General features: G+C 38.1%; 44 protein-coding genes, 3 pseudogenes and 1 riboswitch. Of the genes and pseudogenes, 11 read left to right on the forward strand and 36 right to left on the reverse strand.

The window, feature by feature from the left end; all coding sequences use genetic code 11:
* Positions 1-169 precede the first annotated feature (169 nt).
* Positions 170-1,882, forward strand: coding sequence for a methyl-accepting chemotaxis protein (locus ACFFHF_RS10350; RefSeq protein ID WP_377058064.1), 1,713 nt, complete (start codon positions 170-172; stop codon positions 1,880-1,882).
* A 104-nt stretch (positions 1,883-1,986) separates the two neighbouring features.
* On the opposite strand, the gene ACFFHF_RS10355 is transcribed toward ACFFHF_RS10350, so the two are convergent.
* The 3 genes from ACFFHF_RS10355 to ACFFHF_RS10365 all read right to left on the reverse strand — a co-directional run bounded on the left by ACFFHF_RS10355 (position 1,987) and on the right by ACFFHF_RS10365 (position 3,236).
* On the reverse strand, positions 1,987-2,187 hold the full coding sequence (locus ACFFHF_RS10355; RefSeq protein WP_066056568.1) for a cold-shock protein: 201 nt from the start codon (positions 2,185-2,187) through the stop codon (positions 1,987-1,989).
* A 196-nt stretch (positions 2,188-2,383) separates the two neighbouring features.
* Positions 2,384-2,752 carry a hypothetical protein gene (locus tag ACFFHF_RS10360; RefSeq protein WP_377058065.1) on the reverse strand — a complete coding sequence of 123 codons (369 nt, stop codon included), beginning with the start codon at positions 2,750-2,752 and terminating at the stop codon, positions 2,384-2,386.
* Positions 2,753-2,900: 148 nt separating this feature from the next.
* Positions 2,901-3,236 (reverse strand): zinc ribbon domain-containing protein YjdM, encoded by a 336-nt coding sequence (locus ACFFHF_RS10365; protein WP_160549149.1) that lies wholly within the window; start codon positions 3,234-3,236, stop codon positions 2,901-2,903.
* A 230-nt stretch (positions 3,237-3,466) separates the two neighbouring features.
* Here ACFFHF_RS10365 and ACFFHF_RS10370 point away from each other — a divergent pair, with 230 nt between their 5' ends.
* The 3 genes from ACFFHF_RS10370 (at position 3,467) to ACFFHF_RS10380 (ending at position 5,443) form a co-directional block, all read left to right on the forward strand.
* Positions 3,467-3,817, forward strand: a complete 351-nt coding sequence (locus ACFFHF_RS10370) for a helix-turn-helix transcriptional regulator (protein WP_160549150.1) — start codon at positions 3,467-3,469, stop codon at positions 3,815-3,817.
* Positions 3,795-4,466, forward strand: a complete 672-nt coding sequence (locus ACFFHF_RS10375; protein ID WP_160549151.1) for a DUF1129 family protein — start codon at positions 3,795-3,797, stop codon at positions 4,464-4,466. Before ACFFHF_RS10370 ends, ACFFHF_RS10375 begins: the two co-directional genes overlap by 23 nt.
* Positions 4,467-4,624: 158 nt before the next feature.
* Positions 4,625-5,443, forward strand: a complete 819-nt coding sequence (locus tag ACFFHF_RS10380; RefSeq protein ID WP_160549152.1) for a carboxylesterase family protein — start codon at positions 4,625-4,627, stop codon at positions 5,441-5,443.
* 212 nt (positions 5,444-5,655) lie between these two features.
* On the opposite strand, the gene ACFFHF_RS10385 is transcribed toward ACFFHF_RS10380, so the two are convergent.
* The 7 genes from ACFFHF_RS10385 to lepB form a co-directional block, all read right to left on the reverse strand.
* Positions 5,656-6,396: a LamB/YcsF family protein gene (locus ACFFHF_RS10385; protein ID WP_377058081.1), complete on the reverse strand. Its 741-nt coding sequence runs from the start codon at positions 6,394-6,396 to the stop codon at positions 5,656-5,658.
* A gap of 57 nt (positions 6,397-6,453) precedes the next feature.
* Complete coding sequence (locus ACFFHF_RS10390) at positions 6,454-7,104, reverse strand: DUF1989 domain-containing protein (protein WP_160549153.1); 651 nt, start codon at positions 7,102-7,104, stop codon at positions 6,454-6,456.
* A gap of 30 nt (positions 7,105-7,134) precedes the next feature.
* Positions 7,135-7,848 carry an urea amidolyase associated protein UAAP1 gene (locus ACFFHF_RS10395; protein WP_377058066.1) on the reverse strand — a complete coding sequence of 238 codons (714 nt, stop codon included), beginning with the start codon at positions 7,846-7,848 and terminating at the stop codon, positions 7,135-7,137.
* Between the two features lie 26 nt (positions 7,849-7,874).
* A complete protein-coding gene (locus ACFFHF_RS10400) occupies positions 7,875-8,669 on the reverse strand; it encodes an ABC transporter ATP-binding protein (protein ID WP_377058067.1) in 795 nt (264 codons plus the stop codon).
* Positions 8,670-9,485 (reverse strand): ABC transporter permease subunit, encoded by an 816-nt coding sequence (locus ACFFHF_RS10405; RefSeq protein WP_160549156.1) that lies wholly within the window; start codon positions 9,483-9,485, stop codon positions 8,670-8,672.
* A 23-nt stretch (positions 9,486-9,508) separates the two neighbouring features.
* Positions 9,509-10,519, reverse strand: coding sequence for an ABC transporter substrate-binding protein (locus ACFFHF_RS10410; RefSeq protein WP_340902635.1), 1,011 nt, complete (start codon positions 10,517-10,519; stop codon positions 9,509-9,511).
* Between the two features lie 68 nt (positions 10,520-10,587).
* Positions 10,588-10,696, reverse strand: a riboswitch (guanidine-I (ykkC/yxkD leader).
* Between the two features lie 207 nt (positions 10,697-10,903).
* Positions 10,904-11,449 (reverse strand): signal peptidase I, encoded by a 546-nt coding sequence (lepB, locus tag ACFFHF_RS10415; protein WP_160549158.1) that lies wholly within the window; start codon positions 11,447-11,449, stop codon positions 10,904-10,906.
* A 170-nt stretch (positions 11,450-11,619) separates the two neighbouring features.
* On the opposite strand from lepB, the gene ACFFHF_RS10420 reads away from it, so the two are divergent.
* Positions 11,620-12,381, forward strand: coding sequence for a class I SAM-dependent methyltransferase (locus ACFFHF_RS10420; protein ID WP_377058068.1), 762 nt, complete (start codon positions 11,620-11,622; stop codon positions 12,379-12,381).
* A gap of 50 nt (positions 12,382-12,431) precedes the next feature.
* On the opposite strand, the gene ACFFHF_RS10425 is transcribed toward ACFFHF_RS10420, so the two are convergent.
* Entirely contained in the window at positions 12,432-12,707 is a 276-nt protein-coding gene (locus ACFFHF_RS10425; RefSeq protein ID WP_160549160.1) for a hypothetical protein, read from the reverse strand.
* 225 nt (positions 12,708-12,932) lie between these two features.
* Here ACFFHF_RS10425 and ACFFHF_RS10430 point away from each other — a divergent pair, with 225 nt between their 5' ends.
* The 3 genes from ACFFHF_RS10430 to ACFFHF_RS10440 all read left to right on the forward strand — a co-directional run bounded on the left by ACFFHF_RS10430 (position 12,933) and on the right by ACFFHF_RS10440 (position 18,081).
* Positions 12,933-13,523 carry a biotin transporter BioY gene (locus ACFFHF_RS10430; protein ID WP_377058069.1) on the forward strand — a complete coding sequence of 197 codons (591 nt, stop codon included), beginning with the start codon at positions 12,933-12,935 and terminating at the stop codon, positions 13,521-13,523.
* Between the two features lie 22 nt (positions 13,524-13,545).
* Positions 13,546-14,541: a biotin synthase BioB gene (bioB, locus tag ACFFHF_RS10435; protein ID WP_340902634.1), complete on the forward strand. Its 996-nt coding sequence runs from the start codon at positions 13,546-13,548 to the stop codon at positions 14,539-14,541.
* 513 nt (positions 14,542-15,054) lie between these two features.
* Positions 15,055-18,081, forward strand: a complete 3,027-nt coding sequence (locus tag ACFFHF_RS10440) for an efflux RND transporter permease subunit (protein ID WP_377058070.1) — start codon at positions 15,055-15,057, stop codon at positions 18,079-18,081.
* A gap of 36 nt (positions 18,082-18,117) precedes the next feature.
* On the opposite strand, the pseudogene ACFFHF_RS10445 reads toward ACFFHF_RS10440, so the two are convergent.
* The 10 genes and pseudogenes from ACFFHF_RS10445 to mmuM form a co-directional block, all read right to left on the reverse strand.
* A pseudogene (locus ACFFHF_RS10445) lies at positions 18,118-20,227 on the reverse strand (MMPL family transporter).
* A gap of 110 nt (positions 20,228-20,337) precedes the next feature.
* On the reverse strand, positions 20,338-20,913 hold the full coding sequence (locus ACFFHF_RS10450) for a TetR/AcrR family transcriptional regulator (protein WP_377058071.1): 576 nt from the start codon (positions 20,911-20,913) through the stop codon (positions 20,338-20,340).
* Positions 20,914-21,000: 87 nt separating this feature from the next.
* Positions 21,001-21,366, reverse strand: a complete 366-nt coding sequence (locus ACFFHF_RS10455) for a hypothetical protein (RefSeq protein ID WP_377058072.1) — start codon at positions 21,364-21,366, stop codon at positions 21,001-21,003.
* A 66-nt stretch (positions 21,367-21,432) separates the two neighbouring features.
* Positions 21,433-21,684, reverse strand: a pseudogene (locus ACFFHF_RS10460) (Na-translocating system protein MpsC family protein); the annotation flags it as partial.
* 15 nt (positions 21,685-21,699) lie between these two features.
* Positions 21,700-22,131, reverse strand: a complete 432-nt coding sequence (locus ACFFHF_RS10465) for a Na-translocating system protein MpsC family protein (RefSeq protein ID WP_377058073.1) — start codon at positions 22,129-22,131, stop codon at positions 21,700-21,702.
* 138 nt (positions 22,132-22,269) lie between these two features.
* Positions 22,270-22,647, reverse strand: coding sequence for a hypothetical protein (locus ACFFHF_RS10470; RefSeq protein ID WP_160549513.1), 378 nt, complete (start codon positions 22,645-22,647; stop codon positions 22,270-22,272).
* Positions 22,648-22,660: 13 nt separating this feature from the next.
* The gene (locus ACFFHF_RS10475; protein WP_377058074.1) at positions 22,661-23,296 is read right to left on the reverse strand and encodes a histidine kinase dimerization/phospho-acceptor domain-containing protein; all 636 of its coding nucleotides are present in this window, start codon (positions 23,294-23,296) and stop codon (positions 22,661-22,663) included.
* Positions 23,293-25,197: a threonine--tRNA ligase gene (thrS, locus tag ACFFHF_RS10480; protein ID WP_377058075.1), complete on the reverse strand. Its 1,905-nt coding sequence runs from the start codon at positions 25,195-25,197 to the stop codon at positions 23,293-23,295. The genes ACFFHF_RS10475 and thrS overlap by 4 nt, the downstream gene beginning before the upstream one ends.
* Before the next feature lie 14 nt (positions 25,198-25,211).
* A complete protein-coding gene (locus ACFFHF_RS10485; RefSeq protein WP_340902626.1) occupies positions 25,212-25,448 on the reverse strand; it encodes a hypothetical protein in 237 nt (78 codons plus the stop codon).
* Between the two features lie 806 nt (positions 25,449-26,254).
* Positions 26,255-27,193: a homocysteine S-methyltransferase gene (gene mmuM / locus ACFFHF_RS10490; protein WP_160549508.1), complete on the reverse strand. Its 939-nt coding sequence runs from the start codon at positions 27,191-27,193 to the stop codon at positions 26,255-26,257.
* Between the two features lie 177 nt (positions 27,194-27,370).
* Between mmuM and ACFFHF_RS10495 the strand changes: the two genes are divergently transcribed.
* Positions 27,371-27,589, forward strand: coding sequence for a YuzF family protein (locus tag ACFFHF_RS10495; protein ID WP_160549507.1), 219 nt, complete (start codon positions 27,371-27,373; stop codon positions 27,587-27,589).
* A 12-nt stretch (positions 27,590-27,601) separates the two neighbouring features.
* Positions 27,602-28,495: a manganese catalase family protein gene (locus ACFFHF_RS10500; protein ID WP_377058076.1), complete on the forward strand. Its 894-nt coding sequence runs from the start codon at positions 27,602-27,604 to the stop codon at positions 28,493-28,495.
* Between the two features lie 191 nt (positions 28,496-28,686).
* On the opposite strand, the gene ACFFHF_RS10505 is transcribed toward ACFFHF_RS10500, so the two are convergent.
* The 12 genes from ACFFHF_RS10505 to ACFFHF_RS10560 form a co-directional block, all read right to left on the reverse strand.
* Positions 28,687-29,409: an amino acid ABC transporter ATP-binding protein gene (locus tag ACFFHF_RS10505; protein ID WP_340902622.1), complete on the reverse strand. Its 723-nt coding sequence runs from the start codon at positions 29,407-29,409 to the stop codon at positions 28,687-28,689.
* Complete coding sequence (locus tag ACFFHF_RS10510; RefSeq protein ID WP_160549505.1) at positions 29,402-30,061, reverse strand: ABC transporter permease subunit; 660 nt, start codon at positions 30,059-30,061, stop codon at positions 29,402-29,404. The genes ACFFHF_RS10505 and ACFFHF_RS10510 overlap by 8 nt, the downstream gene beginning before the upstream one ends.
* A 36-nt stretch (positions 30,062-30,097) precedes the next feature.
* Positions 30,098-30,865 carry a transporter substrate-binding domain-containing protein gene (locus tag ACFFHF_RS10515; protein ID WP_160549504.1) on the reverse strand — a complete coding sequence of 256 codons (768 nt, stop codon included), beginning with the start codon at positions 30,863-30,865 and terminating at the stop codon, positions 30,098-30,100.
* Between the two features lie 169 nt (positions 30,866-31,034).
* Positions 31,035-32,207 carry a M20 family metallopeptidase gene (locus tag ACFFHF_RS10520; protein WP_377058077.1) on the reverse strand — a complete coding sequence of 391 codons (1,173 nt, stop codon included), beginning with the start codon at positions 32,205-32,207 and terminating at the stop codon, positions 31,035-31,037.
* Between the two features lie 193 nt (positions 32,208-32,400).
* A complete protein-coding gene (locus ACFFHF_RS10525; RefSeq protein ID WP_377058078.1) occupies positions 32,401-33,267 on the reverse strand; it encodes a glycoside hydrolase domain-containing protein in 867 nt (288 codons plus the stop codon).
* 114 nt (positions 33,268-33,381) lie between these two features.
* On the reverse strand, positions 33,382-33,690 hold the full coding sequence (locus ACFFHF_RS10530) for a hypothetical protein (RefSeq protein ID WP_377058079.1): 309 nt from the start codon (positions 33,688-33,690) through the stop codon (positions 33,382-33,384).
* A gap of 804 nt (positions 33,691-34,494) precedes the next feature.
* On the reverse strand, positions 34,495-35,244 hold the full coding sequence (locus ACFFHF_RS10535; protein WP_377058080.1) for a nucleoside phosphorylase: 750 nt from the start codon (positions 35,242-35,244) through the stop codon (positions 34,495-34,497).
* Complete coding sequence (locus ACFFHF_RS10540) at positions 35,216-35,884, reverse strand: molybdopterin-dependent oxidoreductase (protein ID WP_160549500.1); 669 nt, start codon at positions 35,882-35,884, stop codon at positions 35,216-35,218. The genes ACFFHF_RS10535 and ACFFHF_RS10540 overlap by 29 nt, the downstream gene beginning before the upstream one ends.
* A 17-nt stretch (positions 35,885-35,901) precedes the next feature.
* Positions 35,902-36,819, reverse strand: coding sequence for an ABC transporter permease subunit (locus ACFFHF_RS10545; protein WP_160549499.1), 918 nt, complete (start codon positions 36,817-36,819; stop codon positions 35,902-35,904).
* Positions 36,806-37,882, reverse strand: a complete 1,077-nt coding sequence (locus ACFFHF_RS10550; RefSeq protein WP_340902615.1) for an ABC transporter permease — start codon at positions 37,880-37,882, stop codon at positions 36,806-36,808. The genes ACFFHF_RS10545 and ACFFHF_RS10550 overlap by 14 nt, the downstream gene beginning before the upstream one ends.
* Positions 37,848-39,386 carry an ABC transporter ATP-binding protein gene (locus ACFFHF_RS10555; RefSeq protein WP_340902614.1) on the reverse strand — a complete coding sequence of 513 codons (1,539 nt, stop codon included), beginning with the start codon at positions 39,384-39,386 and terminating at the stop codon, positions 37,848-37,850. The genes ACFFHF_RS10550 and ACFFHF_RS10555 overlap by 35 nt, the downstream gene beginning before the upstream one ends.
* Before the next feature lie 62 nt (positions 39,387-39,448).
* On the reverse strand, positions 39,449-40,468 hold the full coding sequence (locus tag ACFFHF_RS10560) for a BMP family protein (RefSeq protein WP_340902613.1): 1,020 nt from the start codon (positions 40,466-40,468) through the stop codon (positions 39,449-39,451).
* A gap of 319 nt (positions 40,469-40,787) precedes the next feature.
* Here ACFFHF_RS10560 and ACFFHF_RS10565 point away from each other — a divergent pair, with 319 nt between their 5' ends.
* Positions 40,788-41,366, forward strand: coding sequence for a CBO0543 family protein (locus tag ACFFHF_RS10565; protein ID WP_340902612.1), 579 nt, complete (start codon positions 40,788-40,790; stop codon positions 41,364-41,366).
* A gap of 75 nt (positions 41,367-41,441) precedes the next feature.
* On the opposite strand, the gene ACFFHF_RS10570 is transcribed toward ACFFHF_RS10565, so the two are convergent.
* From ACFFHF_RS10570 to ACFFHF_RS10580, 3 genes and pseudogenes are all read right to left on the reverse strand, one after another.
* The gene (locus ACFFHF_RS10570) at positions 41,442-41,897 is read right to left on the reverse strand and encodes a GNAT family N-acetyltransferase (RefSeq protein WP_160549494.1); all 456 of its coding nucleotides are present in this window, start codon (positions 41,895-41,897) and stop codon (positions 41,442-41,444) included.
* Positions 41,898-42,111: 214 nt separating this feature from the next.
* The gene (locus ACFFHF_RS10575) at positions 42,112-42,372 is read right to left on the reverse strand and encodes a hypothetical protein (RefSeq protein ID WP_340902611.1); all 261 of its coding nucleotides are present in this window, start codon (positions 42,370-42,372) and stop codon (positions 42,112-42,114) included.
* A gap of 126 nt (positions 42,373-42,498) precedes the next feature.
* Positions 42,499-42,588 (reverse strand): annotated as a pseudogene (locus ACFFHF_RS10580) (GNAT family N-acetyltransferase); the annotation flags it as partial.
* Between the last annotated feature and the right edge of the window lie 125 nt (positions 42,589-42,713).

Genomic DNA, 42,713 nt, shown 5'->3' on the forward strand with positions numbered 1-42,713 from the left:
TAGTGGATTTGGACGGGTTACCACCTGACTTATCCATTATAAAGGACTTTTTCTTTGCACAATATAATAAAGTTGAACATTTTGAGTATTTTTAATAGTGAAATTAAATTAATGCAACACTAGTGATAATTCATCGAAAAATATTAAACTACAAAAGGAGCAACCGTCGATGAAATGGATTAAGAATTTAAAAATAGTACAAAAAATGCTTTTATTATCTGCAATAACTTTTGTAAGCCTTTTAACAGTAGGAGGAATGGGGGTTTTCCAACTTGCTAGTATGGGGAATAAACTTACAGATTTATACGAGATGAAGCTTCAACCGATTCAAACTGTTAGCTTATTAAAAACCAATTCTCAGGACGTACAGACCAACCTAGTAGAACTTATGGCCTCCAGGGATACAAGCCATAAAAACGAACTAATAGACGATATGGAAGCAACACTCCAAATGAATCGTGAAATTAGAGAAACGTATCAAACAACGAATAAAGAAGAGAATGAACTTATTTCAAAGGTTAATGACTTAGCACAAAACCTTCAAGAATCTAAAGAGAAAATAGTGACACTAACTTTAAAGAACCAAAATTTTGATGCCTATGAAATATACGAAAAAGAAACTGGACCGATTTTAGATGAGATTAACCAGCATTATACAAAATTAATAGAAATTAACGGTACAGAAGCAAAGAACGTAAATGAGGAGAATAAAGATTTTATAGAAACCTCTTCGCTTACTATGATTCTATTTATAGCTGTTGCTTTAATTATCTTTGCTGCAATCAGTTGGATAATTTCAAAATTGATTTACGGACCTGTTCGTAAAATGGAATACTTAATGCAGAAAGCGAAAAATGGAGATTTAACCGTACAAAGCGACTATGATTCAAGAGATGAGATAGGGTCCCTTTCAAAATCATTTAATGAAATGATCACCCAAATTAAATCACTAATTATGATGGTTCGTGAATCGTCAGACCAAGTTGCCGCTTCTTCTGAGCAGCTAATGGCTAGTGCTGAACAAACCAATAAAGCCGCAGAACAAATTGCTGAAGCTAGTTCTATTATGGCAGCTAACGGTGAAGCATCTGTAAAGGGTACAGAAGTTGTATCTGTGTCAACACAGCAAATGGCAATTGGCATTACAAATATTGCGGATTCGATTACGCAAGTTTCTGATCATTCAAATGTAACAACCGAAGAATCAGAAAAAGGAAATATCGCACTTAAGAAAACCATAGATCAAATGGGATCTATCAACGAAACCGTACAAACGTCATCTGGTATTATTAAGGACTTAGGAGAACGTTCTTCTGAGATAGAGAAAATCTTAGCTGTTATCTCCGGAATATCAGACCAAACAAACTTACTTGCTTTAAATGCAGCTATTGAAGCTGCGAGAGCTGGGGAACATGGAAAAGGCTTCGCTGTGGTGGCTGATGAAGTAAGAAAATTAGCTGAGGAATCTCGACGTTCTGCTGAACAAATTACACATTTAATACATGATATCCAAAGCAGTACCTCCAATGCAGTTGTATCAATGGATAAATGTACAACGGAAGTACAAACTGGTCTTGTACTAATTAATGATACTGGTAAATCTTTTGAGAAAATTCTTCATTCTGCAGCGGACGTATCAAGACAATCGGTTGAAGTTTCTGCCGCTGTTAAGCAGTTATCTTCAAGCGTGGAGCAGGTTGCCATGGGTATATTTGATATCTCTATGAAAACCGAAGAATCTTCATCAGGTTCCCAAACGGTGGCTGCTGGAGCTGAGGAACAACTTGCTTCGATGGAAGAAATCACAGCTTCCGCACACTCGTTAGCAAAAATGGCTGAAGACCTTCAAGCAATGGTTAATACATTTAAAGTGTATGAATAATAAAAGTGGTGCTGAAACCATAAAGGTTTTAGCACTACTTATTTATATTAAAGATATAAAAAAACAGATGGTTAGTTTACCATCTGTTTCTTCTTATATGATATTTATGCTTTTTTTACGTTAGTAGCTTGAAGTCCACGTTGACCTTGCTCAGTATCAAAAGTAACCTTTTGACCTTCGTCTAAAGATTTAAATCCTTCACCTTGAATCGCTGAGAAGTGAACAAATACATCTTCTCCACCTTGAATCTCGATAAAACCGAAGCCTTTTTCTGCATTAAACCATTTTACTGTACCTTGTTGCATGTTGTTTCCTCCTGCGTGGAATACTCCACAATATAATACTATCATTGCTCAATGAGAAATCAAAGGCGAAAAAGCTTTCACTATTTTTTCCTTACAGACCGAACAAAAATAATTCTTTCTAAGAATAACAGGTTATGAGCAATAAAACAATGATAAGTATTAATTACATATATTCTCCAACCACATAGGAAAAAAATTATACAAATATTTTAGCTACTTTAGTCATCACTTTTTTGTCATTCGCAGTAAACTTTTTGGGCTTACTAGGAGAAGCTAATATTAAATTTCTCTGAATCTCTGAGGTAGTGATCTGAAGATAAAAAGCACTAGAATCTTCATCTCCATCTAAATACCCCTTAAGTATCTTCATTTTTTCAAGTGTACCTGTAATTTTCTTATTATAATCCCACTTGATTTTATTTTTGTATCTTGTATCCAACTTTTCCTTTAAAGAAAAAGCCTCTTCTACTGCTTCTTCAGGTGTTTTAAAAAAGGAGTTCATTCTTTTGATTCCTTTTTTTCTAATTCCATCTGCTACTTGAGCTTGGTAACCGATTACTGTCATTTTTGGCCATCCTTCCTAAGGGTCTCTTGCCTTCTACAAATGAGAACTAGAAGACCATATGGATGTTCCCTTACTACTAGTATATCCTTATATATCCAGTAAATACCACAAATATGTATTATACGGCTTTAATCAATCCATTCTTATGCTATACTTTCTTTACAAATTCTGATTTTAACTGCATGGCACCAAATCCATCAATTTTACAATCAATATCATGATCGCCTTCGACAAGACGAATATTTTTCACCTTCGTACCGATCTTAATCACTGATGACGAGCCCTTTACTTTTAAATCCTTAATAACGGAAACAGTGTCACCGTCGTTTAGTACATTCCCATTTGCATCCTTCACTACCTTTTGCTCTTCACTTATTTCACTTTCTGCAGTCCATTCATGTCCACACTCTGGGCATATATATAATGGACCATCTTCGTATGTGTATTCCGATTGGCACTTTGGACAATTTGGCAAATTAGCCATTTCATTTCCTCCGATCAAACTAGTTATAATCCTCTCTTATACTGCCAAAATGTCTCCGTAAAAACAAGAATCTATACATGTAAATATAACCTAAAAACAGCAAGGTTTTTTTCCATATTGACAAATAATAACCAATTACTTACAATAAAAATAACTACCATGTATAACAAAGTAGTTATTTTTTCATTAGCTACCTTGTTATGCAAAGTACCAGGAAGTGGGTATGCTTTATGTCTTTTCGAAGTCAGTTATTAAAAGGGATTATGGATGGCTGCGTTTTAGCGGTAATCGAGAAGGAAGCTGTTTATGGTTATGAACTTTCCAAAAAGCTCCAAGACATTGGTTTAAGTGATGTGAGTGAAGGAACCATCTATCCTGTTCTTCTTCGACTTCAAAAAAACAGTCTCATTCGGGGAGAAATGAAGCCGTCTGAATCCGGACCAAATCGAAAGTATTATTATCTAACAGATGCTGGAAAAGAGACGCTAGAAACTATCGCATTAGAGTGGGAGCAGGTTTTTCTTCCCGTTCATTCTTTATTTCAAAGGAGGAATAATCATGAAAGCAAAGCAACTGATTGAAGAAAATAATCGAAAGCGCGACAGATTAACCAAAGAGAACGAAAAATATTATAGTGACATGCTGGTATACATTCGACTGCAGTTAACCCTTTCGGAGCAACAGTCGGAGGAAGTGTTAATGGAAATGCTCGATCATTTATTAGAGGCTCAAAACGAAGGTAAAACAGCCAAAGATATCTTTGGTCTAAATCCTAAGCAGTACGCTGATGAGATCATCGAGAACCTTCCTAAGGAAAAAAAGCGTCAAGCACTTCCATTCATAAGTGGTCTTGCATTAAATATCATAAGTTATATGTTAATCATACGTTCTATCGTTATTCTTATAGGGTCCCAATTCAAAGAAATAACCACAACGGTATATCCGCTTACCTCTATCATTGTTATTTGCGTAATTTTAGCTAGTATTTCCTTTGGAGTTTGGTATATTTTTAAAATTATTAAGGACTCACTCTTCCTTGAAAAGCAGAATAATAAAAAGGATATGATAAAAGCAGGAATTTATGGGAGTGTATCAATGGGTATAATCATTGCTGTTAGTAAACTTATGCCAGAGGTTGGACCTTCCTTTTCCCTTTCTTGGTGGGCCTCCCTTTTATGCGGTTGCATCATTTGGATCGTCGGGTATGGAGTGAAAAAAATTGAGTCTTAACTACCAGGAGGATAGAACCCTTTTTTATAAAGGAGCTGCATGAAAATGTAGCTCTTTCCTGTTTTAATAGGATTCGCAAACTTTTTCCTAAGAAAAAAGGAAAAAGGCTATCTTTTTATGAAAGCGCTTATATTCTATGATTAGCCTTGTATTTTACTATGTTAATAGAAGTTAAGAACAATAGTATTGCAAACGAAGTTAGTAATGGTGCAAAAAGTAAGGTATCCACGTTCACTTATACATTCACAACCAAAGAAGATATCGCTTCAAAGTTCCTAAGTTTCACCTACAATAACATGCCTTATCGCCTTTATGTACCTGAAAATTACGATCCATCAAATTCGTACCCGCTAGTCCTGTTCCTGCATGGAGGAGGAGAGCGAGGCAATGATAACGAAAAACAAATTTTAGCCAATGATGGTGCGGTAATTTGGGCAGCTCCTGAAAATCAAGCAAAGCATCAAGCTTTTGTCCTTGCCCCTCAAGCCCGTAATGTACACGATGGTGGGTTTGGAATCACTAGAGACACAAATAATAATATTAATCTAAGCAGAGTGTTCGAGTTCTCTCAAGACTTAGGTACTGCCTACGACATTCTTCAAAAGGTTAGAAGTGAATATAATATTGATAGCAAACGACTATACTCTACTGGATTGTCTCAAGGTGGATTTGGTACTTTCAATCTAAATATAAGATATCCTGACCTATTTGCTGCCATGGTACCAATTGCTGGTGGTGGAGATCCGACTCAAGCCTCACAGCTTGTAAATAAACCTATTTGGGCATTTCATGCCGTAGATGATGTTGTCATTCCAGTATCTTATTCACAAAACATTATCGCAGCGATTAAAAATGCTGGTGGGAATCCAATTTATACAGAATATCCAACAGAGAAGGGATATAACCATGCTTCATGGGTACCTGCGTATGAAAAGAAAGAAATGATTGAATGGGTATTTAGACAAGTGAAAAAATAGAGAATCAAAAAGGTGTCAGAATCTATGTCTGACACCTTTTCATATGCTAGTTGGTAACAGTAAAAAATTCTCATGTAGTTTGGAATATTTCTAACATTACTTTCCAAACTAATATTATGAAGAAACTATTAAAACACTCACTTCTCATATTAGCGATTATACTTTGGTGCTTGTTATTTCTTTATTATCTTCATATAGAAGGAATTTTCAACTTACTTAACTATTAACGATTTCCTTCCTATTTGCCAGCCCTTTTCTAATAAGGCTTCTCGAACCGATCTCATAATTGCTGGTGCATTAGGCGTATCACTATGCACACAAATCGTTTCAACAGGGCTTTCCTCCAACAACTGCAAAGCTCTTTTGGCCATTGTGTTTGGCTGTCCAATTTCCTCTAATGTCCAGCCGAACATTTTCACATAATTATTCACATACGGTCGATCAGCAAAATATTCGCTCACTACCTTTAATTTTGCTTCCTTTGCCGCATGATAAAGCTCTGAATTTGGTAATGTATAGATCTCAATTTCACGATTGAAGTCCAAAACGGCTTCCACCGTTACTTCCGCTAGCTCTCTTTTTTCAGCTGTCATCATATAAAGAGCACCATGCGGTTTAATATGAGACAATGATGTATGACTCTTTTGCAAGAAACTAGTAAGAGCTCCGAGCTGATAAAGAGTATAATCGTAGATCTCTTGTGGCTTAACTTTCATTTCACGACGACCAAAGCCTAATCTATCGGGTAATCCTACATGCGCTCCCACCCTTACACCATATTGAACGGCCAACTCGACAGACTCGCGCATGACATGTGGGTCCCCCGCATGAAAACCACACGCAATATTAGCCGAGCTTATTAATGGCATGAGCTCCTCATCAGCACCATACTTATACAGGCCAAAGCTTTCTCCCATATCGCAGTTTAGATCAATATATTTCTCCAGAATAATTCCTCCCTTTAATGAATTACATTTCCGTTAAAAAGGCCATTTAAGTAAACTCACATTCTACGATTCCCAGATATAGACTTTAATAGGTGTAGGATTGTAGTCATTGCATGGGTTGTTCAGCTGGGAGCAGTTGCTAAGAAGGACCATTGTGTTACATTTCGCTTTTAGCTCAACATAGCTTCCAGGTGCAGAAATACCATCAACGAATTCAATGGCACCATCCTGAGTAAAAGGTACAATACAAAAGAAGTTAACGCTTGGCGGTAGATCTCTTTTTGTATATCCCGCTTGATTTTCTTCCATCAAAAGCAAAAAGGTATCACGACAGTTATGCATATCAATCTTGTCATGTCCATAGCGGACCGTATTGCTTTGGGCAGAACAAAAACTAAACCAAGCATCATGGCAACCAACCGTATCTGCAACAATAGTGACGAGTTCTTTACCTGATTCCGCAAGTAAGGTCGAACCGGTCTTAAGGTACATATTCTCCTGCTCAGCAATGGTTAAAACGGTGCTATAGTGATCGTCTGGATTGTCCGCATCATAAAACAAAGCATCCACTGATTGGTTTCCTTCTATGTCTTCAATTCTTATTACTTGTCCGGGTAGAAGCTTTTGCATAAATCCTTTCCCAGCCAAAATGGTTTCACTATATATCGCATCCTTCGTGTCTCGGGGACTTTCCACTTTCGTTAGAACAGGCATTGTTTGACCCTCCTTCTTCGAAAAAAGTATTCAGTATAAATCGTAATAAGCCCAAGTATTTTCAAATGCACGTCGATTTTCGGGACGATTGTTCACACATATGTCATCCTCTTCTACTTGGGGAGAAGAGGAAACCTCCATTTGGACAGGTACAGCCGGAAACTCTGTCTTTGGATCTAGAGGATTAGGTGTATTGGAGAGGACAACTAAAAGATCCATCTCCGTTCTTAAGGTCACTGTAGCACCTTTAGGACAATGATTTTTTTGAAAGGTTAATTGACCATTTTCATCTGTAGTGATTTTAGAAAATAAATTGACTACTGGTACTAAATCACGTGCCCCTAAGCCATTTCGAGCAAGCTCGGTAATCAAGTTTTCTCGCCCACTTCGAAAATACTCGTTTCGCTGAATTTGATAGGTGGTTACTCCATATTTAGCATCCGTTTTCTCACGAGTCGTACATCCAGCGATCGGATCATGCCAGCCAACACTATCTTCTAAAAAACTTGCCAACACTCGGCCATTATCACTTAAAAGAACATGACCTTTTGTTAAATGGCTTGTAAACTGAGACTTTAGTGTGTCGGACATGACATAGCGCTCGGTTAAATCCCTTGCGTTATAAAAAAGAACGGATACATTCGCACCTTCCTCCAGTGCAGTAAAACGAATACATTTCCCTCGTTTTATAAACCCTGACCATTTTCCACCAGGAGAAAGAATGGTCGACCAAACATGTGTCATCCTAATTTCCTCCTTTTAATCCATCATCAATGCTTGAGTAGCGTAATGATATGTTTCTTAAGTTTCATAAATCGGTCCACTTCGACTAGTTCGCCATTCTTAAATAGTTGAAGATCTGCATTAATTTCTTCTTTAATTTTCCCAGGACGAGCATCCATTACATAAATTCGTTGGGATAGAAAGATCGATTCATCAATGTCGTGGGTAATAAAGACAATGGTTGTTTTTTCTTTTTTCCAAATATCTAATAGCAATTGCTGCATGGACTGCTTCGTTTGCGCGTCAAGTGCCCCAAACGGTTCATCCATCAACAAAACCTCTGGATTATTTGCTAATGAACGGGCAATGGCCACACGCTGCTTCATGCCACCTGATAATTCTTTTCCATAAGAATTGGCAAACCGCTCAAGACCAACAACCGCTAAGTATTTATCGGAAATGTCTTTCCGTTCCTTCGGGCTAACACCTTTTAACTTCAAACCAAATTCAATATTCTCCCGAACGGTCAACCATGGAAAAAGGGTATAAGATTGGAAGACCATCCCCCGCTTGACGCTTGGACCTTGTACTTCCTCACCAGCTACTTTAACTGACCCAGACGTTGCTTCTTCTAGGCCGGCTAATATTCGAAGAATGGTTGATTTCCCACAGCCAGATGGCCCCAAAATGGAAACAAACTCCTCATTTTTCACATATAAAGAAACATCCTCCAAAGCCTGGAACGTGCTGTTTTTCGTTTCGTAGATTTTTGATAATCCATTGATTTCAATTTCGATATCAACCGGATCGACTACCACTTTTGGCTGTACAATAGTCACCATTTAATTCCCACCTTCCACCCAAGGAAATAACTTTTTATTCGCGATCGCAAATGCTCTATCAATAATCAGCCCTAATAGTCCAATGACAATAATCCCTACAAAGATAGACTCTGTATCTAAGAATCTCTGTGCCTTCATGATGAAATAGCCAAGTCCATTATTCGCTGCCACCAGCTCAGCAACGACTAAATATGTCCAAGCCCAGCCCATAATCAAACGTAGAGTTGTCATGAGTTTTGGCAGCAACGCAGGGATAATGACTTTGAAAATCACTTGCTTTCGATTCGCACCAAGAGTATAAGATGCGTAAAGCAAATCTTTGCTAATACGATTGGTATCATCGGCCACCATCAAGATGAGCTGAAAGAAACAACCGATGAAGATCACCAATATCTTGGCTGTTTCTCCAATTCCTGCCCATACCATAATTAGAGGAATAAAGGCTGCTGCAGGCATATAACGAATAAACTCTGACATTGGTAAAATAAAGGATTCTGCGAATTTAAAGGTTCCTGCTAATATTCCAAGTGGAATACCAATCACACAAGCCAGTAAAAATCCCATAAATACGCGATACACACTTATGCCAATATGCTCCCAAAACTCTGGGTTTCCAAAAGATTGAGCTAACGAAAGTACCACTCCGTTTGGGGTTGGCAGGAAAACTTCGTCAACGATGTTAATAAACCTAATACCACCCCAGAAAAGGAAGAGTAATAGAAAGGTGATACATACACCAAACAAATACCATTTTTTTGGAACCTCTTCACGTATAGAAGTTAAGCTTCTTATTGTTCTATTTTTTGGTAGCTTCATTCCACTCACCCCTTCTATTCTTATTATTTTGAAACATTTTCTACAAAGGACGAATCAACAAAATTGGAGAAGTCAGGTATTTCATCCACATAGTCCTGTCTCTTTAAGAACTCTGCATTTTTCTCTGCCGTATAGTAGAAGGAATCGTAACTATTTCCTTCTTTGAAGGAATCAAGATTATCTTCAGGGGTAAACATTTTGAACCCTTTAAATCCTTCTGTTAGCTCTTCACTAGTAATTCCAGCCTCTTTGGCAATAATATCAATGGATTCTTCCGGATTCTTTTCCAAGTAGTCAACGGCATCAAACCAAGCATTTACTATTCTTTGTAACTCTTCTTTCTTCTCTTTCGTAACCTCTTCTCGAACAACAAAGACGTCAGATACTAACCCAGGATAATCTGCAGAAGTAACCAGTTTATGTGTGCCTTCCTTGCCAACTGCTTTGCTTAAGAATGGCTCCCAAAGTCCAGCTGCATCAATATTTCCGGATAGGAAAGCATTCCCTGCATCAGGGACAGTCAGGTTTGTGAATTTCACATCAGACTCCGTCATACCTGCATCTTCAAGAGCAGTCAGTAGGAAAAAGTGTTCAATCGTTCCTAGTTCCGTACCCACAGATCTTCCTTTTAAATCTTCAACAGATTGAATATCACTTGTGGCAACAATTCCATCACCACCTATAGAATTATCCGTAATAAAAATGGTTTTTAAATCAATTCCTTTATCTAAAGGGGGAATCGCATCTAACAATGCTTGAGTATTTCCATCGATTTTCCCTGTATTTAAGGCCGATAAGGAGTCAGCATAGACTGGAAAATAGACCAATTCAACATCAACATCATATTTCTCAAAGAAACCCTTTTGATCCACAAGATGCCATAAGTACCAGCTAGGTAGAGCACTAAAACCAATTTTAACGGTATTGCCACTGGATTCACTTCCAGAGGTTTCTTTTGTTGAACTTCCACAAGCACTTAAGAACATTGTTCCAACCAATACGACTGCTAAAAATACATGTTTCATTTTTCTCATTCTCTTCACCTCATAGTTAAATTTTGTTTTTGAAAAAATAAAAGAAGGATAAAAGAATGAGAGAATGAATCTCCCAGGCTTTTATCCTTCCGTGTATATAGAAAAAAATTCTATACGCTCTCTCTTGGACCAGACTTGATAGGACACCATATCAACGGAACCCTAGACAGCTTTTTGCTCTCACTGATACTTTTTTTGGAGAGCCTATATTTACTTGCAAAGATTTAAGTTGGTTTCAGTATATATCGATTACAAAACTCCCCCAACACTCGTGTTACATTTTCTAACAGGGTTTTTATTATTAACTATCCTTTCACCAGAAAAAAATAACCGTACTCCAGGCTCGAAGTAGGTTATTTTTAGATAATTGTTTTTACTAAGCAGTTATTCGGGAATACCAATTTTCCTTATTGGATAAATCTGTAACTTCACTTCTCCTATTAAAGAAGAAATAGGAATTGGGCCAAAAAATCGACTATCCTTACTATGTAGCCGGTTATCTCCCATAACAAATAACGTTCCATCAGGCACGACTGATTCCCCTGTTAACTCCTCAAGTGTAAAGTCTCCAGTTAATTTATCTAATAATAGATCTTTCTTTATATCTTCTAAGTACGGTTCTTCCATTGGGTTCCCATTGATATAAAGGGTATCATCTTTCACTTCTACCTGATCTCCAGGCAAGCCAATTACCCTTTTAATATACCGTTCATCTGAATCTGGTGCGTTAAATACGATTAGGTCAAATCGTTGAACATCTGATACTTTACTAACCAATAGCCGGTCATGCTCTTGAAAGGTTGGTAACATCGATTCCCCATAAACGATGGCAGGTGAGAATAGGAAGTGACGACAAATAAAAGCAACAATAAATGCAAACACAATCGATTTAAACCAAGAATAAACTTCCTTTTTTGTAGTTTCACTCAAACCGTTTTCCTCCTTTATTTTTATTTATCAGATCACTGCTTGCTAGATTATTTTAATTTCCCCTTTTTTCGACTGCTTATCTTATAACATACCACATTCCAGATGGAAACTTTTTCTTGTATGCTAAAATATGTTAAAATTTCGATAATTCAAGCAAGGGAGAGTTGAGGATGGAGAACACTGCACATCAACAGGATCCATGGAATGCAAACTTATACGATAATCATCACTCATTTGTCTCGAAATATGGGAATAGTCTTATTGAATGGTTGGCACCCCGTAAAGGAGAGCGAATTCTTGATTTAGGATGCGGAACAGGTGATTTGGCGAAAAGGTTATTTGATCAGGGGGCCCAAGTGATAGGGGTAGATAAATCAAATAATATGATTGCACAAGCATTAGAAAAATATCCTGAAATACCATTTTTCGTCCAAGATGCAACACAACTACCTTATACAAATGAATTTGATGCTGTTTTTTCTAACGCAACTCTTCATTGGGTAAAAAAACCTAAGATAGCTTTAGAATGTATCTACAAAAGCTTAAAACAAGACGGAAGATTCTTAGCAGAATTTGGTGGAAAAGGGAATGTACAAACCATCATAGATGAAATTCGGCATCAATTAGGGAGTGATCTAAATGATTCCCCTTGGTATTATCCAAGTATTGGTGAATATTCTTCATTAATGGAAGCAGTTGGTTTCAGAGTTACTCTTGCCCAACATTATGATAGACCAACTCCTCTAGAAGGTCCCAACGGATTAAAGAACTGGATAAAGATGTTCGCAATGAGCTTTTTTCGTGGAATAGATGAAACAGAGCGAGAGGAAATCATAAATAAGGTTGAACAACAACTAAAATCAAAATTATTTCAAGATAACCAATGGATTGCGGATTATAATAGAATTCGTGTCATCGCAATCAAGGAATAATAAAAGGCATCAAGATGTCATTTAGCCCATCTTGATGCCTTGTTACTTTTTTATTGTTTAACTTCTTCCCAATAATATTGTATGGCTTCCTTCCGAACGACTTCCGGGCATTCCACCTCATTGTCCCAATGATCGTAGTTATTCTCACCATTCACATGATGAATATCTACACTGTAGTATTTATCTTTATATTTAAAAATAATAACCACCATTTCTGAGTAACCAGCATCATCATTTCCAAGTTCTTGGACAAATTCTAATCCATAAGCATCGTGGTTTTTTCTTTCAGCAACTGAATCAAGTATTACATCTTTAGGAAACTTCATCTTTCTCGTCTCTTCCCTTCCATTTTATAAGCGTATTTTACTACGGTTATGAGGAAAAAGAAACATGATTTATCGAAAGGAATATGACAAATTTTTGAGCTTTTTTTAAATCCCTTTTTTTCTAGAGGTACGATTATTTTTTGTTAACCTAAAAAATATTTAGTTGACAAAAAATACTTTGAAAATTTATGCTTTACTTATACAAAAAGAAAAGGGGCTATTTTTATGAAATTAAAAACAATTGATCTTACATTAGCAGCCATGTTCGTTACATTAATGGCTGTAGGTGCAAACATTACCTCATTTGTGCCATTTTTGGTGGTCGGAGGAGTTCCAATTACGCTACAAACTTTTTTTGCTATTTTAGCAGGTTTGATTCTTGGTAGTCGTTTGGGAACGATCTCCTTGACTGTATATGCGCTTGTCGGATTGGTGGGCGTTCCGGTTTTCGCTAGATTTGGAGCTGGTTTTTCCAGTCTCTTGAGTCCAACCTTTGGATTTATTGTTTCATATGTTATTGCTGTTTTTGTAGTAGGAAAAATCGTAGAAAAGAACCGATCCCTTTCTGGCTTCATCACAGCTGCTATGGTCGGACTTGTTATTAATTATGTATTTGGAACAAATTGGATGTACGCGGCATACAAACTTTGGGCGGCGGCCCCTGAAGGTTTCACTTACCAAATGGCATGGTCTTGGATGGTCGTTCCAATGCCAAAAGATATTATTCTTACAGCACTAGCTGCCATTCTTGCTTTTAGACTAGAAAAAACAGTTTTATCAAAGGGTAGCTTCAAACATTTAAAAAGAACGGCTTAATAGCGGAAAGAGAGGATACATGGTGAATAATTGGAAAAGACTTGCTCTTGATGTATTAAATAATGGCTACGAGCTCACGAATGATGAGGCGTTAAATATCCTTACTTGTCCTGACAATGAGCTGCTTGAAATCCTTCAGGCAGCTTATGTAATACGAAGTCATTATTACGGCAACAAAGTAAAACTTAACATGATCATCAACACCAAATCAGGATTATGTCCAGAAAATTGTGGTTACTGTGCACAATCAAGTATCTCAAGCGCACCTATCCAAAAATACAGAATGGTTGACAAGGAAACGATTCTACAAGGTGCCGAACGAGCCTATCAGCTAAACGCCGGCACGTATTGTATTGTTGCAAGTGGCAGAGGCCCAAGCGAAAAAGAAGTGGATATTGTCACTTCTGCCGTCGAGGAGATAAAAGACAAATACGGTCTGAAGGTTTGTGCTTGCCTGGGTCTACTCAACTCGCAACAGGCAAAACGATTAAAGGAGTCAGGAGTCGACAGATACAATCATAATATTAACACGTCAGAGAGTCACCATGAATCCATTACTACCTCCCATACATACGAAGACCGAGTGAACACAGTCGAGCTAGTGAAGAATGCAGGTATCTCACCTTGCTCAGGAGTTATTATAGGAATGAAAGAAACACAGCAAGATGTGATTGACATGGCGAGAAGCTTAAAAGTATTGGATGCTGATTCTATCCCTGTTAATTTCCTACATGCAATTGATGGTACACCTCTTCAAGGTGTAAGTGAGTTAAATCCGCGTTATTGCTTAAAAGTGCTATGCTTAATGCGCTTTATAAATCCAGCAAAGGAAATTCGGATTTCGGGCGGACGAGAAGTTAATCTTCGAAGTCTCCAACCTCTCGGCTTGTACCCTGCTAATTCTATTTTTGTGGGTGATTATTTAACAACAGCTGGACAAGAAACAACGGCAGATCACAAAATGCTACAAGACCTCGGATTTGAAATAGAATTTGCTAAGGAAGAAACGACAGCATAAAAAGGCATAACAAAGTAGAGCAAGGGCTTATACCCTTGCTCTTTTTGCCTTAATTACTAATTCTTCGGATTGAGAANATATCGGGTTGTCATGAGAGGTCATAGGCGGAGAATTTCCTGTTAATGTATATAAGGGAAGCCTAAATAGCGGAAATAGGCGGAGATATTCCGATTAAATGCTCAGAATATGACCAAATTAAACGATTTGGATAATATAAACGGAAAAAGGCACCTTATTTTTAAGGAAATTTGAGTATTTCCTAATTTAACCGGAATTTCCCCGCTTATTCTCCTACACAGTGAAATTAGATTTCAGTTATAACAATTTTATAGAATTCAATAAAACGAACAATCTTAACCAAAAATTTTCATCAAATTTAATGATAACCCTTTTATTAAGTCTTTGTAAGTATTGTCGTATCGGTCTAGAGACTGTTCTTATTCATGAACAAATTATGTTATGATTCATCTTGTGATTATTAATAGTTTTTACCATGAAAGGGGAAATTTTACAATGTCTATTTTTACAAGGTGGGCCTTTCGTAACAAAGCTGCAGTATCCATTCTTACGATCTTGATCCTCGGCTTAGGGATCCTAAGCTACACCACATTACCTATGGAGTTCTTTCCAGCAGCAGACCAGCCACAGGTTTCAGTCGTTGTGCTCGGTCAAGGAACCGACTCTGATACGATGGAAAAGCAAGTGACGAATCCAATGGAAACGGTACTTGAAGGAGTAAAGGGAAAAACGAATATCTTTTCGACTACAGGAGACGGATATTCAAAGCTTGATATCCTTTACGACTCCAAAACGAATATGAAGGATGCGAAGCTAGAGGTACAAGAGGCACTGAGCATGCTTTCCCTTCCACCAAACGTGTCAAAACCAAATATCATTCAACTAAATACGAATATGATTCCGATCTCCCAAATTTCAATTACGTTTGAAGACGGATTAACGGCTGAAAACGTGGAATTTGCTAAAAAAGAAATTGTTCCCGTTTTAAAAGATATAGACGGTATTGCTAATATTCAAACCATGGGCGAAGCGAATTCCTATGTATCTGTGAAAATAGATAACGCAAAACTTGCACAAACACAGATTCCATTTCAAACCATCATGACCATCTTACAAGGACAGAATTCATCGATGGCTGTAGGTGAACAAATTATAGATGGTAAATCCAGTAACATTAAGGTTATTGGTAGTATCGATAGCCTAGATGAGCTAAGAAATTTACAAGTATCTCCAGAGGTTAGTTTAAAGGATATCGCAACAGTTGATAAACAAGAACCCTCTGATACGTTGAATCACATTAATGGTGAAGATGGTCTTTTCCTAATAGTAACAAAGGATAGTGCATCTAATGCCGTATCTATCAGTAAAGAGCTCGATCAAGCAATTAAGGAACTGAACGAAAGGTATAGTCAATCGGAGACGACTGTGGTTTTAGACTTAACGGATATGGTTGAAAACTCTGTTCACACCATGATGAAGGAAGTGTTACTTGGAGCATTGTTTGCAACGATTGTTATTATGCTTTTCCTAAGAAACATTCGCTCGACTTTTATTACAATTGTGTCTATTCCATTGTCCCTAGCCTTTACCTTATTCCTCCTTTCACGCTCAGGAATTACACTTAATGTTCTAACTTTAGGAGGGGTGGCAGTTGCAGTTGGTCGTTTAGTAGACGATAGTATCGTAGTGATCGAGAATATTTTCCGCAAAATGCAAAAGGAAAAATTCTCCGTACCTTTAGTAATAGAAGCAACAAAAGAAGTAGGAACAGCCATCACATCATCAACCTTAACAACCGTGGCAGTATTCCTACCAATCGGTCTTGTAAGTGGGTCCCTTCAGGATATTATGCTTCCATTTGCATTAACGATTACCTATTCCCTGCTCGCTTCATTAGTCGTAGCTTTAACGGTTGTCCCACTCATGAGTGCAGGTCTTTTGAAAAATACAAAGCTACCTGAACATAAGCCAGCGGTAAAGTTCATTAAGTTTGTCACTTGGTCACTTAATCATAAATGGGCAGTCCTTCTCCTAGCATTATTTGTTTTTGCAGGCTCGATTGTGACCTACGTAACGTTGCCGAAAGGGGCCATTGATAACTCTAGCTCCGATTTCATTGTGGCCAATTTAACGTACCCGAATAATACCCCTATTGACGAGGTAAAGGAAGGATCCCTTAAACTGGAGGAATTCATTCTTAAGCAAGAAGAAGTTGAACATAACTTTACTCAAATGGGGAATTCTGCAGAAGCTGCTCAGTACGGGGATGTAAAATCACCAACAGCAACAAGCTTTTCTATTATTCTTAAAGATAAAAAAGATACGGATCACTTGATCAAACTGATTGAAGGTGAAAAAGAGAATTATAGCGATGCCGAGCTTACGGTTTCAGCTAGTTCGATGATGTCTGGCTCATCTTCCCAAATCACCATCGATGTAATGGGTGATTCCTTAGCTAATCTAGAAGAAACGGCATTAAAAGTGAAGGATGAGATTTCTGGAATTGATGGTGTTGAAAAAGTTTCTACCAATTTTGAAGAAAAGAAAACGGTCTTTTCACTTGAAGTGGACTCCAGTAAAGTAAACTCGGAACAAACCGCTCAAAGCTTGGCAGCCATGCTGAATGCTATGCCAATTGGTATGATCCAACTAGAAGAACAAGACACACCTGTTTTATTGGAACCCATGCTTTCCCCATCTACAGCTGATGAGATTAACAATATCCCTGTTATGACTCAAACGGGTTTAGTCCCTGTTTCTGAGGTTGCTACTATTACGAAAAATGAAGAATCAACGAGTGTCTTCCATAAAGATGGAGACCAATATGTTCGAGTAACAGCAAATATTGATTCTGCACGTGTTTCAGACATCTCAAAAGAAATGAATGAGGTTATATTTGGTGCTCAAGGAAATGGTGGAATCAACCTACCTGATGATGTAGACATTTTTGTTGGAGGAGCTAGCGTCCAACAAGCGAATGACTTCTCTGATTTATTTATGACCATGATTGTTTCCATCGGAGCAGTTTTCTTGATCATGGTGATTACTTTTAAAACAGTAAGAGCTCCTATCGCTATTCTATTCTCCCTTCCACTTGCAGCGATTGGTGCTGTGCTTGGACTAGTGATTAGCCGAATTCCTGTGGATGTAACGGCTCTATTGGGTGCCCTTATGCTGATTGGTATCGTCGTCACGAATGCGATTGTATTATTAGACCGAATTAAACAAAACGAACAAAAAATGATTATTCGGGAAGCAATTGTGGAAGCAACTGCAACGAGAATGCGACCGATTTTAATGACGGCTATTGCAACCATCTGTGCCATGCTCCCACTTCTTTTTAAAAAAGCAGAAACAGGTGCCATTGTATCACAAAGCTTAGCTGTTGTTGTTATCGGTGGATTAGCAGCAGCAACCCTACTTACTCTTGTAGTCATACCCGTGATTTATGAGCTTTTACATTTCAAAAAGTCTAAGAAACAACGAGCTCAAATAGCAAACGAACAAAGTATAGACGCATAAAAATAAAGCCAGTCACCCTTGTGACTGGCTCTATTCTTATTGATGACCTTTTTGCATAGACGAATCTTTTTCAAACAAAACAAGCAATGCTGGTAATAAAATTCCTCGTATTAAGAAGGTGTCTAATAGTATCCCGACTGCAACAATAAAGCCAAATACAAATAATAATTGAATGGGTTGAGTCATTAACACGGCAAAGGTAGCAGCAAGAATAATTCCTGCTGAAGAGATCACACCGCCCGTATTGGCTACAGCAATTTCAACTGCTTTCTTAACGGGGTGAATTTTTCTTTCTTCCAAAAACCTTGAAATAAGAATGATATTATAATCAATTCCTAACGCCACTAAAAAGACGAAGGAGTATAGTGGGACGCGGTTACTAACCGTATCAATATCAAAAAATAGGTTTGTCAGGAACATCCCTAACCCAACAGCTGCCAGGAACGATAATAATATGGTCCCCATCATATATAAAGGTAGCTTGAACGACTTTGTCATTACGATCAGGGATAGCAAAGATGAGTATGGACTCTAACAGAACAATCACAATAAGGTCTCTGTTATTCGTTGCTCGATCGTCAATTCGATTCGCTGTTTCGCCAGCGAAGTAAAGCTCACCTTCGAGACCTGCATCCTTTACAATTTCCTGTGAATTATCTCTCGTTTTCTCCAACGCATCCATCGTTTCACTATCGTATGGACTTTCTGTATAAGTAAGCGTAAATTGAACAACTTTTTGGTCTTCTGTTACACCACTTGGACGAACACTGCTAATAAGGGGTTGTTTCGCTAGCTCTTTCATGATGGAATCCTGTTGCTCCATCGTCACTTGCTCAGAAGCTTCAAACAAGACCGTTGTTGGAGCTAAATCCCCCTTTTCAAACTTTTCTTGTAAAATTTCATACCCGATCCTCGATGGCATATCCTCTGGAAAGGACTTCATTGTATCAAACTCGTACTTCAGATTGAACATATTTAATGCGGATACCACTAGGATTATCCCAATCGCAACAGTTGAAACAACGGGCTTCTTCACTACACTTCGGCCTATTTTGCTCCAGAAAGAATTGGCTTTAACGGATTCCTCCCCTACTCTAGGAATTTTAGGCCAAAACGATTTCCTTCCAAATAGTGTAAAGAGAGCAGGAACTAATGTGACCGAAGCAAGCATGATAATCAGCATGGCCGTTGCAAAAATAGGGGCAAAATTTCGGTAATCCCCAAATTCTGCGAAGAATAATACCAACATGGCAGCAAGGACTGTACCACCCGAGAAGAAAACGGGTAATCCTGTCTCTCTCATTGCTTCTTTCATCGCTTCATGCTTATTTTCGTACGATTTTAACTCCTCTCGATAACGAGAAAAGACAAATAATGAATAATCAATCACTGCAGCAAATAATAATATCGTCATGATTGAAAATGTTTGGTTGTTAATAAGCAAGCCCGCTTTCCCCATTAGACCAAGCACTTGATTCACCACTTCATAGACAAAAGCGGCAGCAAGAAGTGGAATTAAAGCAAGTAGAGGGGACCGGTAAATCACGATTAACAAGACAAGGATTAGGCCAACAGTTGATAAAAGGAGCACCACATCTGCTCGCGAGAATAAATCTAGAGCGTCTACAGCAATACCAGCAGGTCCGGTGATCGTTAACGTCAAATTCGTAGATTCCTTAGCAATCTCCATCATCTTCTCTTGTGAGGTCCGCATCTCTTTCGCTTCAAAGTCAGCCTCAAAAGTAACTGGTAGGATAACCGTGCTTTTATCATCTGAAAAGAAACTTTCAATAGCTTGTGGTGGCAAAGTGGTGATTGGAACGATTTCCTTAACACCCTCCACCTTTTCAACCTCCTTAATAAACGACTTTAATTCAGATACATTTACTGCTTTAGCGTCACTTGATTGAAAAACAAGAATTGCCGGAGTTCCGTCATTATCTTTAAAATATTGATCCAGTTTATTTTGAGCAATAACTGACTTTGCATCACTAGGTAATGACGAAATATTGGATGATTCGTAATCTTTCGCACTTGGTGCAAGTATGGCAAGAAGGACGGTTACTATGACCCAAACACCTAACGTAACCCAAGTTCCTTTTCTGGTGGAAACTCGATCAGTAATTCTTTTGAGAATTGATTTCATGGTTCTCTCCCCTTATTTAATAATATATAGTGACACAAGTGTTACTTTGGATAAAAATAAAAAACACAATTGTCACCCTTATTATCAAGCGTAAGTGACAGTTGTGTCAATTATGAATGTGCAAACATTCCTTTACTAATGATTTCCTTGATTGACTCCACCCAAACAGACTTTGACAAACCATCATGATTAGGAACGGCGATCGATTGAAATATCAATCCGAGCATGACACTATCAGGAATATGTTCTTTAAGTTTTCCTTCCCTTTTCCCAAATGAAATAAAATTTTGTAAATAGCGATACATTTCTAAAGGAAGCTTTTCTAGCTGTTCTTTTCTTTCTATTGCTTTTTCATTTGAACTAGTTCCCATTTGTTTGACAACCGTAATGAGTTGATGAACTTCTGCCCTATCAAAAATAAGCTTCATTAAGAAATCAAACTGAGCTTCAAAGTTTCCCTGGTTTTCTATCTGAGACAAATCTGTAATAAATAACTGCATTTCATACAGTATAAAATCCGTAATCAACTCATCTTTGTTTTCAAAGTATTTATATAAAGCTCCTCTAGATACATCCAGTTGCTCTGCTAACAGACCAAAATGGAATCCTTCATATCCATGTTGAAGAAGTATTTTCTTTACAGTCTGAAACAGTTCCTCATTGGAAAATTTCCGTTCACGTGCCATAAGCTTTCACCTCTTCACTAATTATAATGAAACCTTATGGAGGAAAAAAGGATTTCTTTTCTTTGGTAAAGCTTCCATAAAGACTTATTAAAACTTATTTATTTCAAGGTCATTTCCATCATTTTTAAAAATCTCTTTGTTTTCTTTTTCCTCAGAAAACGGAGCAGACCCTGGTGGTGTCTCTAAAAAGTCTCCATCCTTATACTGAATAAAAGGCAAAAGGTCTTGAATCAAGTTTGAGCCTTGAGCGAAAAACTGCTTCCCTTTATTCATCACATCATCAGGTGAATGTCCAAGAAAAACGACCATGACTAATCCGATGACAACAAATGGAAGGACTATTCGAAAGACAGAGCGAATGATTGAAACGATGATAAATATAAAGACTGCACCAATGATAAAAGTCACTAACTGATTATTGGAATGAAAAAGCTCTTGAAGAAACTCGATCATAAAGACACCTCTTTGGAGAATATACTACTATCTTTATGAACGAATGGAATTGGTTTTAAACATTACTCAATTTTTTAGTATAAAACATATGACGCTATTGTCTTTATGTAAATCCCAATCTACAAGAATGTCCTCAACCGGCCGGCTAAAAATTTCTTCAAAATGTCCATTATGATGCAAAAATGATTTTTCTAATTCATCTTTCGTAACAACCAGGGTTTGCTCATATCCTTTCTCAATTAATGATTTTTCAATTTCAACCAAAATCCCTTCTCTTCTGACCAAGTACACTTTAGGAGTAATAGCAAATGCTTCAGTATTTTCCGGTTTCTTCTAGACAATAATGCTTATTCGATTTACCTCATTAATTAAATCTTTAAGAATTGGTGTCTCTTCACTTGTTGCAACCACCCCTTTTACATTACTCTCAAATTCAATCGTGATCATACCTGTATTTTGTTTATAATTCCAATCGTGATAGCTTGACTTTACCTCATCCTCAAAATCAACTTCGAGTATGCCTTTCAATTGATTCAAAATTTTTCCCATAACTATTGTACGAGACATATCTATATTGTCTATATTTCCATTTTCCAGCAATACAGCTTCCATAGGTGAAAGAAACCCTCTTATGTAAAAAACAAGAAATGGACCGTTAGCAAAGGCAAAGCAAGAATCAGGACCCCGTCCAAAATTTTTCCTTAGCATCTTGCTGGTTAAGCTACTTAATTTCATGAGTTTTTCATGAAGGGATTCAGTAGTCATATTGGTTAACCTCACTTTCATATTTGTCTATCTAAAATTTATTTAGGTAGAATTAGGTTGCCCAGTTTTTTTATTTTCTCTTTTCTCTAAAGCAAAAAGAGAAGTGGCTACTTGCGTCCACTTCTCTCTTCGTACTAGTTAATTTATTCTCCCAAAGATAATAATTAGATAATTTTTATCATCCACATAATCCCACATAATAAAAATATCTTCAATGGAGCGATTTAATGCTTCTTCAATCATGTTCTTATGTGTCATATATCCCTTTTTAACATTATTTGCTTGAGTCAGTAACAGCTCCATTTGTCCTCTTTCATAAATGAAGTTTTCAAGTGGTAGCAACACACCTTTTGATTCAACAGCATAGCTATTAGTAGGAGAAGGGACCGTTCGTAAAGTCACTGGCATTTTATGGAATTGAGTACCAATTGCTCGAATAGCATTGTATACTCCATCACTACCCTTATCCTCTGTTTTTAAATCAAAGGAAACAGAATTAGAAACGAAAAGCAGCATACCTGAATTTGTGTCATAATTCCAATCTTGCTATGCTCATATCAGTTAATATTCTACCTTCGATGGTAATCGTTCCACCATCTTGCATGGCCTCTATAGAGTTTTTAATAAAATTAATAAACACTTGTTTCAATTGATTGTTGTCACCCAAGAGAAAGGCCTGATCAAAATAAAAATTTCTCTGTAGCTGAATATTATTTAAGAGCGCTTGTGGTTCCATAAGGGTCAGCACCAGATCAAGAAGTAACTGAATATTTACCTTTTCATACTTTTGTTTATTTGGCTTTGCTAGAACCATCAGGTCTCTTAGAATAAGTTCTATTCTTTCGATCTCAGAATCAATCACTCCATAATAAATTTCATTTCCTTCTTGTTCATCCTTTAATAGCTGTAGAAACCCTTTTATGGCTGTAATAGGATTCCGGATCTCATGTGCAATCCCAGCTGCTAAGTGACCAGCAGTTGCACGCTTTTCAGACAATTGAGCTAACTGATCGATAACATCATTACTATCTTTATTGTTGATAGATGGCTTGAGAATAATGTAGGAGCCTATCCATTGGTCTTCCAAGTAAAAAGGCATGAGTGTTACTGTTACATCACAATTCGTTTTCAGTTTTTTCTTACAATGATTCAGTCTTTTAATCACTTCTTATCAACAATCTTCTCTAAAAGGACGTTAGTAAATTGGTCAAAATCCATATCCATCACATTCTCCGAACCATACTGCCTCACGCTAACCGAATGATGTTCCTGTTCACGGTCCCCTACTACTAACACATAAGGAATCTTTTTCATTTGGGCTTCTCTTATTTTATAGCCTAGCTTCTCGTCACGAAGATCAACCTCTACTCGAACTTCATCTTTTTTAAGTAGCTGTTTTAATTTCATTGCATATTCGTGATGAACATCTTTCGAAACGGGTATCACTTTGACTTGAACCGGTGCTAGCCATGCAGGGAAGGCCCCGCCAAAATGCTCAATTAAGATACCTAGGAAGCGGTCAATCGAGCCAAATACAGCTCGGTGAATAACCACAGGTCGGACCTTTTTGTTGTGTTCATCAATATAGGATAGATCAAATTTTTCAGGCATTTGAAAATCAAGCTGAACTGTTGCGCACTGATGGCTCCTTTTTAGAGAATCCTTGATGTGAATATCGATCTTCGGCCCATAAAATGCCCCGTCCCCTTCGTTAACTTGAAAAGGCAGACCCAGTTTATTCAACACATTTACCAAAGACCCTTCTGCTCGATCCCATAACGCCTCTTCCCCCATATAATCTTCCGGTCTTGTCGATAACTCGATCCTATAATCAAAGCCAAATACTTTATATACATAGTCAATTAATTGTAAAGCCGAAGAAATTTCTTCTTCTATTTGCTCAGGTGTGACAAAGATATGTGCATCATCTTGGCAAAAGCTTCTCACTCGTAACAACCCATTTAGTGCACCACTAAATTCGTGCCGATGCACCTGCCCAAACTCCGCCATACGAATCGGAAGGTCACGATATGAACGAAGCTTATCCTTAAATATTAGCATATGTCCGGGACAATTCATTGGCTTTAAAGCAAAGCTGTGTTCATCCACTTCTGAGAAATACATATTGTCTTTATAATGATCCCAATGACCAGATTGCTCCCATAATCGCTGATTCATCATAATAGGTGTTCGAACCTCTTTATAGTCAAAGGAATTTTGAATCTTCCTTAAAAAAGTTTCCAGTTCATTTCGAATCAATTGTCCATTTGTTAAGTAAAATGGCATACCAGGTGCTTCTTCGAAAAACATGAACAGTTCGAGCTCGCTTCCTAGCTTCCGATGGTTTCGCTTAGCAGCCTCCTCTAAAAAGTGGAAATATTCCTCGAGTTCTTCTTTTGTAGGAAATGCAACTCCATACACACGTTGTAACATCTTATTATTGCTATCTCCTCGCCAATAAGCACCCGAAACATGAGTTAATTTAAACTCTCTTACAAATCCAGTGGACGGTACATGCGGGCCACGACATAAATCATAAAACTCGCCTTGACGATATACAGTTATTTTTTCTTCGGAAGGAATCGCATCAAGCAATTCAAGCTTATAAGGGGCTTTTGCAAAAACTTGCTTCGCCTCCTCTCTTGACCACTCTTCCCTTTTAATAGGTAGATTTTCAGCAACGATTTTTTTCATTTCTTTTTCAATTTTTCCTAAGTCTTTTACTGTAATGCTTTCTGGGACATCCACATCATAGTAAAATCCATTCTCAATCACTGGACCAATAGATAAATCGACATGATGATACAACCGTTTAATTGCCTGAGCTAACACATGGGCAGTTGAATGTCTCATAATCTTAATACCCTCTTCTGAATTTCTTTCAATCAATTGAATACTTGCATCATTCCGGATCTCTCTTCCCAGATCAACCATCATTCCGTTCACCATTCCAGCGATTACTTTCTTCCGCAAACTTGGACTGATTCCCTGAGCGATTTCCTCTAAAGTTACACCTTCTTGATATCTTTTTATACTTCCATCAGGAAATTGAATATTTACTTCCATTGATCTAGCCTCCTTTATAAAATAAAAAACACACCCGTCCCTAAAAAAGGGACGAGTGTGTTTTCTCGTGGTTCCACCCAACTTCCCACCTCTACACTAAGAGAGATGGCTTTGGTTTGCTGTATCGTAGCTTCTACGGTATTGATTACTTTACGTTCACCAATACTGCTCCAAGGTGGTAAATGTAACTGCTGCGTTAGGAAGATTCCAGCCTTGTCTCCCCTCTCTGTTAACCGTTCAGTCGCACTCATGTCCTTTTCATGGCTTTAAATATTTTCTTAAAAAAACAAAAAACACACCTATCCCTCTAACAAGGGACGAGCGTGTTTGTATGTGATGCACATGTAATTTACTTTATAACTTCTTTTGTCATGACAAATTGCTGTGGGAATATAAGCCGGATTTCTTCCTGATGTCACACACTATGATTGACCTTTTATATACGTTTATTACTTTGCCCGCGATTACACTTGTGTACTTAACCTTTTCATTGTTTAGGCAAATCCGGTTTATTAGCCTTTGGGTCATCTCTTCCATGGCAATTGAATATGTTTTCTATAAATTTGAAAGGCTTCTTTTACATAACAATTATTCCTATTGGATGGATTTCCTCTTTTATGCGGTCATGTATAGCATGATTCGATTACATTATTCTCGCCCAATTTTAACCTATTTGTTATCGACAGGTATTATTAGCTTTATGTTGTGGTATTTTCAGATTCCACTCAAATAATTACCTTCTCTTTTGGAATTCCTTTATCAATTTCATTCTCCCTTTTAAAATCTTTAAGGATTTTTTAAGGTTTCCTCGTAATAATGAATTCATAAAGACTCCAAGGAAATAATTCTGACTCAAATGTTCAACAAACATCTTCTACTACGCCTCTGGAGGATACAGTTGAGATCAGCGAGGAAGCACGAGTATTAAGTCAAGAGCTTAAATTCATAATAAAACGCAAGTGACTTTTATAATCACTTGCGTTTTTTGCCATATGGATGTACATATTTTAGCGAATTATGGAAAATTATCACGAAGTTTTTGATATTTCCTCGGAAATTAGCGCCACTTTCCCGCTACAGCTTCAATATCCTTTGGTGATGTTCGGCAACATCCACCAATTAATCGAGCCCCAGCTTCGTACCACTCTTTTGATTTCGACTCGAGTGTATGGCATGATTCTTGACCGTGCCAAGTTTTTGTCTCGGGATCATACGTTTCTCCAGAGTTTGGATAAACAATGATAGGTTTGTCTGTATAGCTTTTAAGATTGCTAATGGCCCCTGTAACATAATCTAATGGAGCACAGTTGAAGCCAACCGCAGCAATCTGTTCACATTCATTTACTAGTTTAGCACATTCTTGTAACAATGTACCTTCACTTATTGAGCATTCGTCCTTCAAGGAGAAGGATAGCCAGGCATAAGTTCCAGGAAACTCCTGCAATAGAGAGATTAATACTTTCGCTTCTTGAAGGGAAGGAATGGTTTCAAATGCCAAAATATCAGCTCCTGCTTCAATCAGTACCGCCATTCTTTGACGGTGGAAATCCCTAAGGATTTTATCGCTCACTCCATAGTTCCCAACATATTCTGAGCCATCTGCTAAGAACGCACCGTATGGACCAACAGATGCAGCTACCAATGGTTTGGGTTTATCAGATTGTGGATCTTCTTGCCAAAAGTCATCTCTTGCACTCTTTGCAAGCACGACTGTCTTTTTTATCAATTCCAAGGCTTCTTCCTCTTGTAATCCACGTTTAGCAAATCCTTCTACAGTTGCTTGATAGCTTGCAGTGATCGCACAATCTGCCCCTGACCGAAAATAGTTTAAATGCACTTGATAAATCATCTGCGGATTCTCAAGTAACACACTTGCTGACCATAGAGGATCATCCAAATTGCATCCTTGGGTTTCAAGCTCGGTAGCCATTGCTCCATCTACTATAATAAGTGAATGCTCTTGTAAAATAGCATCAATTGGGTTGTTTTTCTTCAACGTATACGGCTCCCTCCATCACAACAGGATAGAATTTTTTTAACCTTATCAATCTATAAAAATAATGTCAAGAAACTTCTGAATAAACTATTAGTTTGTATACTACTATGTATAAATATTTGAGTCCCGTCATACATATAACTGTTGGATATTACAAAACAAAGGAGCGAAAACTTCATGAATCAACAAACACCATCTTTTGTCAGTCATATTGACTCGTATGTGTATCATGCATTTCAAGGCATTACCGGACGAATGGTTGCTGTCCAAACGGTCAGAGGGACTGTAACTGGCTTACTTAAGTCTGTTATGCCTGACCATATTGTAGTGGAGTCTGGGGGTTCACCTTTCTTTATTCGTACTCAACAAATTATCTGGGTTATTCCTAGAGGATAAGGAGGGCATCCGATGTTTAAACGTGAAAATAAATTATTGATTGACCTTCCCGTTCCAGAGCATGGTGATCCGAATGCAGCCGCGGCTGTTCAGGAGTTGTTAGGTGGAAAATTTGGGGAAATGTCAACTTTAAACAATTATATGTATCAGTCTTTTAACTTCCGGCAAAAAGATAAATTAAAACCTTTTTATGACCTCGTTGCAAGTATTACAGCAGAAGAATTTGGTCATGTGGAACTCGTTAGTAATACCATAAATTTGTTATCCCGCGGGAATACCTTTCCTGGCGACCCTGATGTTACCCCTTTACGTGAAGGGATGGATGCACGCAGTACGTATCACTTTATAGCTACTGCTCAAACGGCATTAGCAGGTGATTCTATGGGGCGCCCTTGGACTGGAGACAATGTCTTTAGCAGCGGAAACTTAGTACTAGATTTACTTCATAATTTCTTTTTAGAAGTAGGAGCCCGAACACATAAGATGCGTGTATATGAAATGACAGAACATGAAACTGCTCGGGAAATGATAGGGTACTTACTTGTCAGAGGTGGGACGCATGTGCTCGCTTATGCTAAAGCTTTAGAAATTGCTACGGGCGTAGATGTTAAAAAAATGGTTCCGATTCCTAATCTATCTAACAGAAAGTTCGATCATGCAAAAAAGTTTGAGGATCAAGGGTTATCAAATGTTTTATATACATGGAATGATGTAGGACATTATACCGATCTATCAAAAATTTGGAAAGGGACCAACCCTGAGAATGGAAACCAACTCCAAGTAATTACTGGAGCTCCTAAGGGTGCACCTATTCCTAATTTAGAGGAACTACCGGAGGAATTTGCTCCTGGAATCGATCGTGACGATTATGCAAAAATCGCCAAACGCTTAATGGAAAATATGTAGGAAAATAGTTAAGGGGTATTCATGTAACCATGAATACCCTACTTTCATATTTATATAGTTTTTGCTTCTAACACATCTTCTCCGCGTGCAGCTTTAACTTTTTCAACATATTGCTTTGCATACTCCGTAATAAGGAACAAGATATTGAAAAAGAGCCATCCTTTTGGATAGCCCTTATCTCTAACTATAATTTATAATACCTTCTCTAAGAAATCTTTTGCTCTCGCCGTTTTTGGATTACTAAAAAACTCAGCCGGACTAGCATCTTCAAGTAAAACTCCACCATCCAGGAATAATACTCTGTCAGCCACTTCACGTGCAAAGCCCATTTCATGGGTAACGATCGCCATTGTCATCCCTGACTTTGCTAGGTCCTTCATTACATTCAATACTTCCTTAACCATTTCAGGGTCAAGTGCGGATGTTGGCTCGTCAAACAGCATTAAATTGGGCTCCATCGCAAGAGCACGAGCAATCGCAACACGCTGTTTTTGTCCACCTGAAAGGTTACTAGGAAATGCTTTTTCCTTTTCTGTAAGTCCCACTTTCGCAAGCAAATTACGAGCCTTTTCTTCCGCTACTTGTCGCGTTTCTCCTTTTACTTTGATCGGAGCGTACGTTAAGTTATCAAGAACATTTAAATGAGGGAACAAGTTGAAATGCTGAAAAACCATTCCAATTTGTTGACGAACTTTAAGTATATTTGTATTTTTATCAGTAATACTTTGACCATCTATCGAAATGGTCCCCTTCGTTGGCACTTCTAATAAGTTGATACAGCGAAGAAACGTTGATTTACCAGACCCAGATGGTCCAATAATCGAAACCACTTCACCGCTATTAATATTGGTCGTGATACCCTTTAGTACTTCATTATCACCGAATTGTTTATAGAGGTTTTCCACTTTAATCACTGAACTTCAACCTCCTTTCAACAACTTTACCAATGATCGTTAATACCATAACAAGTAGCCAATAAATGACCCCTACAAAAATTAATGGTTCAAAGTTTCGATAAATATCAGCACCAACTACTTGAGCTCGACGCATAAGGTCTAAATACCCAATAGTTGAGACAATAGCTGATTCCTTTGTTAATGTAATAAATTCGTTCATGAGTGCAGGTAAAATATTTTTTAAAGCCTGTGGCAAAATGATGTCCTTCATCATCAACCGATAAGGTACACCAAGAGCTTGAGCGGCCTCAGTTTGACCCTTATCAACTGCTTGAATTCCTGCACGGATAATTTCCGATACATAGGCAGAGGAATTTAGACCAAAAGCAAGAATCGCTGATAAAAAGGGAGAAATGTCATAGCCTGTTAACTGTGGAATCGCAAAATAAATAATCATTAATTGTAAAATTAATGGTGTCCCACGGAAAATAGAGGTATACGCATCCCCAAACCAGTTCAATGCTTTCATTTTTGAAATTTTACATAACGCGAGAGCCGTTCCTAAAATAAAACCGAAAATAATCGATATAATGACAAACTGTAATGTAACCCATATTCCTTCTAAGATAAAAGGAATATAAGGCACAATTTGGCTAAAGTCCAAATTCATGCCTTACACCTCACTTTAATATTTTTCAGGTTAAGCCTATTCTTCCGATAACCATTTTGCTTTTAATTCTTCTAGCTTACCATTTTCTTCCATTTCCTTTAGGACTTGGTTTACTTCGTCCACTAGTTCACTGCCCTTTGGAAAAGCAACCGCCATTCCTGGTGAGCTCGTCGTAGGATCATCAAATCCTGTTAATCCTTGCTCATTAATATATCCAGTAGCTACTGACTTATCCAAGTATGCTACATCAATACGATTCGATAACAATTCTTGAATCAAGATCGTTGCGTTGTCAATAGCCTTGATTTCAAAATCAACTGTTTCCTGAAGCTTACGAGCACCCTCTTCTTGGATCGTTCCTAACTGAACTCCAACCGTTTTTCCTTCTAATTGCTCAAGAGATGTGACTTCAGAGTCCTTTAATGTGATAAACATTTCACCTGAATGATGATACTGAGTAGAAAAATCAACATTCTGAGCACGCTTCTCTGTAGCAGACATTCCAGATAATACTAGGTCTACACGATTTGCTTGTAGCGCTCCAATTAGTCCATCAAATTTCATATCCTCAATTTTCAGTTCATAGCCTAATTCATCTGCAATGTATTTAGCTAAATCAATATCAAATCCTTCTACTTCTCCAGATGTGTTACGAGATTCAAATGGAGCAAAATCTGCAGAGGTTCCCATTGTTAATACCTTTTTGTCCTCTCCTGCTTCGCCGTTTCCAGATTCATTATTTTGGCCACATGCTGCCAATACTAACGTTAAAATTAAAGTAATAAGTAAGCCGAACTGTTTCATGTTGTTTCCTCCTTAAATAGCATTTATATGATGTATACGAATAATTATTCAACTGAATGAATAATAACACATGCATGTAATTTTGAGAAGTAGCTTTTTTAATATAAAAATATTCAGATTATTCTTTAATCCACATTCATGATTTTATTATTTTAATAAATCGATACGATTATCCATGACTTCTTTTCATTTCTAAGAATTCATTTACCACTTTTTCAAAGATTTCTTTATTCGTAAGTAATTCATAACCCGTTGAGGCAAGCGCAAGTGCACCTTTACTTAAGATTTGATGGGAATTCTCTGTAATGGTGATATCTGCAAATTCTTTTGTATGAGCAACAAGCCCTGGTGAATCAAGTCCAATATACGGATGAATCGCGGGGACAACATGACTTACATTACCCATATCAATGGATCCATATGAGTCCTTTGCTTTTAATACCTTTTCCACTCCTGTAGCAAGTAAGTTTTCTGTAAAAAGTTCAGATAGCGTTTGATTGGTTAGCATGTTATCGTAACTAAGTTCATAGTTGGTTATTTCAACTGTTGCCCCTGTTACTAAAGCCGCACCATGGGCAATATTTTTCACTTTCTGAACGACTTCATCAAGATAGCTACGATTATTCGCACGTACATAAAATTGGGCAACTGCATAATCAGGAACGATGTTAGCAGCAATGCCACCTTCTTTAATAATTCCATGAATCCGAACATCTGATGTCACATGCTGACGAAGGGCATTAATACCATTAAAGAGCTGAATCACTGCATCAAGAGCATTGATTCCTTTTTCCGGAGATGCTGCTGCATGGCTTGTCTGACCTGAAAATGCAAATTGAATCGCATCCATTGCTAAGGAATCCCCACTCTCATAGGATTCATCAGCTGGGTGCAAAATCATAGCCACGTCAATATCATCAAAAATCCCTTGCTCCGCCATCGGAACCTTCGCTCCATTCGTTTCTTCAGCAGGAGTTCCAAGAACCACCACTCGTCCACCTAGCTCATCAACCAATTTGCTCAACAAAACACCAGCACCCGCACTCATTGTTCCTATCATATTATGGCCGCATCCATGTCCTACTCCAGGAAGTGCATCATACTCGGAAAGATAGGCGATCGTAGGTCCTTCTTTTTTACTGTCGTATACCGCTTTAAAGGAAGTCGCCCGACCGACAATTCCTGTTTCCACTGCGAAATGATGCTCCTTTAAAAACGCGACGAGTTTTTCCATAGATTTATATTCTTGATCACCTAACTCAGGCTCGTGGTAAATGGAATCGCTCAAATTCCATAGCTTATTTTGTATCGTCTCTAAATGTTGTTTTAATTGATCCTTCATCAGTAACACTCCTTTATATGTTGAAAGAGGTATATTTATAAATTTACATAGCATTAAATATTTATTCAACATTTTACTATTTTTCTAATATAATATATATCACTTCAAAATTCCAGCATATTTATTAGTTAATATTATTAAATATACAAAATACCCTCTTCCTTTAAGGAAAGAGGGTATTTGAATCGTATAATTACCAAAGAAAATCAAATAAACTGCCTTTAAAAAGGTTTGTATCTATATTACATGCTGCTGCATCAATTCCATACTGCCAACCATATACATGTGAACCTTCAGGAGCCTCAGCCGCATTTTCTGGCGCATTTGCTTGAGTGGTTACGTCTACATGAGGATAGGCCGTCCACAGAATGACCTTATTTTGTATCTCTTGATTTTCGTTTATTGAAGCTTGGTACGACTCAACTAAAGCACTATCCGGAGAGAATACACCATAGATTCCCGGCTCATAAGGAGAGTTCATCATCGTATCAAACCAGCCTTGAATAAAGGCAGAATCTACGGGATAATTTGGTTCAATATCTGCAAATATAGCTACTCCTTCTGGCACATTTAACTCTCCAGCCAAAGAGATTCCAATATTCGCTTGCTCTACCCCGTTATCATAACCAGTTGCATTGTTAAATTGATTATTAATAAGAAGGATTTTTACTCCATTTGAATGCAAGTATTCTACTTCCTCTTTTGTTAACCCACTAGAAACACCCTCAATCGTCCCTAGATATCTCCCCCAAACAGTAGGCTTTCCGAAATATTCATTTACACAGGCGTATAGCCCCTCTGTCGCATATGATGCAGAATCAACTCCCCAATAATCAGTGTTTGGGTCGTTAGTTGTGTTGGCTGTTTCATTTCCATCTTCATTATTTCCGTTTTCTTCCTTAGTATTATTTTGTTTCTCGTTTGTACTAGCGGTAATAGCATCATTTTGATTTTGACTGGTTTCATTTGAATCAGGCTGAAAATAGAAGATTGGAATCAATAATAAAACTAACGCACTAATGAAGATGAGCAAGAAATTCCCCCATTTCAAATGATTCACCCCCTTGACAACAACCTATTCAAGTAGGAGAAAAACCGTTTGGGCGGAACTGAACCTTAGAAAATAATAAGGGTATTCAGGAGCACTTCGTTGTGTCTTTGAATACCCTTTATGCTAAGACTTCAATTGGTTGACTTTATAAATATCCCTTCGATGAACCAGTAGCTTAAGAATAGTTGAACCGGCATTTGGATCCACATGATTGGTTACCACTTGGTTTACTCCAGTAACAATAGGGGGCTGAACTTCTTTTTTCAAGCGACAACGTATATTTACAGATTTATATAGTCTATATTTATCTCTAATGGCTTCTTCTGAACGAATGTCTGAACCGACCATGATGGTTTTCCAAGTCAGTTTTGACCAAATCATCCACCCTACTAAAAGGATAATAAGTAACCCAATCCAGTTGAGTACTTCCACTTTCATCCCTCCTTTACGAGTGTTAAAGACTTCATACCCTCGAGAGGTCAAAGGTTAAACCTGATTCTAGAAAGTGTACGGGCCTAAAAACAGACCACCACTTTTTGAGTATAGGGTTCCGTTTTGAGGTGCTTTTCTTAAAATAAGTGCCGAAATGACAGTCGTATTGGCATTGCCATTGGTAAAAAAAGGGGAAACCTATTCCCTTTGGAAGAAGATGTCTTGCCCTTATTCGAGTAACCAGCAAAAGTAAATAAGCGGCGTTTTTCCGGTTAAATGCAGAATGAAGCCTGTTTCGGGGTAAATAAGGGGAGATTTTCCGTTTATGCAAGAAAAATCTCCCCATTTTCACGTTTTTCAAGTCAATAGGCGGAATTTCTCCGTCTATGTAAGCTATTTTTTATCGTATTTGCTAATTAAACGGAATTCCTCCGTCTATTTATAAGTTCGAGTGTATAACCTGATCCCCCAACCGAAAAGTGCGGGCCCTCTTGATCTCAGATGCGGGAATCAGCAGCTATTTATTGACCAGCTTATATAGATTGAAACGGCACTGCACATGACAGAAGTTTTGACCCTCTTTTTTAATTGTACAATACATATCGTCCATTATAATAATGCTGTAAATGGCTATGTCAAAGTTAATGGAATTCCCAAGAAACCTTGATAAATAAAGGATAGACTTATGCCAATTCATACGTCTGTTCTTGTGCCCTTTAATTAGAAAGCACCCGAAAACGGAACCCTTTACTTATAGAGTGAAGGTACTTCCCCGTTTAACATGATCGTTAACCACCTGTTGAATTACACTTGTATTATAGCGTCTAAAGCCACTTTCATTCCTGCATTCACTGCTCTACCTACTACCTCATTATGAGGATTATACTCTTCTCGAAGTTCTGCATCTGCAAAGCCATCAATCGCTAAAATAGCTCCCGCTTTAATTCCTTTCAAAGACGAGATAACAAAAAGAGCTGAGTTTTCCATTTCCACTGCGACAACTCCAGCTTTTTTATACAATTGGTGAGGGAATTCGAGAACACCAGAATAAAACGCATCAAGAGTAAGCGTCATTCCTTCTTTCACCAATAGCTCTTCCACATTTGATGAGCCTGCTTGTGTTAATGCCTCCACAATGCTCCGATCAGCAATCGCAGGAAATCCTGGAGGAACAATTTGTTTTGTTAATCCATCACAGCTTACAGCAGCTGTACTAATGACCAGACTACCAGGCTGCACATCTTTTTGATAAGAGCCAGCCGTCCCTACACGAATGATTGTTTGTGCGCCACCCATGATTAACTCCTCAAAGCAGACGGCTGCCCCTGGTCCTCCTACTCCGTGACTAACCACCGCTACTTTTGTACCTTTCCAGCTTCCTGAATAACTATGGTATTCACGGTTCTCACCCAATTTGGTTGGATTGTCCATTAATTCTGCAATGATTTTCGCACGTGCTTGATCTCCACAAACAATGACACGTTCTGGTAAACAATCTGATGTTAATTTAAGGTTTGGCAGAAAGTTAGTCAAAGTCTTTTCGCTCCCATTCATCCTCGGGAATAGGAAGGTCTTCTCCCGAAAAGCGTTCCTCTTTAAAAGGATCTCCATTCAGATGGAATCCATTTTGTTCCCAAAATCCCGGTTTATTTTCGTCAATGAACTCAATGCCTCTAATCCATTTCACACTCTTCCAAAAATAGAGATGAGGGACCACAAGCCTTAGTGGCCAGCCGTGCTTATCCGTTAATGGCTCTCCTTCAAACGAATGAGCAAGAAGGACGTCGTCATGTAACAAATCAGCCAATGCTATATTGGCTGTATAGTCATGGTCCGCATGAAGCATCACGTATTTACTTTTAGGAGTGATATTTAATGCCTTTAAGAAATCACTGAACTTTACTCCCGTGAATTGATTATCAAATCTAGACCAGCGAGTTACACAATGAATATCAACGGTCACAGTTGTTTCAGGCATTTCTTTAATCTGTTTATAAGTGAGTACGACCTCTTTATCACCCTCACCAAAGACTTTTAAATCCCATTTTTCCATATCGTAAACAGGAACGTCTCCTTCATGCAAAATCGGAAAACGTTCCGTTAACGCTTGGCCGGGCGGAAGCCGCTTTGCATGTTTCGGATTAGCTACTGGTACTCTTGTTCGTTTAATTCTGTCTGCTTTGTTTAAGCTCATGTGTTTCACTCCTGTTCTTATCTAGAGCTTTGCTGTCCAGATGCTTGTGACTCTAATCCACGATCCTTTAAAAAGAACATCGCGATAATCGTTATCACGTATGGTAACATGGCTGTGAATTGCGTAGGCATAGAAAACCCTTGTAGCCTGATACTCAACGCATCCATCAGACCAAATAATAAACTCGATCCAATCATGCCAATCGGATGCGACCCACCAAGCATCATCGCTACTAACGCGATAAATCCTCTTCCAGCCGTCATTCCCTCAGTAAACATCGTAACTTGACCAAGCGAAAGCTGGGCACCTGCAAGACCACATAAAACTCCACTTGCCACAATGGCTCCATACTGAAGAACGGTAACATTTAAACCTAGGCTTCTTGCCGCTGCTTCATTTTTCCCAACAGCTAAAATACGGAACCCAACGACGGTTTTAAACAAGAAAACATATAATAGAATCGCTGCAATAAAAGCCGTATACACTAGGGGTGAGTGACCTGATAGAAGATTTCCAACCACCGGAATATTTTCAATAAGTGGAAGGTCCCACTTAGGAAGCCCCGTCATGTCCTTATCATAAAAAGCCCCTTTTACTTGAAAAATGGCTCGGAGGCCAAAAGTAGTTAATCCTAAAACAAGAAAGTTGATAGCAATCCCCGCTACAATCGGATTAGCTTTAAACTTGATCGTGGCTAGTCCAAATAATAAAGAGACGAGAACACCACCGAAGGCTCCGGTTAATACGGCTATAATAACACTTCCACTATAATAGTTACCAACGATCGCGGAGAAGGCACCTGCTAGAATTAAGCCCTCAAGACCCACATTAAAGATTCCGACTCGAGCACATAACGCTCCTCCTAAGGCAGCCAAAAGAATGGGACTAACCATACGGATAGCAGAAGCAAAAAGAGAATAATCAAACAGCTCCATTCACGTCACCCGCTTTCTTTTTAACTTTCCACCAGCTTAGGGTGAATTTTGCAGTAACAAATAAAATAAGAACACCTTGAATGACGCTAGCAATTTCTAATGGTACTTCTGTGTTACGTTCCATCCCCATCGCACCTGTTTGTAAGGCGGCAAGTAAAATAGCCGCTACTGCTGTACCTAATGGATTGGAGTTGGCTAACAGTGCTGCCATTAAACCTGTCCAAGCATAGCCTGGTACGGTTAGCGCTCCTTCTACGTATCGATACTGAGATCCTAGAACCTCCACTGTTCCAGCTAACCCAGAAATTCCTCCGCTAAAAAACATGCTAAAAAGGAGAACTTTATGTTTATTTATTCCCCCGTATTCAGCAAAGAAAGGGTTCTTTCCGAGCATTCTTACTTCATATCCAGAAGAAGTAAATTGAAGAACCACATATAAGATGACCGCACCAATCACAGCTATTACAAATCCCATATGCACGCTCATTCCAGCAAATAATTTAGGAAGCCACACCGCTTGATCAAGCATAGGCGTTTGAGCAAGGGCAGCTGAGCCTGACTTATCCTGAAAAGGTTCCGCTACCAAATACCCTGCGAACAGGACAGCAACATAATTTAAAAGAAGGGTAGAAATCAATAGCTGTACTTTGTATTTCACTTCCATCCAACCGGCTAACAATGACCATAATCCACCGGCTATAAAACCTGCAAGAAACGCAGAAAGCAATTTTACGATCCCTGCACCTGGTACATAAAGGGCTGCAAGCGCGGCACACACGGCCCCCAATACCATCTGACCTTCTGCTCCCATATTAAACACACCTGCTCTAAAAGCGAGTGCTAGACCCAATCCTACCAATATGATTGGAGTAGCTCGAGCAAGAGTAGCTGTAAGGAAGTAGAAATTACCAAATGCTCCATCCCACATGACTTTGTACGTATTCATAATAGACTCTCCAACAAGAGCTATGGCAAGTGCTCCGGTTACCAATCCAATTAGTACCGCGATCATTGGTTGTAACATAGGCTTAAGCAGTTGTTGTATTTTTCGCTGAAGATTCATCTTCTTTTCCTCCTGCCATAAGTACACTCAGACGTTCTTCTGTTGCGTCTTTTCTATCAAGAATATCAACGATTTTCCCTTCAAACATAACCGCAATCCGGTCTGATAGTAATAGAATTTCCGATAGCTCTGAAGAGACAAGTAAAATTCCATCCCCACGGTTACGCTTCTCAAGGATTGCTTCATGGATATATTCCATAGCTCCAATATCGACACCACGAGTAGGTTCAGCTGCAATAAGAAAATCTGTTTCAAATCCTAGTTCCCGTGCGACAATTAATTTTTGTAGGTTTCCACCAGAAAGGTTTCCTGATTTGTCATCTACCGATTTCGCTTTAATCTCAAAGCGGTCGATCCAAGTCTTTACAACCTCTCGGAATGAGTTTTTCAAGATAAACGTATATTTGTTAAAGGCTTTTTTATGGTAATATCCCATAACTCCGGTTTCTTCAATCGTAGCATCCTTCGCCGCCCCCCAAAGAAAGCGATCCTCTGGTATATGTGCTAGACCTTCATTTCTTCTAAAGGCAACGGACTTACCAACTAGATTCGTACCAGACAGCCGTATATCCCCCTGATCAACCGTTGTTAATCCCGAAATTGCTTGAATAAGCTCAGATTGTCCGTTACCAGATACCCCTGCAATTCCTACGATTTCCCCGCGATGAACGGTTAAAGAAAGCTGGTCCAATACAGGTTTTGAACTCTTCCCTTTTATCGAAACCGCTTCTAGCTCTAGCAGGGGCTCTCCATTTAATTGATTACGCTCTGAAAGCTGTTGGAGCTCTCGACCTACCATCATCGTAGCCAGTTGATCAATCGAAGTGTCCTCCTTTTTTACATTCCCAGTGACACGTCCATTTCGTAACACTGTCACATGATCGGCTACTTTCATGACTTCTGGTAACTTATGAGTGATAAGAATGATACTTTTTCCTTGATCCGCTAAGAACCGAATCGTTTTTAATAGTTCATCTACTTCAAAAGGGGTTAACACAGCTGTCGGCTCATCAAGAATAATAATTTCCGCCCCCTGATATAGCACTTTCAGAATTTCAATTCGCTGCTGTTCTCCTACTGAACAATCTCCCGCTTTTTTACTAGGATTCACTTGAATCTTATATTGATCACTCAATTTTTGAACTTGTTCTGCTGCCATTTTTCTATTAAAGAATCCATTCTTGATGGGTTCATGCCCAATCACAATGTTTTCGGTAACTGTAAAATCACTAAACAACATAAAATGCTGATGAACCATCCCTATTCCTTGTTCAATGGCATTTTGAGGTCCAAAGAATTGGGCTTGTTTGCCATTCAGCTTGATTTCTCCACTCGTTGGCTGTTCTAGCCCGTAAAGCATCCTCATAAGCGTTGTTTTACCCGCACCATTTTCACCAACAATCGCAAGAACTTCTCCTTTTTTCAATTGAATGGAGATGCCATCATTCGCAAGGAAATCACCATACTTTTTGGTCATTTCCTTCATCTCTAAGCGATAAGTCATTGTTTTCCCCCCTGTAAAAATGGAAACCGACTACAATTTGCAGTCGGTTTGATTTTTTCAGTTTACTCACTTAATGGATTTTCAATCACTTTATTACCTGCAATAATCTCATCATAAAGTGATTTTACTTGATCAATAGCTTCCTGACCCACAAAAGAATGTAATGGTGTTTTGCTTTCATGAGTAACATATGTTAAGCCAACGCCTTTTTCCTTAAGACCATATTCAACCACTCCAGGTTCAAAGCTACCATTTGCAAAAGCTTTCACCGTTTCAAAAGCTGCTGCATCCGTACCTTTAAGCTGGGAAAGAACGACATGCTCAGGATCTACTTCTGTACGATCAATATCTTGACCTGACGTGAAGAAACCTTGCTCTTTCGCTGCTTCAAAAACTCCTAAATCACCAACTGCTGAAGCACCAGCAACAAAATCCGCACCCTTAGAAGCTTGAAGTAACGCCAATTCCTTCGCTTTAGCAGGATCTGAGAAGCTGCCCACATAGTTCACTAGAAACTCAGCTTCAGGATTCGTTTCCTTAAGCCCTTGTTCAAACGCTACTGTCCACTTTTTCATTAATGGAATATCCATTGCCACTACCATACCAACTTTGTCTGTCTTCGTTGAAAGTCCTGCAGCTGCTCCTAAAAGATAAGCCGCTTCATGTTCACGGAAGTTAACACTCTGAACATTAGGTAAATCTACCAATGTATCAATAATCGCAAATTGGCGATCTGGATTTTCTGCTGCTACCTTTTTAAGCGCATCTTCTGATTCAAAGGAAGAAGTAATAATTAGGTCATAACCTTCCGCAACTGCTACACGAAGATTTTCTTCAATAGCTGAGTGATCAGTTGATTCAATTGTCTTTAGCTCGACACCAAATTCCTCTGCCGCTTGTTTCGCCCCTTCATCCATTTGCTGGAAGAATGGATTCACACCCATTTTTTCTGGCAAAACCAAGGCAATCTTTTTCGAATCTTCATTTGTAGTACTACTATTATTTTCTGATTCTTCTGCTCCACCACAACCTGCAACTAGTAGAATCAATGCTAAAATCAATACGGAAAATAACTTTTTCATGACGTTCCCCCTATGTGTGTTTTCATCATATGCATATTTAATACCTGATTAATAATCTACCAAATTCCAAATGAAATAACAATATAAAAATCGAACATTTATTTATTTTTTTATCTTATCGTTCGTGTTTTATCCATAAATTTAATTTTCAGACAGTTTTTAACAATTTGAAAACAATGGTTTGGTTAAAAAGAGGCTCACTTAGTATGACGAATATGTATGTGAAGTATTCTCTAACTAATAGGCACCAATCAAAAAATTAATGAATGATCCTTCTTTTGGTTAAACTTGATATATATAAATAAGTGTGGTGAACTCATTGTCTTCCATTTTCGATTTTCTTCTGTATTCCGTTACATTGGATCAAGTCATACAGACCGAGAAAGAGTTTTATGGAACTCTTCGAGAGTATTGGCGGGAACATAACTACTTAACCTTTAACTGGTGGTTGCTCGTCGTATTAAGTATTTTATCGCCTATTGTCTGGTGGAAAACGATCGATAGAAAAAGAATTACTGAAATTACAGCTTTTGGATTGTTTTATGGTATTACAGCAATTATCCTAGATTCCATTGGCAGTAGTGCACTTGTTTGGGTATATCCCGTTCGGCTTACCCCTTACTTGTACCCACAATACTATCCTTATGATGTAGGGGTCGTAATCGTCCCATTTATGTATGTATATCAAAGGTGGGGGCATCACTTTAAACCGTTTCTCCTATCAACAGGAATCCTTTCTGCCTTTCTCGCTTTTGTGGCAGAACCCTTTATGGAGTGGGTACATATCTACAAAGAATTAACATGGAAGCATATTTATTCTTTTCCTATCTATTGGCTTATAGGACTTATTTGTTGGATCATTTTAAAACGATTTAAGAAACTTGAAAGCCAACCATAACAAATCCCACCTTTAACAAGGGAGGGATTTGTTTGAGTTCTTAACATAAACCGATAATAATCTCCTTAACTTATCTTACAATTCCTTTGTCATAAAGACACTATTAGGATCTTCTTTGTAATCAGCAAACGGCTCACAATAGGTAAACCCAAACTGGACATACAATCTTTTGGCAGCTTCAAACGCCTCCATTGAACCTGTTTCTAAACTGATTCTTTGATAGCCACGGCGCTTTGCTTCTTCAATCAAATGCTGGAGCAACTGCTTTGCTACCCCTTTTCTCAAATGTTGAGGAGATGTTTTCATCGACTTCACTTCCCCATGTCGAGGATCAAGCTCCTTCAGCGCCGCACAACCAAGCAACTCTGAACATTCCCACGCACTCCAAAACGTAATATCTGGTTGTCTTAACTTTTCTAAATCAAGCGCATGAATACTTTCTGGCGGAGAATGTAACGTCATGCTATGTAAATGCTCACCTATTAACTCAGCAATCTCTGAACCTTTTAAATCATCTAGTCTAATATCCATCACACACACTCCTATCATTTGTTCATTTCTCTATTATCAACATTAAAGCATAATAAGGATCCTAATTTAAGATATCATTCCATTTTTTTCATATATATGTTTTAAATCTGAAACAAAAAAAAGCTACCAAGAATAAATTGATTTTATAATACCAAAATCTAGAAAATCAACATACCTCTTAACTGAAACTTATATCATGGTATTTAAAGCCTCTTCAGCTCTTCTTTAAATGAAAATAAATGATTAGAGCGATAGGGAGGATGAGGGGAATCACAATAAAAAAAGACCATGTCCATACCAAATTAGCAATGAACATGGCATCAGTACAGCCTTGAGTTCCACATTCTGTTGCTCTAAGTCCTTTATCACTTATTGATGAAAAATAACCGATTAGACGTACTCCAAATAAGAAAAACCAAATCAAGACAACCAAGATCGAATACATAAGAGCTTTCATTTTTCTAGATGGCTTCAATATAAGTCCCCCAGTAAGGATGAATACTTTAGGTTATTTTTTCCTAGCCCCCAAAAAACCATTCGTAAAAAAAGATAGCGCCCCAATAAAACTGTTGGGACACCATCTAACTGGTTGATTATATATCTATTTTGTACTATTCCATCTCCCCATCACAAGGGTATTATAATATTTCCCATCTGACAGAAGCTTGTCATTCTTTAAAACACCTTCAATCACTAGTGTTGCATAAATAATTTCGTAATTTTCAGTTTAATTATATTCTCTATTTAGAGCCAAAAAAGTAAATACCCAACAAAGGTGGCTCCATCCATTTGGAAATTTATTTACAATTAGACCTG

It is taken from the genome of Robertmurraya beringensis (genome assembly GCF_042433785.1).
GTDB classification, from domain to species: Bacteria; Bacillota; Bacilli; order Bacillales; family Cytobacillaceae; genus Robertmurraya_A; species Robertmurraya_A beringensis.

Bases quoted from the DNA above. Each gene is read 5' to 3' on its own strand.
- ACFFHF_RS10350 (WP_377058064.1), top strand. From the start codon at position 170: ATGAAATGGATTAAGAATTTAAAAATAGTACAAAAAATGCTTTTATTA.
- ACFFHF_RS10355 (WP_066056568.1), bottom strand. From the start codon at position 2,187: ATGCAACAAGGTACAGTAAAATGGTTTAATGCAGAAAAAGGCTTCGGT.
- ACFFHF_RS10360 (WP_377058065.1), bottom strand. From the start codon at position 2,752: ATGACAGTAATCGGTTACCAAGCTCAAGTAGCAGATGGAATTAGAAAA.
- ACFFHF_RS10365 (WP_160549149.1), bottom strand. From the start codon at position 3,236: ATGGCTAATTTGCCAAATTGTCCAAAGTGCCAATCGGAATACACATAC.
- ACFFHF_RS10370 (WP_160549150.1), top strand. From the start codon at position 3,467: ATGTCTTTTCGAAGTCAGTTATTAAAAGGGATTATGGATGGCTGCGTT.
- ACFFHF_RS10375 (WP_160549151.1), top strand. From the start codon at position 3,795: ATGAAAGCAAAGCAACTGATTGAAGAAAATAATCGAAAGCGCGACAGA.
- ACFFHF_RS10380 (WP_160549152.1), top strand. From the start codon at position 4,625: ATGTTAATAGAAGTTAAGAACAATAGTATTGCAAACGAAGTTAGTAAT.
- ACFFHF_RS10390 (WP_160549153.1), bottom strand. From the start codon at position 7,104: ATGCCTGTTCTAACGAAAGTGGAAAGTCCCCGAGACACGAAGGATGCG.
- ACFFHF_RS10395 (WP_377058066.1), bottom strand. From the start codon at position 7,848: ATGACACATGTTTGGTCGACCATTCTTTCTCCTGGTGGAAAATGGTCA.
- ACFFHF_RS10400 (WP_377058067.1), bottom strand. From the start codon at position 8,669: ATGGTGACTATTGTACAGCCAAAAGTGGTAGTCGATCCGGTTGATATC.
- ACFFHF_RS10405 (WP_160549156.1), bottom strand. From the start codon at position 9,485: ATGAAGCTACCAAAAAATAGAACAATAAGAAGCTTAACTTCTATACGT.
- ACFFHF_RS10410 (WP_340902635.1), bottom strand. From the start codon at position 10,519: ATGAGAAAAATGAAACATGTATTTTTAGCAGTCGTATTGGTTGGAACA.
- ACFFHF_RS10420 (WP_377058068.1), top strand. From the start codon at position 11,620: ATGGAGAACACTGCACATCAACAGGATCCATGGAATGCAAACTTATAC.
- ACFFHF_RS10425 (WP_160549160.1), bottom strand. From the start codon at position 12,707: ATGAAGTTTCCTAAAGATGTAATACTTGATTCAGTTGCTGAAAGAAAA.
- ACFFHF_RS10430 (WP_377058069.1), top strand. From the start codon at position 12,933: ATGAAATTAAAAACAATTGATCTTACATTAGCAGCCATGTTCGTTACA.
- ACFFHF_RS10440 (WP_377058070.1), top strand. From the start codon at position 15,055: ATGTCTATTTTTACAAGGTGGGCCTTTCGTAACAAAGCTGCAGTATCC.
- ACFFHF_RS10450 (WP_377058071.1), bottom strand. From the start codon at position 20,913: ATGGCACGTGAACGGAAATTTTCCAATGAGGAACTGTTTCAGACTGTA.
- ACFFHF_RS10455 (WP_377058072.1), bottom strand. From the start codon at position 21,366: ATGATCGAGTTTCTTCAAGAGCTTTTTCATTCCAATAATCAGTTAGTG.
- ACFFHF_RS10465 (WP_377058073.1), bottom strand. From the start codon at position 22,131: ATGACTACTGAATCCCTTCATGAAAAACTCATGAAATTAAGTAGCTTA.
- ACFFHF_RS10470 (WP_160549513.1), bottom strand. From the start codon at position 22,647: ATGCTGCTTTTCGTTTCTAATTCTGTTTCCTTTGATTTAAAAACAGAG.
- thrS (WP_377058075.1), bottom strand. From the start codon at position 25,197: ATGGAAGTAAATATTCAATTTCCTGATGGAAGTATAAAAAGATATCAA.
- ACFFHF_RS10485 (WP_340902626.1), bottom strand. From the start codon at position 25,448: ATGAGTGCGACTGAACGGTTAACAGAGAGGGGAGACAAGGCTGGAATC.
- ACFFHF_RS10495 (WP_160549507.1), top strand. From the start codon at position 27,371: ATGAATCAACAAACACCATCTTTTGTCAGTCATATTGACTCGTATGTG.
- ACFFHF_RS10500 (WP_377058076.1), top strand. From the start codon at position 27,602: ATGTTTAAACGTGAAAATAAATTATTGATTGACCTTCCCGTTCCAGAG.
- ACFFHF_RS10510 (WP_160549505.1), bottom strand. From the start codon at position 30,061: ATGAATTTGGACTTTAGCCAAATTGTGCCTTATATTCCTTTTATCTTA.
- ACFFHF_RS10515 (WP_160549504.1), bottom strand. From the start codon at position 30,865: ATGAAACAGTTCGGCTTACTTATTACTTTAATTTTAACGTTAGTATTG.
- ACFFHF_RS10520 (WP_377058077.1), bottom strand. From the start codon at position 32,207: ATGAAGGATCAATTAAAACAACATTTAGAGACGATACAAAATAAGCTA.
- ACFFHF_RS10535 (WP_377058080.1), bottom strand. From the start codon at position 35,244: ATGAATGGGAGCGAAAAGACTTTGACTAACTTTCTGCCAAACCTTAAA.
- ACFFHF_RS10540 (WP_160549500.1), bottom strand. From the start codon at position 35,884: ATGAGCTTAAACAAAGCAGACAGAATTAAACGAACAAGAGTACCAGTA.
- ACFFHF_RS10545 (WP_160549499.1), bottom strand. From the start codon at position 36,819: ATGGAGCTGTTTGATTATTCTCTTTTTGCTTCTGCTATCCGTATGGTT.
- ACFFHF_RS10550 (WP_340902615.1), bottom strand. From the start codon at position 37,882: ATGAATCTTCAGCGAAAAATACAACAACTGCTTAAGCCTATGTTACAA.
- ACFFHF_RS10555 (WP_340902614.1), bottom strand. From the start codon at position 39,386: ATGACTTATCGCTTAGAGATGAAGGAAATGACCAAAAAGTATGGTGAT.
- ACFFHF_RS10560 (WP_340902613.1), bottom strand. From the start codon at position 40,468: ATGAAAAAGTTATTTTCCGTATTGATTTTAGCATTGATTCTACTAGTT.
- ACFFHF_RS10570 (WP_160549494.1), bottom strand. From the start codon at position 41,897: ATGGATATTAGACTAGATGATTTAAAAGGTTCAGAGATTGCTGAGTTA.